Below are 57,671 nucleotides of genomic sequence, written 5' to 3'. Positions count from 1 at the left end.
CAAGCTCTCGCGCCACGGCGGCTGGGAAGGGGAGGTCAACTCGCTCACCATCCAGCGTCAAATCCCCTTGGTGCCGAATGATGATCGGGTCAGCGACAACGCGCCTGCGTTCCGGGTCATGCTGGGACGGCAGCACATCGGTAATGCCTAGGAGTGGCATTCGCGTAGCGAACCGTTGCGCACTATCTGCGTATCAGTATCGACGATCCTGTCTGCCAGTTGAGCGCCATGCTCTTTACTGATGCGGACGGCGCAACCGCTCGGCTGGTATCGCCGCCCAGCCAACTGCCGATCAGGCATGTATCTATCTAGGAAGGTGGGGCGGGCGTCCGACCTCTATCCCCGCCGCGTTAGGTTGCTGGCTGCTCGCCCTGCCATTGCTCGAAGACTGGGCGGGTCATCTGGAACAGGTCGGTAGTCCGCGCATACCACCCCGCACCGTGCACGCGTGCGACGAGATTCATCGCCAGCGTATCCACGTGCAGCCGTTCGGGCTCGATGAAGGCGTCGTCGATGTGAAAGCGCAGCACCTCGCCGATCGCGATGGTCGTCAGGCCTGCCTCGACGATTTCGAACAGGCGGCACTCCATCGACACCGGTGCAGTTGCGATGCGCGGCGCGCCGACCACGCTGGAGGGCAGTGTCTGCAGGCCGGCCGCAGCTAATTCGTCGAAATTCGGCGGGCCGTCTATGCACGTGAAGTTCATCGCCGCGCTGTCCGCCTCGGAGACGAGGTTCACCACGAATTCGCCGGTCTCGATAATGTTCGCGGCGCTGTCCTTATGGGTGCCATCCGCGCGCCGCATCATCCCCAGCGCCACCAGCGGCGGCTCTGCGCCCATCATGTTGAAGAAGCTGTAGGGAGCGGCATTGCGCAATCCCGTGCCGGCGACAGTCGTCACCCAGGCGATCGGGCGCGGGGTTATCGACGAACCCATGAGCTTGTAGCGATCGGCCGCGGCGACCTTGGAGAAATCAAATTCCACGCATCACTCTCCGCCAGACCGCGTCACCGCGCGGCGAGGCGCCACGTTGACCGACAGTTCGAAAACGTCAGGGCGGGCGTAGTGGCCCACGACATCGAAATCGTACTTGCCCCGTACGACCTGGGCAGGGTCGATTTCCGCATACAGGATCGTCTCGCCCGAATAGTCGGGGCCCGCGAGAACCTGACCGAGGGGATCGACGATCATCGAGCCACCGCGCATCAGTACGGTGTCAGGGTCATCGCCCAATGCGCAGTCGTAGTCCGCGGGATAGGCGCCGCGCGTGACGTGCTGGCACGCGGAAAGTACGAAACAGCGGCCTTCGAGCGCGACGTGCTGCATCGTCGATGCCCAGCTGTCGCGATCGTCTGCGGTAGGGGCGCAGTAGAGGGTGATGCCCTGGTCGTACATCGCCATGCGCATCATCGGCATGTAGTTTTCCCAGCAGATCACCGCACCGATGCGTCCCAGCGGAGTGTCGATGACGGGAAGGGTGGACCCGTCGCCGAAGCCCCAGATCAGGCGTTCGGCACCGGTCGGCATCAGCTTGCGGTGCTTGGCCACGAGACCGTTCTTGCCGTCGAAGAACAGCGCGGTGCAATAGACGGTGCCGCCGTCACGCTCGATCACGCCGATGACAAGGAAGGCTCCGGTCTGCGCGGTAGCCTCGGCGAGCAGCGCCACTTCGGGACCGTCCAGGTCGATCGCCGCATCGTGGTAGAGCCGGAAATCCTCGCGGCCCTGGGGCTTGCGCATGCCGACCGGCGTGCCGAACGACGCGCCCTTGGGGTAGCCACCCAGGAACGCCTCGGGGAACACGACGAGGCTGGCTCCACCCGCTGCGGCCTTGTGCAGGAGTGCCGCGGCCTTCTCGGCCGCGGCCAGGGAATCGGTCGGGATCGACGCGGCCTGGACGACGGCGGCCTTGAAGGCGGAAGGCTGGGTCATGGTACGCTCCTTGTTTGGGAAACCACAGGGAATCTGCCTGCTGCGGCACCAGTATTAGTTGCATTTGACAGTTTATTCAAATTGTTTTAGGCCTGCAATATCTCGATATGGAGGCAGCCATGGCGATCGAAAGCTACGACCAGTACCGCGAGGAAATGATCGGCCGAGCGAACGTGGCGGATACCCCTGAGCTTGTCGCCTACTACGAGCGGCTCAAGCAACTCGGCACGGGCGCGCTGTGGACGGTGGCCAACAAGATCGAGCCTTGGGAGCCGGCGTCCACTTCCGTTCCTTATCTCTGGCGCTACAAGGACTTGCGTGACGACGTGATGAAGGCGTTGGACCTCGTCACTCCCGAACAGGCGGGCCGCCGGGTCGTCTATCTGGAAAATCCCGGTCGGGCCGACGTGGTTGCCGCCGTCGGCTGGCTCTATTCCGGGTTGCAGGTGATGGGACCGGGCGAGCTGGCATCGAGCCACCGCCATTCGGCGTCGGCGCTGCGTTTCATCATGGAGGGCGAGGGCGCCTTCACGAACGTCGACGGTCATAAAATGACCTTGGGTGCCAACGACTTCGTGCTGACGCCCAACGGCACCTGGCACGAACACGGGGTCGCCGACGGGGGCACGCCGTGCATCTGGCAGGACGGGCTCGACATTCCGTTGATGAACGCGCTGGAGGCGAACTTCTACGAGGTCCACCCGGACCTTCAGCAGGCCGTGTCCTACGCGGTTGACGATTCCACCGCGACCTGGGCGGGAACTGGGCTGCGACCCGCCGGAATGGCGTGGTCCAAACCTTATTCTCCTTTGTTCAAATACGAATGGGCCCCCACGTACGAGGCGCTGACGAAGTATGGGCGAGTCACCGACGGGTCGCCTTTCGACGGCGTGATGATGGAGTACGTCAACCCGCATACCGGCGGACCGGTGATGCAGACCATCGGCGCATCGATGCAGCTGCTGCGGCCGGGTGAGCATACGCGGGCGCACCGGCAGACCGGCAGCTTCGTGTACCAGTGCGCCAAGGGCAAGGGCTGGTCGATCATCAACGGACAGCGCTTCGATTGGCAGGAGCGCGACATTTTCGTAGTCCCTGCATGGGCTTATCACGAACACGCCAATGGCTCCGACAGCGAAGATGCGTGCCTGTTCACGTTCAACGACCTGCCCGTGATGCGCGCGCTGGGCCTCTATCGCGAAGAAGCCCTGGGCGAAAACGGCGGTCACCAGCCGGTGCTCAGCGGCACCAAGGCATAATTCAAAGACACCTAGACCTAATAACAGGGGGATCACCCATGCGTCTCGTTACATACCGCGCCAATGTCGAAGCCGAAGCACGCCTGGGCGCGATCGTCTCCGTGAATGGCCTCGACCTCGTGCTCGACCTCGAAACCTTCGGCGAGGAAATGGGCGTCCCGTTCCCCGCCACGATGCTCGAGTTCATCGATCTCGGCCCGCAGGCCGTTACGATCGCGACTAAGCTGATCGAGGATGCCGACGGGCTGTTCCCGCTGGGCACCGCGTTCCCGCTCGCCAACGTCACGCTGCTCGCGCCGATCCCGCGTCCGCGCAAGAACATCTTCGGCATCGGTCTCAACTACACCGAGCACGTCGCCGAAAGTGCCAAGTCGCTCGACACCTCGCCCGAACTGCCGCGTCAGCCCGTGATCTTCTCCAAGCCGCCAACCAGCGTGATCGCGCCGGGTGAGCCGATCCGCCACAATGCAGCGATCACGCAACAACTCGACTGGGAAGTCGAACTCGCAGCGATCATCGGCACCAAGGCCAAGGGCGTCGCGCGCGAGGACGCGCTGGCCTACGTCTTCGGCTACACCGTGTGCATCGACATGAGCGCGCGCGACTGCCGCCGGGCCGGGCAGTGGATCTATTCGAAGGGCCAGGACACGTTCGCGCCGATGGGCCCGGTGATCGTCACCGCCGACGAGCTTCCCGATCCGCAGACCCTTGACCTCAGCCTCACCGTGAACGGCGTGACCAAGCAGTCGAGCAACACCGCGTTCATGCTGTTCAAGGTCGACGAACTCGTCGCCGACATCTCGCAGGGGATCACGCTGGAGCCGGGCGACATCATCGCCACCGGAACTCCCGCGGGCGTGGGCGCGGGCATGGACCCGCAGGAGTGGGTCTGGCCCGGCGACACCATCGTTGCGACGGTCCAGGGCATCGGGACGCTGACGCACCCGATCGTAAAGGCCTGAGCTTCCTTTAAGGAACCACCCTGACTCGGGGGCCGCAAGGCCCCCTTTTTTATGCGCGAGGGCACGCGCATCGGGTCGCCCCACGAGAGGGTCGACGATTTCGGCACATGAAGGCCGGCAGGGTCGATGTTCCCGTGCCCGCCCCGGCGTCCTGTCAGAGCGTCGCGGCGGGGTCGGGAACGGGGAGGCCGGCTTCGATCGCGGCGCGCACGCCTTCTGGCCACTCGACCGGGCGATGGACGTTAAGGTCCATGCACACCAGCACCACCTGCGCGCGCAGCCGCTCGCGGCCCTCACCGGAGAAGACCACGGTGATGGCGCAGCTGGTGCGGCCGAGGCGCACCGGCGTCAGGGTGATCTCCAGCCGGTCGCCCAGCCGGCTTGGCGAGACGAATTCGGTCTCCAGCTTCACGGTGGGTACGCCCAAGTGGTGATCGAGGTGCATCGTGCCGAAATCGAGGCCGAGATCCTGCTCGAACCAGTCCTCGACCGCGCCGTTGAGCATTTCGAAGTAGCGGGGGTAGAAAACGATGCCGGCGGGGTCGACGTCGGCGAAGCGTACCTGGGCGCGGGTGATGAAGGGCATCGGTGGTCCTAAGCGATGGATGACTTGAGCTGGGCGAGCAGGTCGAGCAGCTGGCGTTGGCTGTCTTCAGGAAAATCGGCGAGCGCTTCGCGCACCCAGCCGTGATGTGCCTTGGCAAGCGCTGCGAACTGCAAGCGGCCCGCCGGGGTCAGCGACACGATCGCCGAACGTCCATCGTCGGGGTCGGTGCGCGCGTTGACGAGGCCCTGGTCCTGCAACTGGCGCACGATCGCGGTGACGTTGCCGTTGGAAACCAGCAGCGCGCGAGACAGTTCGCCCATACGCAGGCCGTCGGGCGCGCGGTCCAGCGTCGCCAGGATGTCGAAGCGGGGCAACGTCGTGGCAAACTGGTCTTCGAAATTGCGGCGCAGACGCTTCTCGATGATCTTCGCGCATTCGAGCAGGCGCACCCACACGCGTAAGTCCAGCGTGGTCGCCACACTTGGTCCGTCGGTCTCGGTCATCGCCGTGCAAGCTCCTCTTTCACGAGGTTCCATAACGTGCGGCGTGCGCATGTCTATTCCCGCGCCGCGATCGCAGCGCCGGGCGGCGGCGGATTCGCCGCCTCCGCGCAGGTTGGGTGCTGCGCGGAGGCGACGAAACGGGTGCGACGTGCCGGCAGTCAACGCTGCTCGTCCATGCTGCTCAGGCGCGGGCGCCGTTCGCCCGCTGACGCCCGACGCGCAGGGCCATCGCCTGGCCGGCAACGTAAGGCGCGGGGACGGGCTGCTCCTCGTAGCCTGCGGACGCGGCGGCGCGCAGTGTCCACACCGGATCGAACAGGTGCGTGCGGCCCAGCGCGACGAGATCGGCGCGGCCGGCGGTCAGGATCGAATTGACTTGGTCCGCATCTGCGATGTTGCCAACCGCGATTGTCGGCACTTGCGCTTCGTTGCGGATCTGGTCGGCGAACGGCGTCTGGAACATGCGGCCATAGACCGGTCGCGCCTCGGGCGTGGTCTCGCCTGCCGACACGTCGATGATGTCTACCCCGGCGGCGTGCAGCGCCCGGGCGATCTCCACTGCTTCGGCTGGCGTCACGCCCGCATCGCCCACCCAGTCGTTGGCGGAGATGCGCACCGCCAGCGGCTTGTCCTGCGGCCAGGCGTCGCGCACGGCGGCGATGACGCGCAAGGGGAAGCGCAGGCGGTTTTCCAGGCTGCCGCCGAACGCGTCGTCACGCAGGTTCATCACCGGGGTGATGAAGCTGGACAGCAGGTTGCCGTGGCCGGCCTGCACTTCGAGCATGTCGAAGCCGGCCGCTTCCGCGCGCAGCGCCGCGGCGACGAACTGCCTGGTGATCGTGTCCATCCCGTCGGCATCGAGCGCCTGCGGCATCACGCCGCCCTGGCGCCAGGGCCGGGCGCTGGCCGAAACCGTGGGCCACGGTGTATCGAGCGGCATGTCGTAGCCGACGCCCTCGCCGGGCACCTGGCAGGCGGCGCGGGGCCCCGAATGGCCGATCTGCGCGCAAGTCCTGGCGCGAGAATGGGCGTGGGCGAATGCGTTGAACGCCCGCCAGCGCTCCACCTGTCCGTCATTCCACAGGCCGGGGCAGGCTGGGGTGGCGCGGCCTTCGGGCGCGACGGCAAGCAGTTCGGTGACGATCAGCCCCGCCCCGCCCAGCGCGCGCGCGCCGTAGTGGACGGTATGGAAGTCGGTCGCACCGCCTTGCGCGTCCGCGCTGTAAGTCAGCATCGCCGGCATCACCACCCGGTTGGGCACTGTCAGGCCGCGCAGGGTATAAGGCGTGAACATCGGTTGCACCGGCGTGTTGCGGTCTTCGTTGCCGTTCCAGAACCAGCGCTCCATGCCCTCCAGCCAGGCGCGGTCGCGCAGCCGCAGGTTCTCGTGGCTGACGCGCTGCGAGCGTGTCATCAGCGAGTAGGCGAACTGTGGCAGGTCGAACCCGAGATACCTGTCGAGCGTCTCGAACCATTCAGTCGAATTGCGCGCAGAGTTCTGGATCTTGAGCACTTCGACGTGGCGCTCCGCCTGGTATTCGGCAAGCGCGGCGGCCAGTTCCTCGCGTCCGGTGATGCCCGGGCGGTCAAGCACCTGTGCCAGTTTGATCGCGTCTTCCAGCGCCAGCTTGGTGCCCGATCCGATCGAGAAGTGTGCGGTGTGGGCGGCATCGCCCAGCAGGACCACGTTGTCGAACGACCACTGGCGGCAGATCACCCGGCGGAAGTTGATCCACGCCGCTGAACCGCGCAAGTGCGTGGCGTTCGAGATCAGAGGATGGCCGCCCAGATGGCGCGCGAAAATCTTCTCGCAAAGCGCGATCGAATCGGTCTGTTCCATCACGTCGAGGCCGAGGCCTTCCCACGTCTCGGGCGAGCATTCGATGATGAAGGTCGAATGGGTGTCGTCGAAGCGATAGGCGTGCGCCCAGATCCAGCCGGCGTGCGTCTTCTCGAAGATGAAGGCGAAGGCGTCGAACAGCTTGGTGGTGCCGAGCCATGAGAACTTGTTGCGCTTGGTGTCGATGTCGACGTCGAACTTCTCGGCGTTGGCGGTGCGCACCAACGAATTGATGCCGTCGGCCGCGACGATCAGGTCGAAGTCGGCGTAGGCGGACACGTCGTCGCCGAACTGCGTCTGGAAGTGCATGACGACGCCGAGGTCGCGGGCGCGGGATTGAAGGATCTGCAGCAGGTGCTTGCGGCCGATGCCGATGAAGCCGTGTCCTGCGGAGGTCACCGTGTTCTCGCCCACGCTGACGTCGATCGCGTCCCAATGCGCGAAGCTCTCGACGATGGTGGCGGCGCTGACCGGATCGTTGGCGCTCAGGTTCTCCAGCGTTTGGTCGGAGAACACCACGCCCCATCCGAACGTATCACCCGAACGGTTGCGCTCGAACACGTGGATGTCGTGCGCCGAGTCGCGCAGCTTCATCGAGATCGCGAAGTAGATGCCGGCAGGTCCGCCGCCGAGACAGGCAATGCGCATAATGATCCCTCCTGATTTGCTTCAGGCTTAAACTAAGATGCTTGCATATGCAAGTGTCTCCATCCCGCCCCGCGGGAGAGGCCTTCAGTCTAGGTTGTCGTGGAGCCGGCCGAGCAGATCCAGCATGCGCGTGAAGTCCGTGGCGGAGAACCCGCGAATGATTTTTTCGTAGAGCGGGGCCGTGACCGACCTTGCGGCGGCCAGCTTTTCGCGGCCCTGCGCGGTCAGCGCGATTTCGGTCACGCGCCCGTCGGTTTCGCTGGGCGCGGTCTCGACCAGCGCCGCCTTGGTCATCCGCTCGACGATGCGCATCATCGTCGACAGGTTGATGACGGCGGACTTGGCCACCTGGCCGATGGCGAGCGGGGCGTGTTCGCCCAGGATCATCAACACGCGCCAAGTCGGGATGTCGATGCCGATGCCGCGCAATTCCGATTCGATCACCACGTTGTACCGGCTGGCTGCGCGGTTCAGCAGATAGAACGGGTAGGCGTCGAGGCGGAAATCTTCAGAACCGGGGTTCCCGAAAGGGCGCAAATCCTCGCTCATCCTCTACTCCAACCGGCGTGAATGCCCAGCATGACATTTTAGTTGCATATGCAACTGTATTCGATACTCTTCGCGTAATGGTCCGAAAAGGAGCCCAAGTCCATGACAGACGTTCTCGCCTCGCTCGCCCAGGCCCTTGCTGCCGGTGACATCACCGTCGTCGACCTGACGCAGACCCTTTCCGAAGACACCCCGCTGCTTGTGCTGCCCGAGCCCTTCGGGCAGACGGCCGCATTCTCGCGCGAGGAAATCTCGCGCTACGACGAGCGGGGCGTCGCCTGGCATTGGCACAACTTTACGGTGGGCGAACACACCGGCACGCACTTCGATGCGCCGATCCACTGGGTTTCGGGCAAGGACCTGCCCGACAACACGATCGACAAGGTGCCGCCGCAGAAGCTGGTCGCCCCCGCCGTGGTACTCGACTTCTCGGCAGAGTGCGCTGCGGATCCCGACTTCCTGCTCAAGGCCGAGCACATCAAGGCCTGGGAAGCGAAGCACGGCGAGATACCCGCCGGTTGCTGGGTGCTGTTCCGCACAGACTGGTCGAAGCTCGATGTCGGCAGCTACACCAACCGCCGCGAGGACGGGGCTCATACGCCCGGCCCCGATGCCGACGCGATCCAGTACATACTCGACCGCGACGTGCTCGGCTTAGGGGTGGAGACGATCGGGACCGACGCTGGCCAGGCGCATCTGCTTTCGCCGATGTACCCGGCGCACACGCTGCTCCACGGCGCCGGGAAATACGGCCTGCAGTGTCTGGAAAACCTCGACAAGCTGCCCGCAACCGGCGCGATCGTGATCGCCTCGCCGCTCAAGATCCGCGATGGCTCGGGCAGCCCCTTGCGCGTCCTCGCGCTCGTTTCGGAGTAAGGCGGGATGGCGGAGCGTTCTTTCAAGAAGGAAGTCGTCAAGCTCACTGCGGGCGAGGGTGAGACCTTCACCGGCGAGGGTATCCTGGCGGTCACCAAGGCGCTGCTGCAGTCGGGCGTCGCATACGTCGGCGGTTACCAAGGCTCGCCGATCAGCCACTTGATGGACGTCTTCGCCGATGCCAACGATCTGCTTGCAAGCCTCGGCGTCCATTTCGAGGCCAGCGCCTCGGAGGCGACGGCGGCGGCGATGCTGGCGGCTTCGGTCAACTACCCATTGCGCGGGGCGGTGGCGTGGAAGTCGGTGGTGGGTACCAACGTTGCCTCGGACGCGCTCTCGAACGTCTCTTCGGGCGGCGTCACCGGCGGCGCCCTTGTCATCGTCGGCGAAGACTACGGCGAAGGCTCGTCGATCATGCAGGAGCGCACGCACGCGTTCGCGATGAAGTCCCAGATGTGGCTGCTCGATCCGCGCCCCAACCTGCCCAGCATCGTCGACGCCGTCGAGCAAGCCTTCCGTCTGTCCGAAGCCTCGAACACCCCGGTCATGCTGCAGCTGCGCGTGCGCTCTTGCCACATGACCGGCTCGTTCGTCGCCAAAGACAACAAGCGCCCGCCGCTGACCGTGGGGGAGGCGGCGGCCAACCCGGTGCGCGATACCGAGCGCATCGTTCTGCCGCCGGCCAACTTCCTCCACGAAGTGGAGAAGATCGAGAAGCGGTGGCCAGCCGGCATCGCCTACGTGCGCGACCACAAGCTCAACGAATGGTTCGGCCCGGAAGGGAGCGAGGAAGGCATCGGCCTGATCGTCCAGGGCGGGCTCTACAACAACCTCAACCGGGCAATGGAACTGATCGGCCTTGCCGATGCCTACGGCGTCAGCAAGCTGCCACTCTACTGCCTCAACGTCGCCTACCCGCTGATCCCCGAAGAAGTCGCCGATTTCTGCCGGGGCAAGCGCGCCGTTCTCATACTTGAAGAAGGCCAGCCTGAGTTCATCGAGCACGAACTCAACACGCTTGTGCGCCGCGCCGGGCTCGACACCCGCGTGGTCGGCAAGGAGGTGCTGCCGCGCGCCGGCGACTACACCGCCGATGCGATCCGCACGGGCCTTGCCAGGTTCCTTGAGGAACACGCGCCGAGGCTTGCGCCCGTGCTCGACGCGGTGGAACCGCTGCCAAAGCCGGTCGCTGCGCAAATCCCGCAGCGCCCCGCAGGCTTCTGCACGGGTTGCCCCGAACGTCCGATCTTCACTGCCATGAAGCTGGTGGAGCGCGAACTGGGGCCCACGCACGTCTCGGCCGACATAGGCTGCCACCTTTTCTCCATTCTGCCGCCGTTCGACATCGGCAACACGACGATGGGCTATGGTCTGGGAAGTGCGGGCGCGTCTGCTTTCAAGCCCAAGGAAGGCGCCAAGGGAACGGGAGAGTCCAAACGCTCGATCGCGATCATGGGCGACGGTGGTTTCTGGCACAACGGCCTTACCTCTGGCATCGGCAACGCGGTGTTCAACAAGGACGACACCGTCACGATGATCATCGACAACGGGTATTCGGCGGCCACCGGAGGCCAGGATATCCTGTCGTCGCGGGCCGAGAACGCCAACCGCGTGACCAACAACCCTATCACCAAGGCCGTGCGCGGCGTAGGCGCGAAGTGGGTGCGCGAGACGCACCGCACTTATGATCTCAAGGGCATGATCTCGATGCTTCGCGAGGCGCTGACGACCGAGGAGAAAGGCCCCAAGGTCATCGTCGCGCAGTCCGAATGCATGCTCAACAAGCAACGGCGAGAGAAGAAGGTGACTTCGGCGAGGCTCAAGGCGGGCGAGCGGGTCGTGCGCGAACGCTTCGGCGTGGATGCCGACACCTGCACCGGGGATCATAGCTGCATCCGCCTGTCGGGCTGCCCTTCGCTCACGATCAAGCCGAACCCCGATCCGCTGCGGCAGGATCCGGTGGCGCACGTCGAGAATTCCTGCGTGGGTTGCGGCCTGTGCGGCGAGGTGAGCCACGCGGCGGTGTTGTGCCCGAGCTTCTACCGTGCGCAGATCGTCGCCAATCCGGGCAGGTTTGAACGGTTCAAGGCAAAGGTCAGCGGTGCCATAATCAACCGCTGGCAAGCCGGCGCCGAGCGCGAGCGCGTCGCGCGGGCGTTCTGAGGTCGTAACCCTCCCGGGCATGATCCGGGACCGTGGGGCGGACGTCGCCAGTCCTCCGCGTGGTGCCCGGTCGAGCCCAGCCTCGCGAACTGCTTCCAAAAGATACGCCAGCGGTCCCCGATGACGTCCGGGACGACGGCCAACTCGAAAGAGACACGATCATGACCGTCAATCCTACCCAAGACCGCCTCACAATCGCCATCCTTGCCCTGGGCGGACAGGGCGGCGGCGTGCTGGCGGACTGGATCCAGGAAGTCGCCCGCGCCGAGGGCTGGGTTGCGCAAGGCACATCGGTGCCCGGCGTCGCGCAGCGTACCGGATCGACCGTGTACTACGTCGAGTTGGCGAGGTCGGATGGCTCGGGCCGGTTGCCGGTCATGGCGCAGATGCCGATGCCGGGCGACGTCGACGTGGTGGTCGCCTCCGAACTCATGGAAACGGGCCGCGCGCTGCTGCGCGGATTCTCGACCGTCCAGCGCACGACGCTGATCGGCTCCACGCACCGCATCTACGCCATCGGCGAGAAGAAGGCGATGGGCGACGGCCGCGGCAACGGCGACAAGATCGTCGAGGCGGCACATGCGCGCTCGAAGCGTTTCATCGGCTTCGACATGGACGCGGCGACCGAGCGTTCGGGCAGCGTCATCAGCGCGATCATGTTCGGCGCGCTGGCGGGAAGCGGCGCACTGCCGTTCCCGACCGAAACCTTCCGCAAGGCGATCGAACACAGCGGCATCGCTGTCACGAGCAACCTCAAGGGCTTTGCCGAAGGCTTCGACCAGGCGCAGGCGCCGGTTGCCATGCCGGTGGAGGAAGTCCACGCGGTCCCGGTACCCACCACCGATCGAGGCCGCGCGCTGGCCAGCCGCATCGCCGCCTCGTTACCCGAGGCCGCGCACGTCCACGCGCTGCACGGCGTGGCGAAGCTGATGGACTACCAGGACGGCGATTACGCCGCACTCTACCTCGACCGGCTCGAAACGGTAGCCGCACGCGATGCCGCGCCTTTCGTGCTGACCGCCGAAACCGCCCGACATCTGGCGTTGTGGATGGGTTACGAGGACACTATCCGCGTCGCTGATCTCAAGACGCGCGGTAGCCGTGTTGCGCGCGTGCGTGGCGAGGTGAAGGCGCAGGACGACCAGATCCTCTCTATCACCGAATTCATGCACCCGCGCCTGCAGGAAGTGTGCGAGACGCTGCCTGCCGCCCTCGGTCGCCGCATTCTTGCCAGCAAGGGGCTGACGAACCTGCTCGGCCGCTTCTTCACCGAGGGGCGCCATGTCGAGACCACCGGCCTGCGCTGGTTCCTGGCGCTGCGTCTTGTCGCCAGGATGCGCGGCCTGCGCAGGCGTTCACTGCGCTACATCGAGGAGCAGGGGCGGATCGAGGAGTGGCTCGAACTGGTCCGCACCGAAACTGCCCGCGATCGTGAGGCGGCACTCGAACTGGTCAAGTGCCAGCGCCTCATCAAGGGCTACGGAGACACGTTCGAGCGCGGCCTGCGCAATTACCAGCGCATCGTCGCCCGCCACCGCAGCGCCCCGCGCGACGCGGCCACGATCCGCTCGCTGTGCGCCTTGGCGCTGGCGGACGACAAGTCGGCCGCGCTCGACTTCGCGCTCGCGAGCTGAGCCGACGGTGTGAACTGGCAATACTGGAGGATGATCGGGCTCGTCGGAAGCACGATCCGGAAGGCAAAGACCCGCGCGAGGTTGGGTCGCCAGCCCTAGGTTACTGGCACATGCCAACGGGCTCGTCCTCCAGCAGATGGCCGGCCAGTTCACCAATCCGGGCATGCCGCACACGACCGGAAACGGCACGCTCAGCCGAGCGCATTATTGCGCTGGCGGTCGCACAACCGCCATCTGCGCCAACGTCGATCTCACGCGGATCCGACACGTGGGCGCCGCCGGGCCAAACGCTCGAGATGCGTGGCGGATTTTGTCCACGGGCGCACGAAGCCTCGCGTTGGAGCCGAACCACGGCATCGCCCCGGGGCACAAATCCCGCGACTTCGTCGCGTTCGACCCGGGCAGCTATTTACTTCAAGCATAAATCATGGTTCATATGAAAACGGATATAAAATGAGTCGCATGGGGGAGCGTTCAATCGCTCGAAAACAGGGATCTAACATATGCGTAAAGCTCTTTTCCTGGTTAGTGCCGCCTTCGTCGCGTTCGTGCCGATGGCTGTCCAGGCCGCAGACGAGCCCGATAACGGCGGCGACATCGTCGTCACCGCACGAAAGCGCGGCGAGGAACGGCTTCAGGACATTCCCGCGTCGATCACTGCCTTGGGCGGCGACGATCTGCAGAAGGCGGGCAACACGAAATTCACCGACATTGCCTACAAGGTGCCGGGCCTGACCTTCACCGATCAGGGGCCGGGGCTCAAGCGCTATACCCTGCGCGGTGTGCGCTCGGCGGGGCAAGAGCAGGTGGCGGTCTATTACGACGAGGTCCCGGTGCCCGGCATCCAGAGCTCGACCGGCGACAGCGGCTCGCAGATCGGCGATTTCCAGCTTTACGACCTTGACCGCATCGAAGTCCTCAAGGGACCCCAGAGCACGACCTTCGGTGCCAACGCCCAAACCGGTGCCGTGCGCTTCATCCTCAAGAAGCCCGTGCTCGATGCGGTCGAAGGCTCGATGCAGGTCGACGGTAATTCCATGGCGCACGGCGGGCTGGGTGGCAGCTTCTACGGCATGGTGAACGTGCCCGTGATCAGCGATACCCTCGGCGTGCGCGTGGTTGGTTATTACGACCACACCGCCGGCTACATCGACAACGTTCGCTTGAACGACAAGAACATCAACTCCGACGATACCGCAGGCATCCGCGCATTGGTGCGCTGGAAGCCGTCGCCGACCACCACGGTCGACTTGATGGCGTGGTATCAGAAGCGCAACACCCACGGTGCCAGCGAGTACCATCCCTTCGATACCTTCAAGACCAGCGGCGATACCAGCAATCCTGGCTACAAGGACAACGTGCCGTCGTTCGCCTACTTCGATACAGGGGAATACAAGTCGGGCTTCTACGTGAAGACCCCGCGCCCGGATCGCCAGGCGATGTATGCGGCTACGCTTTCCCAGGATATCGGCGACTTTGCGGCTCTTACCGCTACCGGGTCGATCTATACCCGCAAGTACCAGTACTATCGCGACAACACCTACTCGATCATCTCGCTGAACAGCGGCCCTGCCGGTGCCACCTGCATCAAGGGCACCACCTGCCTGCGGCCGGACCTGTTCAAGGAATTGACCGACCAGACGCAGACCATGAATCAGAAGACCGCAGAAATCCGCCTGAACTCGGTCGGCACCGGTCCCTTCCAGTGGCTTGTCGGTGGGTTCTATCGTAACCGCAACTCGGACTTCCGCAGCTATTCCCCGCTCGTCGACAACGATGGCGAGATCATCCACGCCTCCAACCCGCCCACTGGCTTCTCCACTGCGGTCGGCGCCGGTATCGAGGATTGCAACCCGTGCGGCTTCGCGCGCGTCAACAACCGCAAGATCGAGGAAGAAGCGTTCTTCGGCGAAGCGACCTATGACATCATTCCGTCGATCGAAGTCATGGGTGGCCTGCGCTGGTTCCGTGCCACGCAGTCCGACTTCGGGGCAACGCTGTTCCAGTCGCCCCTGCTGGGCAGCACGCTGCCCACGCCGTATGATCGTGACTTTACCGAGAGCAAGCTCATCAAGAAGGGGCAGATCTCGTGGAAGCCGGCCGATGACGTCACCATCTACGTGCTGGCATCGCAGGGGTTCCGCCTGGGCGGCACCAACCAGGCGGCGACCATCAATGTGCCCGATGGCTATGAATCGGACTCTTTGTGGAACTACGAGGCCGGCCTCAAGTCGTCCTGGTTCGACCGCAAGCTGATCGTCAACATCTCGGCCTACCGCGTGGACTGGAGCAACATCCAGGTATCGGGTCGCGACATCACCGGCGCCTTCGCGTTCATCGGCAACGCCGGTGCCGCGCGCTTCGAGGGCATGGAGTTCGAGGTCAATACCCGTCCGCTCCACGGGCTGGAACTGTCCGGCGGTTTCAACTGGCTGCCCAAGCACGAACTGACCGAGGACCAGATCACGACCACCTTCGCCGCCGCCGGCCGCAAGGGTGACAAGATCCCCTACGTTCCCACGTTCACCGGCAACTTCACCGCACAGTATTCCACCGACCTCGGAATCGAGGGATGGTCGGGCTACTTCCGCGGCGACTACAGCTATCGCGGGAAGTCGGGCACCGAATTGCGTCCGACCGCCACGACCTACCGCACGATGCGCCCTTACAGCCTCGTCAACCTGCGCGTCGGAGCGGACAGCGAAAACGGCCTGGGCTTCGCGTTTTACGTCAACAACCTCTTCGACAAGGCGGGCGACGTGTACATCACCGCTTCCACCGGCGCGCCGACCTCGAAGATCACCAACCAGCCGCGCACCGTGGGTGTCACGGTCAGCAAGACGTTCTAAGATGGGTGACGGGGCGGCGCTGGCCGTCCCGTCCCACTTTCCAGAGTGAAACATGGACAACGACCAACCGATCATCGCGAGCCGCAAGCCGTTCTACAAGGAACTCAAGGCGGGGCAGCGCGTACTGTGGTGCAGCTGCGGCAGGTCGAAACGCCAGCCTTTCTGTGATGGCCGATCACACGTCGGCACCGGATTCGAGCCGGTCCAGTATCAGGCCCAGCAGGACGAGGAAGTCCTGTTTTGCGGTTGCAAGCACACCTGCACTGCCCCCTTTTGCGATGGTGCCCACAGCAACCTGCCCGGCGGTTACGGCTCCTTCACGCCCGACACGATTAGCGAACTTCTCCTCGTGGAAAGTGACGAGGCCGGTTTTGCGCGGCTGGACGGCGAATGCTACGTCGTGACGCCGCAGATTTCGGACGACCTCGACTATGCGCTCACCACGCTGGTTTCACCCGCGTTGGGTGCGAGGCACCAGGCCCAGTTCCATATGCGCCTCGCCGCGGGAAAAAGCCCCGTCCTCACCTCGGATGCGGGCGATGTCGTGCTCTGGGTACGTGTGGGGCAGGGCAAAGTCGTCATCGGCGGTCGGTCGTTCGCCTGCGACGCCGATACCGGCGTGTCGATCCGCAAGGGTGAGACGTTCCAGATCGAATGCACCGGTGCCGCGCTGGATGTCTACGTTTCGGTATGCCCCGGCACCGATTCTCTCGATGTGCGCGAGGCGATGGCGGATGCGTTCGACGAAGACTGGCCGGTACGCACCGTGGCGATCGACCAGGATGGTCGTCAGGCAATGGGGCCGCGCTGGTTCCAGACCCTGGTGGACGAACGCCACGGTCTGCGGAACACCGCGCAGTTCGTCGGGCACATCCCGCTGTCCCATGCCGAGATGCACCGTCATCTCTACGAAGAGGCACTGATCATCCTGTCGGGGCGCGGCAAGATCTGGAACGAGACGCGCCAGGCGCACGTCAAGGCGGGTGACGTCATCTTCTTTCCGCGCAAGCATGTTCACTCGCTGCAATGCGTGGCGCAGGAGGGCATGGACGTGGTCGGCCTGATCCATCCGGGGACCAATCCCGGCATCAACTACTGAGGAGCGGAGTATCGCCCCTTGGTGTCGTTCGAGCCAGGGCGAACACCGCGTCGCTTCATCATGGTCCTCTTCGTCATCCCTACCGTTGCGGGATGACGAAGAGACTACAGGTCCGCTAGTTCGAGCGCGGGCCCGCATACCGCCTGGGTTGGGCGCCGCCTGCCAGGGCCAGCTTGCTTTCGTCGACGATCACGCCGCCTTTCATGACCCAGGTGATACGCCTGGCATTGTCGATATCCGTCAAGGGATCTGCGTCCAGCAGCAGCAGGTCGGCCAGCTTGCCGGCTTCCACCGAACCCAGCTGGTCCTCCTTGCCGAGGAAGATGGCGCCGTTGAGTGTGGCGATGCGGATGACCTGCGCGGCAGGAATGCCGGATTTGACGAGCAGCTCCATCTCGCGGTGGACGGCCGGGCCGCTCGACTGGTCCGTGCCGAGCGCCGCGACACCTCCACCGGCCACGACCTTGCGGATGTTCTCCATGCAGATGGGCGTCATCAGCTTCATCCACCATGTCCAGCTGCGCGCCTGATATTCAGCGCGCGTGGTGGTCTGCAGGTATTCGCGCTCCCTGGCGCTGAACGAGGCGACATAATCTGGCTGGTCGAGATATTCGGGATGCTCGGCGAGCCGCGCATAGTTTTCACCGATGGTCAGGGTCGTGGCGAAAGGCGTTTTCTTGGCGCCCATCAGGCGGACGAAATCGTCACTGACCGGGCCCTGGATCACCGGATGGGCAAGCGTATCGACGCCCACCGACATCGCTTCTTCGGCGCGCTTCTCGTTGGAGACGTGAACGGTCGTACGGATGCCGTGCTGGTTGTAGTACTGTGTAAGCTTTTGTAGTTCGGCAAGAGGCATGAGCGTTATCATCGGGCGCGCACCCCAGCCTTCCTCGTCGTAAGTAAACTTCACCAGGTCCGGCTTCTGGTCGGCGATGTGTGCATCGACGAGCGCCTTGTCCTTTTCGAAGTCGCTGATCCTCACGGCCAGTGCGTCGCCATGGCTGCCGGGATAGGTGATGAGGTTGCCGGTCGCGAAAATGCGTGGCGAGGCCAGCGTACCGGCGCGCTCCTCATTGCGCAGCGGCAGGATCACGTCGGCCTTGTTCCCCGCATCGAAGACGGTGGTGACGCCATCGAAAAGATAGCTCGCCAATGCCTGCCTGGCCACGGTCATGTCGGGCTTGCCGCCGGTGTCCAGGATCGATCCGGTCAGCCTTGATCGCAAGTGGATGTGGACGTCCATCAGGCCCGGCATCAGGTACTTGCCGCGGGCGTCTATGCGTACGCCGGCAAGGTCCGTGCCGGCGATGCCGCTTGGGATCACGGCGGTGATCCTGTCGCCATCCACCGCAACCGTCATGTCCGGGCGGGCGGGAGCACCGGTGCCGTCGATCAGCGTGACGTGCTCGATGACATACTGCCCGGCCAGGGCGGGCAGGGGCAGCGTGGCCGCCAGGGCGGCAATGGAAAGCGCCGGAAGACGAAGCGTGCGTCGCATTAGGTTCACTCCTTGGCGGTCTTGGGAGAAGGCTTGATCGCCCAGGCCGGGATCGGCGCGGGGGAGGCCATGGGATAGCGCTCGATGCCGTCGGCCTTGTAGATCACGCCGCCCTTCATCACGAAGGGCACGTCCAGCACCGCGTCGATATCGTCCAGAGGGCTGGTCGGGAGGGCGACGAGATCGGCGTACATTCCTGGCTTGAGGCTGCCCACTCCCTTGATCCCGCCAGCCAGAGCGGCATCGATGGTGCCCGCGACGATCGCCTGCATCGGCGTCATCCCGGCCTCGACGTACTCGGCGAATTCGTGCGCGTTCTGGCCGTGCGGGTAAACCCCCGCGTCGGTTCCCAGCGCGATCTTCACGCCGAGGCGCTGCGCCATGCGGGCCAGCCTCTTTGGCTGGTCGCCCAGCGCGATGACCTTGTTCAGCGAAACCGGCGGCAGCTTGCCCATGGGCCCCACGCGCACCTGTTCGGGCGTGGTGCCGACATAGTCGATCGGCCAGACCGTGGGAATCAGCCACACGCCCGTGGCCTTCATCATGCGCAGGATTGGCTCGTCCGCCCACATGCCGTGCTCGATGGAATCGAAGCCCGCCTCGATGCAGGCAATGATCGATTGCTTGCCGTGCGCGTGGGCGGTGACCTTGCGGCCCAGCGCGTGCGCGGTTTCAGCGATGGCCCGCAGTTCCTCGGGGCTGAACTGGAGGTCGGTGGGAGCATCGGATTCGTCCAGGGTGCCGCCGCTGGCCATGACCTTGATGACGTCGGCGCCCCGGCGCACCGCCTCGCGCACCGCCCGTCGGCAGCCATCGGCCCCGTCGCACACGCCGCGCCGGGGCAGGGCGTGCATCACTTCCTCGCGCATGCCGTGGTTGTCGGCGTGGCCGTTGGTGGGACTGATCGGATCACCTGACGCGACGATACGCGGCCCGGGCACCAGTCCGTTGCCGATCGCATCGCGCAGCGCGATGATCGAATAGCCGATGGAGCCGAGATCGCGTACCGTGGTGAAGCCCGCCATCAGCGTGGTATTGGCGTTCCGCGCGCCGATGAGGCTGGCATATTCGTCAGGACGGCGCAGCAATTCGTTCCGGTCGCCGAAGCTGCTGAGGTGGACGTGCAGGTCGATGAAGCCGGGCATCACGAACTGGCGTGAAAGGTCGACGACCGGGGTTTCGGCAGGCAGGCCCAACTGCTCCGGCGACAGGAAACCGGGTCGTGCCTCGCGCACCTTGTCTTCATCGATGATGAGCGTGGCCTGGTTAAGCGGTGCGATGCCCGGTTCCACCAGCAGCGTACCGGCGTGGACGATCTGCGGCGCCGCCTGCGCAGTGGAAGCCGCCAGGCATGTTGCCAGCGCGATCAAACTCCAGACAGTGCTTCGCATATTCGCGTCCCCTGATGCGGTTTTAAAGTATCCTTGCGGTCACGGCCTTCGCGACAGCAGTGCGTGCAGCGACTTCACTCCGTCGAAGAAATTGCCCAGGCGCAGGTTCTCGTTGGCGGCGTGCTGATTATTGTCGGCGTTCACCAGCGGCAGCAGGATCAGCGGCACCTTCAGTTGCCGCGCCAGCGGACCGCTGGGGACCGACCCGCCCATGATCGGAATCTCTACCGGAGCGGTGCCGAAGGCATCGCCCAGCGCCGCGCGCACCCATTGCCCCGCGGTAGAGCGCGGATCAGTGAACAGCGCATCGGACAGGGGGCGCCCCGAAACCGAGGCGAGCAGGGGGTAAGTGGCACGATCCTGCTGGGTCGGCTCACCGTCGACGAGGTGGTAGCCTTGCAAGGCTACGAACGCGCGGATGCGGGCGAGTTCGGCCTCGAAGGTGATGCCCGGCACCGTGCGCAAGTCGAACGCGGCAGTGGCGTCGACCGGGATGATCGAACGGTCGAGCGCGCGCCCGGTGCCGGCATCGAGGCCGATCAGGTTGAGCGAGGGCCGTGAAACCGCGTCGCGGTAGCTGGCCACGAAGCGTTCCGCCTTCGCCACCCCCGCGCCGTGGAGTAACCCCGCCTCGTCATCCGGCGCGTGCATGGTCCCGATGGCGGCGGTGAAGGCGGGGTCGGCGCCTTCGTAATAACCTGGGATCGCCACGCGTCCTTGTTCGTCCTTCAACGATGCGAGCAGCCGGGCGAGGTTCTGCGCCGGGTTGGGCACGAAGTTGCCGTAATGCCCGCTGTGCAACGCGTGCGAGGGGCCGTGGACGACAATGCTCAGGACGCCGCCGCCACGGTGGCCATATACTACGGTGGGCCTGTTCGAAGGATGCATCGGGCCATCGAGTATGACCACGGTATCGGCGGCGAGGTCGGCGGCATTGGCGCGGATCACGTCGCCCAGGGTGTCGGGACCGCCTTCCTCGTGCGAGTCCACGATCAGGCGGATATTGACTGCGGGCCTGCGGCCTTCCTTGCGCAAGGCGTCGACGGCCGCGACAAGCATCATGATCGGCCCCTTGTCGTCCGACGACGACCGGGCGAACAGGCGCAAGTCGGGATCGACATGCCCGTTCAGGCGATCGGTCGGTACGTCCGCGCAGGCAGTACCGGCCTTGCATTCGCGCAGGACCGGGATGAAGGGATCGGGCTGATCCCATTCGGCGTTGTTCACCGGCTGCCCATCCATGTGCGCGTAGAACAGCACGGTCGGTGCCTTGGGTCCGGCCTTTTCGTAAGATGCCCAGACCATCGGCGTCTGGCCATCGGGCAACAGCCGCGAAGCCCAGCCATGGGTCTTCAGCCGCGCCTCGAGCCACGTAGCGTTGTTCCTGATTTCCGCCGAAGACCGTGCGGTGACGTTGGGTATCGCCAGGAATTCGAGGAATTGGGGCAGCACCGCCCGCGCCGCATCGTTTACGCCATCGGGTTCCGTCGCCGCCGACGCCGGGACGCTCGCCGCCAGAAGTGCGGCCAGCGTCAGCAGCGGGAAGCGGCGGGACAATTCGATCACCCTTCGATCATCGCGCGGTTCTGGACCAGGGCGCCGACGAGGCGATCGGCATCGTCGCGATCATTATAGGCGTGGAAGCCGGCGCGCAGTCGTCCGTCGCGGCAGGAGGTGACGATATCGCGCGCCATGAGTGCGTCGACCAACGCATTGTCGTGCGCGGCAGGAATGGTCAGCAAGGGCCCCCGTCGCTCAGCCACTATGGGACTGCCGATGGCGATGCCATGTTCCGCCAGACGTTCCAGCGCATACGTGGTCGTAGCGGCGACCTGGGCGTCGATCGCCTCAAGCCCGGTCGCAAGGATCACCTCGAGTCCCGCCAGCGCGGTAATGCAACTGGGCACCGGCGGGGTTCCGCCCTCGAACCGGCGGGCCGTGGGGCTGGGGGTGTGTGCGAATATGTCCATGGCGTCGATGTCGGCCTGCGCGAACCAGCCCGTCGTACGCGGGATGACATGGGCGGTGGTGGCGGCATTGGCGTAGAGGAAGCCGACGCCGGCCGTGCCCAGCAGGTACTTGAGCATGCCACCTGCGCAAAAATCGACGCCCAGTTCCCGGGCCTTGATCGGCGTCGTGCCGACGATCTGATAAGTGTCGAGCAGGACCAGCGCGCCCTTGGCGTGCGCGATCTCGCAGATCGCGCGGATGTCGGAATCGGGGATGCGGCCGCCGTTGCGATAGCATACCTGGGACAAGGCCACGAGCGACGTGCGCTCGTCGATGGCAGCGGCGAAAGCTTCCAGCGGGATCAGGCCATCCTCGCTTTCGGCGACATGGACCACCTGCGCACCCGCCTTTTCCTGCGCGTGCCAGATCTGGGCGCTGGTGGGAAATTCAAAGTTGGAGACGACGATGCGCGGACGTGCCGCAAGGTCCAGCGCGCTCGCCAGCGCGTTCATTCCGGCCGACGCGCTGGAGGTTATCGCCACTTCGTCGGGCGAGACCAACAGCACCTGGGCCATCTTGGCACGCAGCGTCTCCAGCGTGCCGACCCAGCTGCCCCAGTCCGCGCCCACTTGCTCGCGCTGGTTGAGATAACCCTCCATGGCGCCACGTACGGAGGCGGCCAGCAGGCCGTAAGAGCCGCTGTTGAGATACGTGAGGCGCGGCAGCGAAGCGAACTGCGCACGGAAAGCGGTGATATCGAAGATGTCGGACACGTAGGGTTCTCCAAGGCCGCACGAAGGCGGCGCAAGCGAAGGAAATCAGTGCGAGAGCAGGTCGATCATCAGGATCGTGATAGCCGCTGGCGCGACGACGCCGGCGAGGAAGCGCCATACCCGGTTGAGCGCCGGCGACAGGTCGTTCGCGGCAGGCGTCAGCACCCGCCGCAGTGCCCATCCCGCGAACAGGGCGATCAGCAGGGCGTTGATCGGCAACAGAGTTTCCGCGATCCCGAAATCGAGCAGGTCGAAGAACGTCTTGTGCGCGAAGGCGGGAATGGCGGCCAGGGGATGGACGTCCTTGAGCACGCTGAACGAAAGCAGCGACGGCAAGCCGACCAGCCAGATCGCGAAAGCCGCGCCATAGGCCAGGACCGGGCGAGCCAGGCCGGTGCGTTCTATCAGATACGCGGTGACCGGTTCCAGCATGCCGATCGCGGTGGTGAACGCGCCCAGCGAAATCAGGCCGAAAAACACGATGCTGGCCAGGGTGCCGCCCGGCATCGAACTGAACGCCACCGGCAGCGTGACGAAAATGAGATTGGGTCCTTCTGACGGGACCAGGCCGTTGGCGAACACGATCGGGAAGATCGCCAGGCCTGCCATCAGCGAGATCAGCACCACGCACCCCGCGATCAGGCCCGCCGACTTGGGAATGGACACGCCCTTGGGCAGATAGGCGCTGTAGGTCATCAGCACGCCAGCCCCGATCGCGGTGGAGAACAGCGCCTGCCCCATCGCCGTCAGCACGCTGGCGGTGGTGAGGGCAGAGAAGTTCGGCGCCAGCAGAAAAGTGATGCTGCTCGACAAGCCGACGGTCACCGCATTGTAGAGCACGAGGCAGATGAGCACCGAGAACATCGCCGCCATCTTGATCTTGGACACGACCTCGATGCCGCGCTGGATACCCAGCGCGACGACCGTCGCGGTGCCCATGATGAAAGCGAACTGGAACGCGGCCTGCCGAACGGGCGATCCGATCAGGCGGGCGAACAGGTCGCGCGCCAGATTACCGTTCAGCCCGGAAAAGCCGGTGAAGGCGGCTTCGCGCGTATAGTCCACCGCCCACCCGGCGACGACGCTGTAATAGCTCAGCCCGAAGAACGGGATCGTCAGGCTGAGCCAGCCGATCACCTTCCAGCTGCGGGACAGGCCGTGATCCTCGACCAGGCGGTTTATCGACCCCACCACGCTGCCGTGGCCGAGCCGGCCCATGCTCATCTCGCCGATCATCAGCGGCACGCAGAACAGCGCGACGAAGGCGATATAGACGATCACGAAAGCACCGCCCCCATTGGCGCCTGCCACGTAGGGAAAGCGCCAGAGGCTGCCCAGCCCGATCGCCGCAGCGGCCGTCGCGTACAGAAAACCCAGGCGCGAGGTCCAGGTTTCGGCCTCGCCGCTCGTGGTCGAATCAGTGCTCAACATGTCCCCCTGCGTAGCATATGCATGACATTTCATATTTATAGACATATGAATGGACGATTGCAATCGGGAGCTTGATTGGCGATGGTGGCGCGAGGGAATTCACGAGACAAGGGCCAGATGGCAGCCAAAAGCGCAGGCACGAAGGCGGGAGCGAACGAATGGCTCGACACCTTCGTTCCCTATCAGATCTACCGTGTCAGTACGCTGATGAACATGCGCCTTCAGGGGCGGTTGAAGGCGGTCGGCATCAACCTCTCGCAGTGGCGGGTGCTTTCCGTTCTGCGGTCGCATGGGTGTCTCAGCCTGACTCATATCGTCGAGCGCACCGTCATGGAGCAGCCGACGATCAGCCGGGTTATCGGCCAGCTCGAGGACGAGGGGCTCGTCGAGCGCGCGGGGTCGCCGGACGACTCGCGCATTTCGCTGGTCTCGCTGTCGCCCAAGGGTGAAGCGATGTTCGACGCGATTTCTCCCGACGCGGTACGGCATCAGCGCACCGCGCTGGAGGGCCTGACACCCGAAGACCTCGCATCGCTGCGCCGCATTCTCGGACATATCGAAAACAACGTCTCGCGAGACCGCTGAACGATGACCGACGGCGCCGGGAGCCCGGCAGGCAAACATCTGTCGCGCCCCAGGATCAGGGGCGTCCTGACCATGTTCTATTACGAGAACCTGGCCGAGGCTACGCGCTGGTATACGGACGTGATGGGGTTCGAGCACGTCCTGCGGCTGGACGGAGCCGAGATATTCCGGGTCGAGGACAACGCCCATCTTGCGCTGGTCGCGGAAGGCAAGGGCAGCCAGCCGGTCATACCGGGACGGGGCAAGGGTGTGCTGCTGTCGATCCAGACCGACGATCTCGAGGCCTGGCACGAACGCCTGTTCGCCTTGGGCGTGGAAGGGACGGGCAAAGGTGCCCACGTCGGCGCCGGAGGCACCACCATCGAATTCAAGGTCTACGATCCGGGCGGTTACACGATCGAATTCTTCGAATGGATCGAATAAAACCAATCCGATTTCATATAAAAACGGATGGACATCGTGCGGGTGCGGCGCTAGGCCTCGGCTCCTTGCTCGCGCCGGCCGGCCTGGATTGAAGCCGGCATGGCGCGGGCTCCCCAAAGGAGATTGCCGTGAGCTTGGTTGCCCGCCGGATCCGCGAAGGTTCAAAGAAGTCGTTCGGCATGTTCGAGAAGGCCATGGCACTCGCCGCGGGCGGTGCCGACCTTATCCATCTCGAGGTCGGCCGGCCCAGCCACGACACTCCCGGGCACATCGTCGAGGCGACCGTCGAGGCTTTGCGTGCGGGGCATCACCACTACTCCGACATGCGTGGCCTTGCAGAATTGCGCAGTGCCTTCGCCGCCAAGCTGGCAGCCGAAAATGCGATGGACGTAACGGCAGAGCAGGTGCTGGTGACCAATGGGCTCACTCACGGCTCCTACGCCGCGATCATGGCCACGGTCGATCCGGGCGACGAGGTCATCCTGCTCGAACCTTATTACCCGCAGCACGTTGGAAAGATCGAACTGGCAGGCGGCAAGGTCGTGATGGCTCCGCTCGATGCAAACGCGGACTTCGCGATCCGCGCCGATCTCATCGAGGCGGCCATCACGCCTGCGACCAAGGCGATCGTCCTCATCAATCCCTGCAACCCCACCGGCCGCGTGTTCACCCGCGCGGAACTGGAGGCGCTGGCCGAACTGGCGATCCGCCACGACCTCCTGGTTATCTCGGACGAAGTTTACGAGGCGATCACCTTCGGCGCGAAGCACATCAGCATCGCCAGCCTGCCCGGCATGGCGGAGCGAACAATCACCTTGTTCGCGTATACCAAGGCTTTCGCCATGGACGGCTGGCGTCTCGGCTGCGCGATCGCCTCGCCCGAACTGGTGGCGGCGATGATGAAGATCACCATGAACGATGTCACTCACGTCAACAGCTTCATCCAGTACGGTGCCCTGGAGGCCACACTCAACGGGTCCGCCAGCTTGGCCGAAATGGTCGCCGAGGACCGCGCGAAGCGCGACCTCGTGGTCCGCGCCCTCAACCAGATGCCAGGCGTGGTTTGCCCCGAACCCGAAGGCACGATCTACGCCTTCGCCGATGTGCGGGCCATCGGCATGCCATCGCAGGTGCTGGCGGAAAGGATTCTCGAAGAAGCGCACGTCGTGGTGGAAGCCGGCAGCTTCTATGGCCCCGCCGGTGAAGGCTTCCTTCGCGTATGCTTCGGGTCCGAAAGCCGTGAACGCATCGAAGAGGCGATGGTGCGTCTCGGCACGTTCCTGGGTCGGCTCTGAGGGGCCTTCGGTGCCGCTTGTTCGCGGCGGCACCAGTCCGGCTGTCAGGTCGCGAGCCGCTGCTTCAGCGAGGCGACGAGCAGCGCCGCAGCCGGGTGCATCTGCCGGTCGGCCCGCCGCAGCACGCCCGAAGGCCGGTCCATCGAAGGGTTGAGCAAAGGGCGCCACAGCAAATCCGGATGCTGAAAATCAAGCGCGGCGAGGCGGGGCAGCGCCGTTACGCCCGCCTCGCTGAGCACCAACGCGCCCACGGTCGCCAGGAAGCGCGGCTCGTAGAGCGGGCGGATCGTCACTCCGGCCTGGGCAAAGGCCGCGTCCACCAGCGTTCGCACGCTGGACCCCTGCGACATAGCGATGAAGGGGCGGTTCTCGAAGACCGTCCAGTCCAAAACGGCGCGCGCGGCGAGGGTATCATCCTTGCGACAGACAAGGCCGAGCTGATCCCGTATCAGTTCCTCGAAGATCATCGTATCGTCAGGCGCTGGGCGGTCCACCAGCGCGATGTCGACCTCGCCGCGCAGAACGAGGCCGGTGACGGCTTCGGAAAGGCCGTCATATATCTGCATCTCGACGTCCGGAGCGGCGAGCCTCAGCTCCGCGACCGCCGGGGCGAGCAGCGCGGTGGCCAGCGACGGCAGCGCGCCGATCCGGATGAGGCCCGAGCGGCCCGACGCCTGGTTCTGGACGCGGTGCAGCGCCTGGACATAATCGCCCACGGCAGCCCGCATGGTCGCAAGTATCTGTTCCCCGATCAACGTCGGGCGAAGATTGCGCGTGTCGCGGTCGAACAGCTTGCAGCCGATTTCCGTTTCCACATCCTGGACGATGCGACTGAGCGCAGGTTGCGAAATGCCCAGGCTGGCGGCCGCGGCCGTGAAACTGCCGACTTCTGCGACCGCGAGCACGCATTGCAGGTGATGGGGTGACGGGGACATTCTCATTTCACATCAATCCATCAGAATTATGTATTTTTCTATATAATAATTCTTGGTTACGCTTGGTTTGTGCGGCGGGGACCGCGAGGGGGACGTTTTGCTGGCACTCGTAGCAGCCGTGACGATCGTGGTCTTGTTGGCGTCGATCATGTCGTCCCGCATCAGCCCGATGGTGGCGCTCATCGTAGTGCCGATCATTGCGGCGGTCGTTGCCGGCTTCGGGCTGGAAACGTCCAAGTTCATCACCGACGGCGTGACCAAGATCGCTCCTATCGCCGGTATGTTCGTCTTCGCCATCCTGTTCTTCGGCATCATGACCGACGCGGGAATGCTCGATCCGCTGATCTCGCGGATCGTACGCCTCGTCCATGGCCGGCCGAGCTGGATCACGATGGGCACTGCCCTGCTGGCGCTTGTCATCCATCTCGACGGGTCGGGGGCAGTGTGCTTCCTGGTTACGATTCCGGCCATGCGGCCGCTTTACGACCGGATGGGGATGGATCGCAGGATCCTCGCCTGTACCGCCTCTTTGGCCGCAGGCGTGAATTTCCTGCCGTGGACCGGGCCCACGCTACGCGCCTCCGCGGCGCTGAACATCCCCGTCGCCGACCTGTTCACGCCGATGATTCCGGTCCAGTTGGTAGGGCTCGTGTTCGTCTTCGCAGTCTCCTGGTGGCTCGGGCACCGCGAGGGACTGCGCATTGCGGCGGAACCGAGCTTCCAAGGCGAATATGCCGCCTCCGTCGATGCTGCGGACGGTGCGCTCGAACGACTTCGGCGGCCGCATCTGCTGTGGCTCAACGTTGCGATCACTATTGCGGTGATGGCAACGATCGTGAGCGCCGTAGTGGAGCCGGTAGTCGCCTTCATGTGCGGCACGGCTCTTGCGCTCATGCTTAACTATCCGGGCGCACAGGCGCAGCGGGACCGGGTCGAGGCGCATGCCCGTGCCGCGTTGCTGATGGCAAGCATCTTGTTCGCGGCCGGGGTCTTCACCGGCATCCTGAACGGGTCGGGGATGATCGCGGCACTGGCATCGGTTGCCGCCGGCAACTTCCCCGCGAGCATGGCCTCGCACGTTCCGGTGATCGTGGCCGCGCTGTCGATGCCCATGAGCCTCCTGTTCGATCCCGATTCCTTCTACTTCGGGGTTCTGCCGGTGCTGGCACACGTCAACGTCCAGCTTGGCGGGACGTCCATCGAGGTGGCGCAGGCAGCCTTGCTGGGACAGATGACCACGGGCTTTCCCGTAAGCCCCCTGACGCCTGCCACCTTCCTGGTCGCAGGCCTGGCGGGGGTCGAGCTCGGGGCGCACCAACGCTTCTCGATCCCCTACCTCTTCGCCGCTTCGCTGACGATGACGCTGGCGGCCGTACTGCTGGGACTATTCTGAAATGGCGCTTCCTTCCATTCGCATCGGCTGCGGTGCCGGGTTTGCCGGAGACAGGATCGATCCCGCGATCGAACTCGTCGAAAGCGGCAATCTCGACTTCCTGGTGTTCGAATGCCTTGCCGAACGAACGATTGCCATGGCTCAACTTCGGCGCGCTGACGATCCGGACAGCGGCTATGACCTGCTCCTTCGCGAACGGATCGGTGCGGTCCTGGATCAGAGCGTGCGCGGCAACGTCCGCATCATCACCAATATGGGGGCTGCGAACCCCGTGGCCGCGGCCGGGCAGATCGCGCTTCTGGCCCAGGAACGCGGCCACTTCGGCCTGAAGATCGCCGCAGTGGTGGGCGATGACGTCACCGTGCTGACGAGCAGCAGCGCCGTCGCCACCGAAGAGGGACGCACCACGTCGGAGATGGGGAGCGCGCTGGTGTCCGCGAATGCCTATCTCGGATCCGCCGAGATCGCGCGGGCGCTGGACGAAGGCGCGCATGTGGTGATCACCGGGCGCGTGGGCGATCCTGCGCTCTTCGTCGGTGCCATGCGGCACGCCTTCGGCTGGGCGGAGGACGACTGGCATCTGCTCGGCTGCGGGACCGCGATCGGGCACATGCTCGAATGCGCGGGCCAGCTGACCGGGGGATACTTCGCGGACCCGGGCTTCAAGGATGTCGAAGGGCTGGCTCGACTGGGATTTCCCATTGCCGAGGTTACCCCCGACGGCATCGCGACGTTCTCCAAAGTAGCAGGATCGGGAGGGGAAATCACCGTCCGAACCTGCACCGAGCAGCTTCTCTACGAGATATTCGACCCCGAAACCTACGAACAGCCCGACGTGACGGCCGATTTTTCCGACGTGACCTTCATCGCGACCGATGCAGGCGTGCGCATGACAGGTGCCAGTGGTCGCGCCCGGCCTGATCGGCTCAAAGCGTCCATTGGCTATCGCGACGGCTTCATCGGCGAAGGGCAGATATCCTACGCGGGACCGGGAGCCCTCGAACGCGGACGCCTGGCGCTCGAAATCGTGCGTCAAAGGCTCGATCTGCGGAGCTTGCCTATTGAGGAACTTCGTCTGGAAGTCATCGGGGTCGATGCGGTGAACTTCACGGCGGGCGCGCCGGAAACCCCGCGCGAGGTGCGCATACGCGCCGCCGGGCGCGCGCGCGACCGCCTGAGCGCGGCAGCGGTCGGTGCCGAGGTCGAGGCGCTTTACACCAATGGCCCGGCAGGGGGGGGCGGAGCGTGGTCGGCGGTACGCGAGGTGGTTGCCATCACGTCCGCGCGGATCGACCGCGAACATATCGATGCCGGTCTGGTCTGGATGACGTCATGATGAAGCTACGCGAACTTGCGCATGTGCGCACTGGCGACAAGGGCGATACCAGCCAGTTCTCGGTCATCGCCTACGATCCTGCATCCTATCCGGTTCTGCGCGCGCACGTCACGGTCGAGCGGGTGCGGCACCATTTCGCAGCTTTCGCTCATGGGCCCATCCGCCGGTATGAGATGCCGCAGCTCGGAGCGTTCGTCTTCGTGATGGAAAGAGCGCTGCAATCGGGCGTGACCCGCTCTCTATCGCTCGATCCGCATGGCAAATGCATCGGCGCCACCCTGCTCGACATCGAAATTGCGCCCGCGGACGAATGCTTCGAACCGATCGCCTGATCCGCACCGTTTTCTAGAGGACATCGACCATGACAGTGTTGAAATACGCCCTTCTACTTTCCACCGTCATCGCGGGCACTGCCCATGCCACGCCGCGCGTCAGCGTCCAGGTGGATTCCACCAGGCCTTACGACAAGGGTGCAGATACCGGGCCTATCGCCTACGAGGAACTGCGCGGAACGATCGTCGGCGAAGTGGACCCGGCAGATCCGCACAACGCGATCATACAGGATCTGGCGCTGGCACCGAAGCAGGCCAACGGCCTGGTGCGCTACGATGCCGACTTCATCCTGCTGAAGCCACGCGACGTGACCAAGTCGAATGGCGTGCTGCAGTACAACACTCCCAACCGCGGCAATTTGATCCATTATCCCCCCGATCCGGCGATGCTGCGCAAGGGCGAAGCCATCCTCTACGTGGCCTGGCAGGGGGACGTGCCCAAGACTTCGGCAGACCACATGACGATCAAGGTCCCGGTCGCGCACAATCCCGACGGTTCGACGATCACCGGCCTCTATCGCGCCGACCTGCTGCCGATCAGCCGCTTGCCCGACCTGTCGCTGCCAGAAGTTCCGCCAGAACATATCTGGGACGTCTCGCTGCCGGGCGGCATGTTCAATTTCGCGCAGGAACCGATCCCGCCGGCGAGCCTGGACAACGGCGGTCCGCAGTACCAGCTTAACATGCGGATCGCCTATTCCGACGCGCGCATTCACATTCCCAACGGCGACTGGAAATTTGCTGCATGCGACGACAAGCACCCGTTCCCCGGCGTGCCTGATCCGGCCCGCATCTGCGTGAAGGGTGGCTTCAACCCGAAGTATTTCTATGAGCTGATCTATCTCGCCAAGGATCCCAAGGTGATGGGCCTGGGTCTTGCCGCGATCCGCGATTCCGTGTCGTTCTTCAAGAACGAGACGGTGGATCGCGCGGGAAAGCCAAATCCGCTCGCCGGCCGCATCCGCTATGCTATCGGTTCGGGGCGTTCGCAGACGGGCAACGTCATGAAAACATTCGTCCATCTCGGCTTCAATCAGGACATTGACGATCGCCGGGTCTTCGACGGTATCTACTCGATCGTCGGCGCGCGTCTGACCAACGTCAACGCGCGCTTCTCGGTTCCTGGCGGCGGCGGCGGTGCGAGGACCGATTTCAGCGCGCCGGGCCAGGTGGGGCCGCGCGGACTGGCCGCCGATTACTACGATGCGGTCGCGGATCGCACGGGCGGGGTGCTGGCACGCTGCACCAAGACGGATACCTGCCCCAAGATGTTCCTAAGCTGGACCAGCAGTGAGTTCTGGGCCCTCCAGGGTTCGCCCGGCCTGACGGACGCCTATGGCGAAAAGGACCTCGTCCAGCCCGACAACGTGCGCATCTACCTGCACTCCAGCACCCAGCACAAGGATGCCGAGGCGATCCGCTATAACGCTGCGGAAGCCATCTATCCCGTGGGTTCAGGCGCGACCTACATAGACTCCCAGCAGCGTGCCCTGTTCCAGGATCTCGAGGAATGGGTCGTCAACAACCGCCGCCCTCCTGACAGCCGCATTCCCACGATTGCGGCCGGAACGCTCGTTCGCCCCGAAACGCTGAAGTTTCCGGCAATGCGCGGCGTGGTTTGGCATCAGGACGGCAAGGACATCGCGATCCCCGATTTCCACTACAAGGGTATCTACGTCCAGCGTCCGCTCCTCGAATTCGGGCCCGAATACAACGAAGCCGACGAGACCGGCATCATGACCTACCTTCCGCCGCACTACCTCGGCCGCGACTATGCGATCCTGGTGCCGCAAGTGGATGCCGATGGGCAGGACGTGGCCGGTATACGAGGCGTGGACGTGCAGGCCCCGCTAGGGACCAACCTCGGGTTCAACTACGCCCCGACCGCGAACTACGAGGATCTGGATAGCCTCAACGGAGCTTTCATCCCCTTCCACAAGACCAAAGCCGAGCGCCTGGCAGCCGGCGACGAGCGCCTGTCGCTGGAAGAGCGTTATCACGACAATGCGGGATATGTGGCCGCTGTAACAGCCGCCGCCAGGACGTTGGTGAAGCAGCGGTTCATGCTGCAGGAAGACGCCGATCGCTATATCGCGCGTGCCAAGAAAGCGAACATCCTGCCTTGAAATCGTGTGTCCCGGGACCATATCCTTCCTTGCACGAGGCGTATGGTTCCGGGCACGATCGGCAACTGTCGGGTCGGGCGGGCCTGCCCCTGGACCAGCCGCCTTCCCTAAACCGGCAGCGATCTGGCCGCGCTCGGAGCCCGTTTGAAAATGCGCGGGAGCGCGCATTTTGAGGCAGCAGAATGGGCAGCGGCCATTCTCAACGGTTTCTCAGCCTTTTTTGCGGGTCAGGTCGTCATAGACGAGGCGCAACAAGGTCGGCGCTTTGATGAGGTTTCCGCCATATTGGGGGTCGAGATCGGCCAGCGGCTGCTTTGCGATCAACTGCTCGATGGTGAGGCCCTGTGTGATCCCCGCCTGAACCCGCGCGCGTACGGTGCGCAACATCGTTCCGTAAGTTACGGCGTCTGCGCGCGTCGCGATCGCACCGTGTCCCGGGATGATCTTCGTGTTCGGCCCGGCCATGCGCGCAAGCGTGTCGCACAGTGCTATCATGCCGTCGATTGTCCCGCCGTGCCGCACGTCGATATAAGGGTAGAAGCCCTTGAAAAAACTGTCGCCTGTCTGGATGACGTCCGCCTCGACGAAGCGGATCAGAAGGTCTCCGTCGGTATGCGCGCTCGGCAGGTGGCGAACTTCGACCGTCTGTTTCCCGACATGAAGAACGATGGCCGCGCCGGACTGCAATGCCACCGACGGCAGGGATAGCGGGTCTTTTGGAAACTCTCCAGGTCGGTTTTCCGCGCGGTTCTGCGCTTCCAGAAGATAGCGGCGGGTTTCTTCGCTACCGATGATGGTGGCGCCTTCGAGGGCATAACGGCTTGCTCCGCCACTATGGTCCCAATGGAAATGTGTTTCGATAAGAAACCGGACCGGAGCGTTGCTGAAACTTGCGGTAATATTGTGCAGTCTATCCGCGATGTCGGGATATTCCGCGTCGACTATGACGGTGCCATCTGGTGTCGACAACACCCCAACATTGCCTCCGAAGCTTTCGATCATGTGCAGGCCATGCCCCAGGTCGTGGTCCGTGATTGGCACAGTCTTCCAGTCGGGCATGGTCATGGCGAGGGGGGCTGCGGCGACGGGGGGGGGGCGCCAGAACCGTGTAGTGTATTGCGGCAAGACACAGGACTTTTTTTCGCATGTGGCGATCCGTAATGGGGACGGCGGGGTGCATAGCGCACGCCCGCCGTCCGTCTATCAGAAGTGGGCGAAGACCTCGATGCCGTATGTCCGCGGCAAAGCATAAGCGACCTTCGGTTGCTGATAGGGCGCAATGAAGAAGGCGTAGTCTTTGTAGGTCTTGTTCAAGAGGTTCTTGGAGAACACCGCGATTCCGTAGCGCGCATCGTCCATGTTGTAAGCGATGCGAGCATTGACCAGCGCGTAGCCGGGAAGCCGGCCTGTCGGACGGTTGCGGATGTCGGTGAACGTACGCGAGCGATAGCTCCAGTCGACACGGTAATCGACGCTGTCGTGATCGGTGACCCGCATCTTGTAGCCCGCCCCGGCGCTCAACGTCCAGCGCGGCACATACGCGAGATAGTTCCCCGCACAGGACGACACGGCGGTGCACAGATCGAAACGCTTGAACTTGGCATCGGTATAACCGGCGCCGAAATTCAGGTCGAGGTCGTCCAACGGCTGTGCGGCGATCTCGATTTCAGCGCCTTTGATTGCCGAAGAACCCGCGTTGCGCACCTGGAAAGCGTTCGCCGTAAGCTGCGAAACCTGAAGGTCTGTGAAGTCGCTCTTGAAAACCGCAACGTTGACGTGCGTCCGTCCGCCGAAAGGTTCCGACTTGAAACCCGCTTCATATGTCCAGACATGCTCCGGGCCAAATCCGATGTCCGGGGTGCTCACGATGTCGGAGTTGAAGCCGCCACTCTTGAAGCCGCGAGCCACCGATCCATAGACGCGAAACGCCGGCAGGACCTTGTAGGTGACGCTCAAATTGCCCGTGACGTCAGTGAAGCCCTTGCTTTGTACAGTCGAAACGGTCGGCAGATTGGTGACGCTGGTATCCGCTTGGTTGAAGTCTATCGACTTCTTTTCGTGGTTATAACGAACGCCTGCCGAGATTTCGATCGCGCGTGCGGGCCGGAAGTTGCCGCTGGCGAACACTGCGTAGGCATCGGTAGTCACATGTGAATTGCTGGTTATGTAGCCAAGCGATGATGCGGAAGCAACGTAAGTCGAGCGATCGGAAAATGAGCTTTGCCAGAAGTAATATGCGCCCACGAGGTAATCGAAGGTTCCGCCAGCCCTTGACGCAAGCCTCAATTCCTGAGTGAATTGGCGGCTTCGATCCGTGAAGTGCGAGCCAGACAGTGCGAGGGGGCGGGCATCGTCGTCGTTCTGGATGTCGGTTTTTACCGTGCCGTAGCCGGAGATCGCCGTCAGCGTCATGTCGTTGGGCAAGGTCCAGTTGACGTGCAGGCTGCCGGTTGAATTCGAGATGTTCTGGAAGCTGGGGTTATCCTGTGCAATCACGAACGGATCCTGCCAGACCCCGGCCTGCCCGGCGAGCGTACCGCTCGTGTTGTCGAGCAACTGGCCACGAACAAGATTGTCTTTTTGTCGCGAGTAATTGCCGTCCAACGTCACTTCGAGATCGCTGCTGGGCGTCCACCTCAGGCCGCCTCGCGCACCGCTATGGTGCAGGTTGTTGTTATGGACGTCCAGCGTCTGGTTATAGAGATAGCCATCCCGATTCTGTGTGTAGGCGCTGATCTTGAATCCGAGCTTGTCCTGCACCAGCGGCGCACTGACGTATCCGCTGGCCTCTCGTATACCCAGATTGCCTGCGGCGATCCGAACGTCGCCGGTAGCCTCTTCCAGCGATGCCGGCCTTGAGATGATGTTGATGGCACCTGCCGTGGAATTGCGGCCGAACAGCGTCCCTTGCGGCCCACGCAGCACTTCGATGCTGGCGATGTCGGGGAGTTCCTGGTTGGCGCTGGACGGACGGACGGTCAGCACGCCATCGACGTAGACGCTCAATCCGCTGTCGAAGCCGATATTGCGGGTCGCGGATACGATGCCCCGCAAGCCGATAGCTCCCAGTGCGTTGCCGTTTCCATCGGACGTCATGTTGGGCACTTTGCCGATGAGATCGGTTACCCGCTGTACGCGCTGTTCGATAAGCTGGCGTCCACCCAGGGCCGTGATGGCGATGGGGACATCCTGCGCCCGTTCCAGCCGTTTTCTGGCGACTACGACGATCTCGAGGCCGCTTTCGCTGGCGGGGGAAGTTGCTTCCGTATCGACCGTGGCCTGCTGGGCGAACGCCGAGATCGGCAGACCTGCTCCTGCCGCAAGCAAAGTACTCAGCAAGACCCTGTGGCTTGGGATGGCGCGAATATGCATGGTAGATGTCCCCTGAAATGTGTTTTTAATTCGCCATCAGGAACCCTCCGGTATTTTATTTTATATTTTCTAGGAAACGCGATCGTCATCGATCGAACAGGTTCGGTAATTTCGTCCCTCGTTTAGATTACGATTCCGCCCCCGAATTTTCATTGCATAGTCCGACGCCGGCGCAGTCGCCCCGGCCGAGCAGACTCACCTGAAGTGCATGCATGTTCATATAATTATGAATTAAAAATCGTAAAGGCTTTTTTCCGGAATGTCGCGAAAAGTTGCTGGAGGAGATCCGAGCGCAGATAGTCGTTGGAACTTGCGTCGACGAAATGCCGGATCGGTTAGCAGGCTGTTGAAGAAGTTACTCGCGTTCGGCGACGAAGCCTGAACAATCTGTGTTGTGGATTAGAGCGTTTTCCGATCGGTTTGGCAGGGATTCCCTGCGGCCGTGTTTTGTGATTCATGAACCTTGATGGTGAAGGAGGCCGGCGTGGATGAGTCATCCGCTTTCGATGGATTTGCGTTCGCGCTTTTTGGCAGCGATCGATAGCGGGTTGAGCTGCCGTGCGGCAGCGACGCGATTTGGCGTTGCCCCCTCGACGGCGATCCGTTGGCATGCGCGTCGGCGCGATATGGGCTGCCGCAACCGGTGGGCATCCGATACCTCCATGCCACCGTACTTCGCCTTCAGCTTGTAAAAGGTTGCCGTGCTCAGTCCGTGCTTGCGGCAAACCTCCACAGTCGCAAGCCCAGCCTCCTGCTCCTTGATCATCCCGATAATCTGCGCCTCGCTGAAACGGCTCTTCCTCATACGTCTGCTCCTTCTCGTGGGCAGACGCTACATCAGAATGAGGGACCTTTCGGGGGGCAGGTCACCCGCCAAGCGCATTTGTCTGACGATGCTTGCGCACGGCCTCGGTGAGGTCGGAGTGCTGTTTCGAAATTTCGCACTGCCGCCCACGCGATGCCTGCCAGAGTCCGTCGTCAACAATGCGCAGTTCCGGCATGTCGCGAACGATCCGGCGCGGATGCAGACTATGCTCGGGAATATGGCTGGCGCCCGCAAGGCACTTCGCGCGGCGCATGCCGCCGGACTTCCTTCCGCGGTGGAACAGCTGGTGCGCTTTTATTCGCGCGCGCTCAATGCCCGCAAGCCGCTGGGCGGCTCGATCGAAGTCGCGCTGGCGCCGGACAGCAACGTAAATCGCGCCACCCGTTCGGATACGCTGGGCACGGTGATCGGCGACTTCTCGCTCGACAACGATGCCCGCGCCAAGTCGGGCGTCGGCCTCGGCCTGCAGGGACAGAGCTACTTTCGCTTTGGTGTAGAGCCCGGGGCCGGCCTGCTGGTGCGCGCATCGAGCAACGCGACGCTCTACCGCGAGGCGGACTTCAACGACGCCACCGTGGCGCTCCGGGCGGGGTCCCGATATACCTGGGGCGGCAACCAGCTGACGTTCTCTGCAGGGCCGTCGCGGCGATGGTACGGAGGGCGCCTGTTCAGCGCCACGATCGGCGGCGGGGTGAGCTGGCAGCGGCCGGTGGGAAAGCGTGGCCGAGTGCACCTCGACGGCAACATCGCCCATGTGACCAACCGGCGCAACGCGCTGCAAACGGCGGATGATTTCACGCTGTCGGCCAGTTTCGACCGCTCCTTCAGCGCGCGCTTCGGCGGCGGCGTCCAGGCGTTCGGCTTCCGCGAGGCAGCGCGCGATCCGGGCTATTCGCTGGCGATGGGCGAAACCTCCGCTTACCCGTTCCGCGAAGTGGGACGCACGAGGCTGGTGGGCACGCTGGGCTACAGCCGCGCCTGTTCCTTTACCTGAACCGGCGCGTCGAACACCGCTACAGCGCCAGCATCGCTGCGACTTTGCGGACACTGCACCTAAGTAGCTTCGCGCAGTTGGTGAGCCTCAAATGGAAGCGCAATAGCTCCTCGATCGAAATTTACGATTATCGCCGCGTCGTAGCCGAGTTTGGCGTCACGTCGGCATTTTATTGGGGGATCTGCATGCATTCTCGGCGGTTGGCATTTTTATCTTCAATCTGCGCTTTGCTGTGCGCCTGCGGTGGAGGGGGAGACGGCGTTTCCTCGGCGCCGGCGCCACCCGCCTCGTCGGGCAACGCTTTTCTCACCGCCCTGCAAGCCAGCCAGGATTTTGCCGGCCATATCGGAATGGCCTCCTATAAGTTGTCGCGCGATACTGGGGGCGTTGCGAGAGAACAAGGGCCGACTTCTTCGAGCATGACAATTCTTTCGGAAACCCAAGTCAGCTACGATGCGCGCACACAATCCTATACATTGATCGGCACATTGATGGGATTGTTGACATTCGGACCTAGCCAGGAGGTAGAGTCGTCGCCTGCCAGGACAGCCTATCGCAGGGTCGCGGGCAACGAGCAGGACGATCTCGTCATCTTCAAGCCGGGCGCGAGCAATCCGGAATTGGCGCTCACCTATGACAGCTATGGTGCGCGGCAGCGGATTGCCGATATTGGCGCGACACCCGCCATCGACACTTCGTTCTTCACCTAAGGAATGGAGACCAAGGCCAGCGAGATGGCTAAGACGGGGTCGGCGACCTACCTGACCAAAATCGACGGGCAGTCCGCTGACATCAGGGGGATTTTCGTCCTCTCGGGCGACAGCCGGTTCCAGGCGAGTGTTACGCTGGAACGGGTCGTACCGGCGAATACACAGCGAGCCTACAGAGTGCATTCTACGGTCCGGGTGGATCGGAATTGGCCGGAACATTCGTGGTGGGGCACGGCGCTGGCGCTGGACCGGCATCGGCTTAGGTGCGGGGCAGTCGTCGGTCAGAAGAATTGATCGAAAGACTGGAGTCCGCGCATTGGGCGCGGGGGATAATAGGCGCCGCCACTTGCCGCGATCCTCGTTCTCCTTTGATGAAACCAAATCTTTGTTGCCATTGAGAGGCGGATTTTTCGCCTCGAAATGCGGTCGTTTCGCTTTCGGGTGGCAAGCTTCATCGCAGATCGTTCTCACAGCCCGAGGTCACTCAGCCCCGGATGATCGTCAGGCCGGCGCCCCTGCGTCCCGTGGAATTTCCGGTCGCCCGCGCTGATCGGCGCATCGTTGATGCAGGCGAGCGCCGTTGCATCAGCGGGTAAGGAAGGCGATGATCGCGGAACGCCCGTCGATGAACTCGGCCCGGTTACGCCACTGGCTGAGCGGCGTATAGGCCATGCCCACTCTGGCCGGATCGCGGCTGTTCCAACCATCCTCGGCCAGGCGGACCTTCTCGATTGCCCCCTCCTGGGTCAAGGGCGGCAGCGGTGGTCTGAGATTTTCCATCATGCGTCTCGCAATTTGGCAAGGCGATCCTGTAGTGCCCTGTTCTCGGCTTCCAGTTGCGCCAGTCGTTCATGCAGCGGCCGGACCGCCTGTTCGATCTCGCGCTCGGTGAAGCGCGGGGTGATATGCTGCGGGCAATTCCAGTCGAACGCTTCTAGCCGCAGCCGAAAGATGCGCTCGGCCCGCGCCTTGTAATCCTTGTCCATGACAAGATCGGTGAGCGCCCGATCGGCATCGAGCGCCAGCTTCTCGACATGGGCATAAATTTTCAGCCGGGCGCGCCGCGGATAATCCATTAGGATCAGGCAGGCCCGGTCGTTCGCGGCCAGGTTACCGGTGCTGATATATTGGCGGTTGCCGCGATAATCGGCAATGGCCAGCGTCCGGTCGTCGACCATCTTGAGGAAACCGGCCGGCCCGCCGCGATGCTGGACATAGGGCCAGCCATCCTCCGACACGGTCGCCATGTAAAAACTGTCACGCGCCGCCAGGAAATGGGCTTCATCGTCAGTGAAGCGGTCAAAGGCGCGATTGCCGCTGAACGCGGCCCAACGGGCATCCGCGCCCATCTCCGCTTGCGCCGCGCGCACGCTCGGCGTCGTGGCGATATCCAGAAAACCGTAGGACATGGTCCGTCTCCCATCATCCGTCAGTTGCGGGGCCATGTATGACCATGGCCCCGCCGTGGCTCAGCGCGCCGCGACCTTGCGATCGAGGAAGTCGCGGATCAACGGTGCCATTTCATCCAGCTTGTCTTCCAAGGCGAAATGGCCGGTATCGAGAATATGCAACTCCGCGTCGGGCAGGTCACGCTTGTAGGGATGCGCGCCGGGTTCGGGGAATATCTTGTCATTCTTGCCCCAGACGATCAGCGTCGGCGGCTTGCGTTCGCGGAAGAAGGCCTGAAACGCCGGGTAGAGCGGCACATTGGTGCGATAGTCGTAGAACAGATCGAGCTGGATATCCTTGTTGCCCGGCCGATCAAGCAAGGCCTGGTCCTGCACCCAATTGTCGGGGCTGATCCGCGACAGGTCGCTCACGCCATCGGTATATTGGAACTTGGTGGCGTCCAGGCCGACGAGCCAGGCCTGCGCCTCCCGATCCTTGGCCGACCCGCTCTGCCAATAGGTCTTGATCGGATCCCAGAAAGCCCCCAGTCCTTCCTCATAGGCATTGCCATTCTGGACAATGAGGCCACTGACGCGCTCGGGATGCTTGAGGGCGAGGCGGTAGCCCACGGGGGCGCCATAATCCATGACATACATGGCGTAGCGCCGGGCGCCGATCTTGCCCATCAGCGTGTCGACCATGTCGGCATAATGGGCGAAGCTGTACGTGAACTGGCGATGATCGGGCGCATCGCTCTGGCCAAAGCCCGGATAGTCCGGCGCGATCACATGATAGCGGTCTGCCAGCAGCGGGATCAGGTTGCGGAACATGTGCGACGAGGTCGGAAAACCGTGGAGCAGCAGAACCACAGGGCCGTCAGCGGGACCGGCTTCGCGATAGAACATCTTCACGCCGTCGATAGTGGCGCTGCGATAATGGACCGTGGCGGCCGCAGCTTGCGTGGCAACCGCGCTGGCCGGCGCGGCGATCACCTCGGCCGAGGCAGCGATGCCGGCGGTCGCCAGCAGCATCGAAATGACCAGTTTCTTCATCATGTCCTCCACCCTGTTAGGGTCGCTGAGCAAGGGCATCAGCTTCTGGAGACAGAGATAATCCTTGTCCTTATTCCTGATAATTCAAGAAAAATGGAAGTCATTATTCCTTTTTATGGAATAATTGTCAGCCTAATTGGAAGAGCGGATTGGCCCGCAGCCGGTCAACCGCCAGATCGACGAAGCTGCGCACCTTGGCGGCCGCCCGGCGCCCTTCGGCATGGATGACATGGATCGGCAACGGTTTTTCCATATGATCGTCCAGTATTGTGACCAGCCGCCCGGCCGCCAGTGCCGGCTCGACCTGATAGGAGAGCACGCGGGTCAGCCCCCAGCCCTGTTCGGCAGCGGCGATCGCCGCTTCATTGGTGTTACAGAGGAGTTGGGGGTGGACGGTGACGCTGCTTCGGCCCTCCGGCCCGAAATGCCATTCGGGCGAGGCCCATGCCCCGGTCGGGCCGATGATGCGATGTTGGACCAGGTCGGCCGGGATCCCGGGCATGGGATGCTGCTCGAAATAGGCCGGCGCGCCGCAGATGACGCGCCGCACCGTCCCGACCCGGATGGCGCTCAAACCCGAATCCGGCAGATGACCGATCCGGATGGCGACATCGATGCCTTCCTCGACTATATTGACCAGCCGGTCGACGAACAGGCTGCGCCCGGTCACTGCCGGAAAACGGTCCAGATAATCGAGCAGGATCGGCAGCACGTACATCTGGCCGAAGATCACCGATCCGGTGACGATCAGCGTGCCGGTGGGATTGCCATGGGCGCCCGCAGCCGCCGCGTCCGCATCCGCCAAGTCGGCCAATATGCGGCGGCAATCGTCGAGATAGCCACGGCCAGCCTCGGTCAGCTTCACCGATCGCGTCGTCCGCGTGAGCAACCGCACGCCGATCTCGTCCTCCAGCGCGGAGATCGCCCGCGTAACTGCCGGGGGGCTCAGATGCAACTGCCGCGCGGCCTCGGCGAAGCCGCCGGTTTCCGCCACGCGGACGAATATCTTCATGGCTTGCCAGCGGTCCAAAACATTCCCCGGATTTAGATTTGCGACCGAGATGTGCGCGGGATGTCATGGGCAGGTCAATCCTGCGCATGTGATGGCTCGGATCGATACATCGTCTTCTCGACCCATTCACCACATTCAGCCGTCAACCTTCGAAGCTCAATTCCGGGCCTTCCGCATTTCTATTTTTGGCGCTCATATCGGCCCGAATGCAGCAGTAGCTCCGACAGAGAATGGAAGTGCGGGCCGATGGCTAGCTGCCCCGACGCCTCCCATTCTCTGAAAGACTGCAGCCCAAGCCGCTTGGACAGGGACGGAGAAAGCGTGCCATGCGAGAGTACCTTTCTTCCCCACTCTTGCTATCTTACCCCACGCTATCGAGCCTACAGGCACCTCCGGCGCGCCGTTCATGTAAATTGGCTCATCAACGCGCAGCGTGAACCTGTCACCGGCATTGACTGAACCAGCACCGTAATTTGGCGGCACCGCCGTCGGTCACTCTGGTCATCTCCAACTCGATGTCGTTTAAGCCCACCACCAACGGCGGACCTGCCCCTGTCGCTGACAGCGCATAAGTCCTGAAACAGAGATTCACACAAACCGCACCAGATGACGGCCCTGTGCATCCTGTTCGAGCACGACCGGACGTTCAAGGAACCGCTCGGCCAGCGCCATCGCGGTCAGCAGGTGACCGCTCGGCTTCACCGTCGTGAAGGAGCCGCCGGCGGCCAGCGCGAAGGGCAGCACCAACTGGTCCGCAAGGTACGGGCCGGCAAAGGCCCCGGACGCGACATAGCCCTTGAGGCGGCCGGCAGCGGTCTTGGCGAGACGCTCGGCGGGAACGCCCAACTGGCCGAATCCGCTGGCGATCTCGGTGACATGCGCCTTGCGGGCCTCGATCATCAGGATCACGCCGGGGCCTTGGTCCGCCGGTAGCTCGCGGATCGTGAAGGCTTCATCGGGCCAGTACGGCAGGTCCTTGCGCAGCCTCGCGATCATGCGCTGGGCGATCTCGGCGGGCAGGCCGGTGAACAGGACCTGCGCCGTGCCTTCGCCCATCTCACCGCAATCGAGACAGTCGATGGCGGTCAGCGGCGCGGGGGTGACATCCACCTCGATGCGCCCGCCGCCCCGCGGGTAGAAGCCGTGACGGATCAGCCGCGCTTCCACTGTGGGGCCCATGCGGTTGACGATCGGCAGGAAGGTGCGCTCGATGAAGTCGAACGGCGGCGCCAGCATGTTGTGAGTGCCGCCCTCCAGCACCAGGCGCGAGGGGCCGCCCGCCAGGACGAGAGGCATCAGCACCGTCTGAAGGACGAGACTGGTGCTGCCCGCCGTGCCGACGGCGAAGCGGTACTCGCCCGGCTGCACCGCGCCGGGGCGGAACTCGAGCGTATCCGAGCCCACCGCAGCACCGATCACCTCGGCCCCGCCGATCCGCGCCGCCGCCTCCACGGCGGTGACGTGCTGGCGCATCAGCCCCGGCTTCGAGCGCTTGGCGCGCACCTGGGTGATGCGGAAGGGCTTGCCGGTGACGAGCGAGAGCGCGCAGGAATTGCGCACCACCTGCCCCCCGCCTTCACCTTCCGAACCGTCGATCTCGATCATGATACTCTTCTTCGTGAATGGGGGGCGGCAACCTGCGCGAGGGGGATCACCCTTTCACGCAGACGACCTGCTTCAAGGTATGGACGATCTCGACGAGGTCGGCCTGTGCCGCCATCACCGCCTCGATCGGCTTGTAGGCGCGGGGCGTCTCGTCGATGACGCCTGCGTCCTTGCGGCATTCGACGCCCGCCGTGTCGGCGATGTGCTCGTCGAGGGTGACCAGCTTCTTCGCCTGGGTGCGGCTCATCACCCGCCCGGCGCCATGCGAACAGCTGTCGAAGCTCTCGGCATTGCCTAGGCCGCGCACGATGAACGACTTGGCGCCCATCGAGCCGGGGATGATGCCCATCACCCCCTTCGCCGCGCGTACCGCGCCCTTGCGGGTCACCAGCACATTCTCGCCGAAGTGGTTTTCACGGGTCACGTAGTTGTGGTGGCAGTTCACCGCTTCCAGCTCCGCCTCGAAGGGCTTGGCGATCTGTCCGCGCAGCGCGGCGATCACATTGCCCATCATCGTCCGCCGGTTGAGCGCGGCGAAATCCTGCGCCCAGCCCACTGCCTCGACGTAGTCGTCGAAGTGGTCGGTCCCTTCCGGGAAGTAGGCAAGGTCCTGGTCGGGCAGGTTGATGTGCCACTTGCGCATGTCCTGCTTGGCCAGTTCGATGAAGAACGTACCGATCGCGTTGCCCACCCCGCGCGAGCCCGAGTGCAGCATCACCCACACCCGGGCCTCCTCGTCGAGGCACAGCTCGATGAAGTGGTTGCCGGTGCCCAGCGTGCCGAGGTGCGTGAGGTTGTTGGTGTTCTTGAGGCGCGGGTGCCGCTCGCACAGCCTCTCGAAGCGCACCGCGAGCGTCGCCCAGGCCTCGACGATGCCGGCGGGCGGCGCGCCCCATGAACCGTTGTCGCGCTTGCCGCGGCCCACGGAGCGGCCGTGCGGCACCGCCTGCTCGATGGCCGAGCGGATGGCTTCGAGGCTGTCGGGCAGGTCGTGCGCCATCAGCGAGGTGCGTGCGGCCATCATGCCGCAGCCGATGTCGACGCCCACGGCCGCCGGAATCACCGCGCCCTTGGTCGGGATCACCGAGCCCACGGTGGCGCCGATGCCGACGTGGACGTCGGGCATGGCGGCGACGTGGCGGAACACGAAGGGCATCTTCGCCGCGCGGGCGAGCTGCTCGTGCGCGCCATCATCGACGGGCACGCCGCGGGTCCACATCTTGATCGGCACGCCGCCCTCGACCTGCCGCAATTCGAAACTGGTGTCGGTCATGGCCGATCTCCTGAAACCTGTGTGCGGCGAGATGGAGGCGGCCGGCCCATTCCGGCCGCCCCGCTTTCGCCTGCTGATGCCGGGCTGTTCGACCGACCCGGCGAAAGGGTAATTGCAGGGGGCGTGCCAAACGCCGGGACTGGCTGAGAAATTTCTAGAAAACCGCGTAAATGCACCACTTTTTCGATGGAGGATGGCTTGAGCGCTCGCAACAGGAAAAGAGAATTTGTATATGATAATATAAGCTATTATCAATCTTGCGCATGAAACCGCTTACCGTCATTGGCTTTATCGGCTCCACGCTCGACGCGTCCAAGTTCGGCCCGTCGCGCTGGATGAAATGGCGTCCCTCAGTCGCGCTGACGATGCACGAGGACTTGCGTGTCGACCGCTTCGTGATGATTCACGGCACTGCGCACGTCCGCCTCGCCGAATACGTCAGCGAGGACATCGCCGCCGTCTCGCCCGAAACCACGGTCGAACGCCACGTCATCGACTTCGCCGACGCCTGGGACTTCGAGGAAGTCTACGGCAAGCTGCTCGACTTCACGCGCACTCTGCCACTCGACCCCGAGGCCGAGGACGTGCTGATCCACATCACAACCGGCACGCACGTCGCGCAGATCTGCCTGTTCCTGCTCACCGAGGCGCACTACCTGCCCGGCCGCCTGCTCCAGACGCAGCCGAGTCGCCGCGCCGACGGCACCGCACCGGGCAGCTGGAGCGTGATCGACCTTGATCTTTCGCGCTACGATTCCATCGCCACCCGCTTCGCGCAGGAAAGCGCGACCAGCGCGTCGTTCCTGAAATCCGGGATCGAGACGCGCAACCCCGCCTTCAACGCGATGATCGACGAGATCGAGCAGGTCGCCTCGCGCACCCGCGCGCCGATCCTGCTGATGGGCCCGACCGGCGCGGGCAAGAGCCAGCTTGCCCGGCGCATCCACGATCTCAAGAAACTCAAGCGGCAGGTCGCCGGCGCCTTCGTCGAGGTCAACTGCGCCACCCTGCGCGGCGACGGCGCCATGTCCGCGCTGTTCGGGCACAAGAAGGGCGCCTTCACCGGCGCTGCCACGGAGCGCGCGGGCCTGCTGCGCAGCGCCGATGGCGGCATGTTGTTCCTCGACGAGATCGGCGAACTCGGCCTCGACGAACAGGCGATGATCCTGCGCGCGATCGAGGACAAGCGCTTCCTCCCGATGGGAGCCGACGCCGAAGTGGGCAGCGATTTCCAGCTTCTCGCCGGCACCAATCGCGACCTCGCGCGCTGCGTGGCGGAGAGGACCTTCCGCGAGGACCTCTACGCCCGCCTCAACCTGTGGACTTTTGCGCTCCCCGGCCTCGCCCAGCGGCGGGAGGATATCGAGCCCAACCTCGACTACGAACTCGACCGCCATGCCGAGCGCGAGGGCGAGCGGGTTTCGTTCAACAAGGAGGCCCGCGCCCGCTTCCTCGCTTTCGCGGCTTCGCACGCAGCAAGCTGGAACGGCAACTTCCGCGACCTCGCCGCCAGCGTCACCCGCATGGCGACGTTCGCCCCCAAGGGCCGCATCGACATCGCGACGGTCGATAACGAAGTGGCCAGGCTCAAGCGCTTGTGGGCCTGCGGCGCAGACCGCAGCGACGGACTTGCCGCAGTCCTGAGCGCCGAGCACCTCGCCGAAATAGACCCCTTCGACCGCGTCCAACTGGCCTATGCAGTGGAAGTCTGCTGCGAGAGCGCATCTCTGTCTGACGCCGGACGCCGCCTGTTCTCAGCCTCACGCGAACGCCGCGCCAGCACCAACGACGCCGACCGTCTGCGCAAGTACCTCGCCCGGTTCGGAGTGGATTTCGCGATGCTGCGATAATATCCCCGATGACAAGTTTGAAAGGTCATTCGCGACCTCATCAAACGCTTGCTTATCCGGCGATCGCGGACATTATGGCGTGAATCAAGGGGGTTGATGTGCGTCTACCAATTTTCGTATGTCTGGCAGCCGCGATCGCCGGAGGGGTTGCCCATGCGGACAGCAACCAGGTCCAGCGCGGGCCGGTGCCCAAGTGGGCGCTACCCTCGGAGCCGCTGGCGGTTCCCGGCGATGCCACGGGTGCGGTGTTCATCCGTCAGCAGGACAGCGAAGTCCACCTCGATGAAAAGGGCCAGCAGCTCTACTACGCCTATCGCATCAAGATACTCCATCCTAATGCGCTGGATATCGGCAACCTCTCGCTGGCGTGGAACCCGGCTGCAGGCGCCCCCGTGGTACATGTCATCAAGATCCACCGCGACGGGGCGGTGGTCGACGTGCTGCAAAAGGCCTCGTTCGAGATCCTGCGCCGCGAGAATCAGCTCGAGGCGGCCCGGCTCGACGGCACCCTGACCGCAGTGCTGCGCGTACCCGATCTGCGGGTAGGCGACGAAATCGAGTTCGGCGCGACGCTCCGCACCAGCGATCCCACGCTGGGCAAGGACGATGCCGGCGTGCTGCTGCTTGGCCCCGAGCCGGTGCCCGGTCGCTATCACCTGCGGCTGAGCTGGGAAGGGCGCGACAAGCCGAGCATCAAGATGACCGCAGACATGACGGCGGTGGCGCAGCAGAGCGCAAACGCGATTGACCTGGGCTTCGACAATCCTGCCGCGCTGACCCCGCCCAAGGACGCGCCGCCGCGCTACCAGTGGCAGCGGGTGGTCGAATACAGCAGCTTCGCTGACTGGCAGGGCATCTCGCGCCGCTTCGCTCCGCTGTTCGCGGATGCCTCGAAGTTGGGCGCCAGCTCGCCGCTCAAGGCCGAAGCCGCCCGCATCGCTGCCGCCAACGCGCAACCGATGGAGCGGGCCGCCGCTGCGCTCAAGCTCGTGCAGCAGGACGTGCGCTACGTCTACGTTGGCCTCAACGGCGGCAATTTTACGCCCGCCACGGCGGAGGAAACGTGGCAGCGCCGCTACGGCGACTGCAAGGCAAAGACCGTGCTGCTCCTGGCCCTGCTACGCGAACTGGGCGTGGAGGCCGAGGCGGTGCTGGCCAACAACAGCGGCGCCGACGACGGTATGGACGAGCGGCTGCCCAGCCCGCGCATGTTCGACCACGTGCTCGTGCGCGCGCGGATCGACGGCAAAGGCTACTGGCTGGACGGCACACTGCCGGCCGTGGCAGCCCCGGCGGGCGAACCAGTCATGCCCTATCGGTGGGTGCTCCCACTGACGGGGCAAGGCAGCGGGCTGGAGCGCCTGGCCTGGACGCCTGCGGCCAGGCCCGATGAAGTTACCCTGTTCGAGATCGACGCGCGCGCCGGGTTCGACAAGCCTGCCCGGATCACCAACACCACGATCAAGCGCGGGGTCGAGGGACTGCAACAGGAAGTGCAGTTCTCGGCACTGACGTCGGCACAACTGCTCGGCGCTTTCCGCCAGAACGCGATCGGCAGCACCTGGCAGACGATCGAGGACGTTCGGTGGCGCTACGACCGCAAGGCACAGGCCAGCGTGCTGACGGTCATCGGCACCGGCACGGTTGACTGGGACGATCAAGGTAACGGATCGAAGGGGCTGGCCCTGCCGGGCGGCGGCTTCAACCCGCCTGAAAAACGGCTGCGCGCGGCAGAGCAGAACCAGGACCTGCCGTTCTACAACAAGCCGGATTTCGACTGCCGCGTCACCACCGTCCGCCTGCCCACGGCGACGAAGCTGGGGCAGTGGACACACAAGGGTGACATCAACACGCACATGTTCGGCCAGGCATACTACCGCGCATTCGACTTGCGCGATGGAGCGCTGCGCATGGTCCGGGGCCTACGCGTCGAACAGACCGAAGTGGATGCGGCCACCGCGCTGCATGATAATGGCCGCATCGGCAGGTTCGACAACAGCATGGCCTGGATTACCTACGATCCCACCGGCGAGGATGCACCGGCCAAGGCGCCGAGGCCGGTCCCGGCAACTTACGAGATCGACTGGACGGCCGACAGTGTCCCCTGCCTGGCCTCCGCCGGGCAGTGACTGCATGGTCCTCTTTACCGACCGCACCACTCGTATCGCCGGCTCAAAAGCTTCTTCCCAAACCTACGGGATGAAGCGATCGTCTATGAGGAATGTCGATCCCGTCCTTTTCCGGTTTCGGACTTGGCCTTCGCAAACAGCATTATGCCGATTTCCTGGACCGTCGCATCGAGGTTGATTTTCTTGAAGTGATCTCGGAGAATTTCATGGTCGACGGCGGCCGCCCGCGGCGTATCCTGCGCGACATTCGCGCCCGCTACGCCGTCGCCCTGCATGGCGTGTCCATGTCCATCGGCTCCGCCGACGGCCTCGATCGAGCCTATCTCACCCGGCTTCGCGCGCTGGTGGATGACATCGAGCCGCTGTTCGTATCGGATCATCTCAGCTGGTCGCGGATCGAAGGGTTCAGTTCGCACGACCTGCTGCCATTGCCCTACACGCAGGAAGCATTCGACATCGTCAGCGCCAATATCGACCGCGCACAGAACGCGCTGGGCCGTGCGATGCTGATCGAGAACCCCTCGACCTATATCGATTTCGCACCGGCCGACATGACCGAATGGCAGTTCATCGATGCCTTGTGCGCGCGAACGGGCTGCGGACTGCTGCTCGATGTCAACAATGTATTCGTGAGCGCCAGCAACCATGGCTTCGATCCCATCGCCTATCTCGATGCCCTGCCGCATGACCGCGTGCGCCAGATTCATCTCGCCGGGCACAGCCCGACCATCTGCTGATCGACACGCACGACCAGGCAGTGCCCCCGTCCGTGTGGCAGCTCTATGCACACGTCCTGCCGAAGCTGGGGCCGGTCGCGACGATGATCGAGCGGGACGACGCTATCCCGCCGCTGGTCGATCTTCTGGCCGAACTTTCCACTGCGCGACGGATCGCCGCCGGAACCATGGAGGAAGCGGCATGAGTCTGCTGGCGCTTCAGCGCGACATGCGTGACTGGTTGATGCGAGAAGACGGACATGCCGCCGATCGCATCGGTACGACGGCGGGGCCGGGCCTTGCCGTCTATCAGAATAATTACCGCGCCCAGCTTGTCGCCTGTCTGGAAAGCAGCTTCCCGAGAACCCGTGCGTGGATCGGCGAGGAGATTTTTATTCACGCCGCCGTGGATCACATTGACCGCGTCCCGCCGAGCAGTTGGACGCTTGACGCCTACGCTCGCGATTTTCCGGCAACGCTTGCACGGCTTCACGCCGCCGATCCCGAGATTGCCGAAATCGCCGGCATCGAGCTTGCACTGGAAGAGCTGTTCGTCGCAGCCGATAGCCCTGCCGTCGGTCTCGAAGGTTTGGGCGGCGTCGATTGGGATCGCGCGGTGTTGACGTTTGCGCCGTCGATCGACCTTCTGCACCTTAACAGCAATAGCTTTGCCATATGGTCGGCCTTGGTTGATCGGAAGCAACCGCCTGCGCCGCAACATTTGAACAGGCCAGATGTCGCCCTGTTGTGGCGTCAGGGCGAACAATGCCGCATCAGGACTGTGGACGATGCCGAATTGCAGGCGCTGCTCAACCTGCGTTGCGGCACGACATTCGGCGCATTGTGCCGCGATGTCGCGCTGTTGCTCGGAGAAGAGGCCGCCATGGCGCTTGTTGGGCGATGGCTGGGCTCATGGCTTTCCGATCATATGGTCATCGCCATAGACGATCGCGAGCAATCCGCGTGCCGATCTTGATTTCGCTGCCGGATTACTGCCACCGATATCTGACCGGAGTACGGGTGACATGTCATGACATCGTGTTTTTTTGCGCGCTTTCGTGATAAGTTGGGGTTGGTTTCATCAGTTTATGACTGGGACAAGAATTTAAAACTATGGAATGGCGCTATTCATTTCTGCGGCCGCCACTTTTGAGCCAATGCGACTTGCTGCATCCTTCAAAAGATCCGCGTATCGAGCAGTCGCATCCTGCATGGTCATAGCTTTGTCGAAATAGACGAGCCCCAAACAGGCTCTCAGATTGCCATTGACATGCACCGGAACCGCGATCGTCGAGGTTTTCCCTGGGGTTTCGTTATGCTGAGCGCGCGCATGGGTAGCGTAACCTTGCCGACGAATTTGCTCGATGTACGTCTCATCGTGGATAATTTGATGAGCTTGTAGAAAATCGTTCTCGTCAGCAGGGAAAATTTTTTCGGCTTCGAATAAACGTTCTCTTTCCTCCGTCGGACAGAATGCAACATAGGCCTTTCCGGCACCACATTCGAAAAGTGGCATCGAATAACCAGGATAATAATTGCTGAACGTCTGAGTTGTAAGTGGATGCGTGGAGTCCTTGATTATCATTTTGTTGCCGATGCGCACCGAGAGTGCGACGGGCCATAGCACTCGCGATGTCAGGTGCACGAGTTCCTCGCGCGCATTGACTACGAGGACATCATCTCTTTGAAAGCCAGACACGAGTGACCATACCAGTTCGGTCGGCCGATAGCGTTTGCGCGAAGGTTCACACTCTATGTAACCTTCGCTAAGAAGCGTCATGACCATGCGATAGGCTGTCGCATAGGGAAGTCGGCAAGCTTCCTTGATTTCCAATATCGTGGGGCTTCCCAGCCTGCTGATAGTCTTGAGAACCTCCAGAGCTCTCGCAACGGCTCGAATGGGAACCGCGCCGCTCGTAGTTGCATCCATATTCATGCAGCAACCAGACCTTTTATATCGGGAACCGAAGAATGATTATGCCAGAACTGTAGTATGGCCTGGCGCGTTTGATGACGATGTGCACATCGGCCAGCAGATGCATACTAGCCCAGCCTGAAATTCACCAGATGAATTTGGCTGCCGGAGATGCTGCAATCGCTAACCCAACCTTTAGCCTCCTCTCTATCGGATATTGACGGTGGTGGAGATCGGCCATGGTAGAAGTATTGCAATCGAGACAAACCGCCCATGGAGGAAAACCGGTGCTTATCGCGGGCGCGGGACCTGTGGGATGTGCCCTTGCCCTCTATCTCGCGCAGGCGGGCGTTCCAGTTGTACTGTTCGAGAGTTCGAGCGAATTGCCGGAGGATTTGAGGGCCTCGACGTTCCATCCGCCGACGCTGGACCAGCTGGATCAACTCGGACTGACGGAGAAACTGCTCCCGCAGGGTCTGATCGTGCGTGACTTTCAGTTCCGAGAACGGGCGAGCGGCGAATCCGTCACTCTGAGTTTGTCAAGCTTGGCAGGAAGGACGAATCATCCTTATCGGCTCCAGTGCGAGCAGTACAAGCTCACCCGGACGGTGGTGGACATGCTGGCGCAGTACGACCATGCCGAGGTACGCATGGGTTGTGAAGTGCTGGGCTACCGGGAAACGCCAGATGGTGTCTCGGCGCTCGTCTTTGACGGACAGGTAGAAAAGGCGATCCAAGGTTCGTTCCTGGTTGGAGCCGATGGCGCAGGAAGCCGAGTGCGACAAGCCTCGGGTACGCTTTTTGAAGGAATGACATACCCAGAGCGCTTTCTGGTCGTCTCGACGACATTTCCGTTCGAGGAACATTTCGAGGATTTGCGCTGGGTGAACTACGTGTCGGACCCCGAGGAGTGGTGCGTCATGCTCAAAACGGTGGACCTTTGGCGCGTCCAGTTCCCCACTGCGGCCGATGCCAACCCGGAGATGTTACTTTCAGACGAATACATCCAGGATCGTCTTCAGCGGCTACATCCCAACCCGGAGCAGTACGACATTCACCATCGCACGCTCTACCGAGTGCATCAGCGGGTCGCTGCGACCTATCGGGTCGGCCATCGGGTCCTGGTCGCGGGCGATGCAGCGCACGTCAACAACCCGCTGGGTGGAATGGGCATGAACGGCGGCATCCACGATGCGTTCAACTTGGGCGAGAAGCTGCTGGCGATCATTTTTGAAGGCGCCAGCCTGGACGACATGCTCGATCTCTACGACATTCAGCGGCGCGGCATCTGCGTCTCGTTCATTCAGAGCAAGACCAAGGAAAACAAGCAGTCCATGGAAGCCAAAGGCGAGGGCGCCCAAAGGGCGCGCCGTGAAAAGTGGCGCGCACTGGCGGCATCCCAGGAAGCACAGGACGCCCACGTCCTTGAATCCTCGATGATAAAATCGCTGGCGGACTGCGCGCAGATCAAGCTGCCGGATCGCGGCCAATTGGTGGTTCGGTAACGTCATGCCATTCCATCGTTCTTTTGTATCCGGTTTTGTTAGGAGCACCCCATGGATATCGGTCTGTTCATTCCCATCGGCAACAACGGCTGGCTGATTTCCGCCAATGCGCCGCAGTACAAGCCCAGCTTCGAAATGAACAAGAAGCTGGTGCAGACCGCGGAAGCCTACGGCTTCGATTTCGCGCTCTCGATGATAAAGTTGCGCGGTTTCGGCGGCAAGACCGAGTTCTGGGACTACAACCTGGAAAGCTTCACGCTGATGAGCGCGCTCGCCGCGGTCACCACCAGGATCAAGCTCTTCGCCTCGACCGCGATCCTCACCTTGCCGCCCGCGATCGTCGCGCGCATGGCGGTGACGATCGATTCCGTCGCACCGGGCCGTTTCGGCGTCAACGTCGTCACCGGCTGGGCCAAGGGCGAGTACGAGCAGATGGGCGTGTGGCCGGGCGACGAATATTTCGGCCACCGCTACGACTATGCCAGCGAATACGTGAAGGTCATGCAGGACCTGTGGAGCGAGGGTAAGTCCGACTTCAAGGGCGAGCACTTCCAGAAGGATGACTGCCAGCTCCTGCCCAAGCCCTCGCAGGGCAAGATCGAGATCGTCGGCGCCGGCCAGTCGGCGCGCGGCATGGAATTCGTCTCCAATTACGGCGACTACAACTTCGTCACCGCCGGTGGCGTCAACAAGCCGACCAAGCACGCTCCTACCGTGGAAGCATTGGTCGAGGCCGCCGCCAAGACCGGTCGCGACGTGGGTGCCTACATCCTGTGCATGGTCATCGCCGACGAGACCGACGAGGCTGCCATGGCCAAGTGGCAGTCCTACCGCGACGGCGCCGACGTCGACGCGCTGGCCTGGATGAGCGACCAGGGCGCCGCCGACAAGACCGCCGGCGAAGGTTCGACCGCGCGCCACATCAACCTGCCCGAGGGCGCCGTGAACCTGGGCATCGGCACGTTCGTCGGCTCGTGGGAAACCGTCGCCGGCCTGCTCGACGAAGCGGCCGCCGTTCCCGGCACCAAGGGCATCATGCTGACCTTCGACGACTTCGAGAAGGGCCTCGTCGACTTCGGCGACAAGATCCAGCCGCTCATGGCCTGCCGCGCAGATCGCATGGCGGAGATAGGCGATACCGGCCGCTAACCTGCATATTGCAACGTTTCCAGCAGTTGCTCGGTTTCTGCGGGCTTATGCTGATGCAGGAAGGCCCCGGAGGCATCGATATCGATGCTGGTGACGGGGCGGCCAGTCTCGCGACAGACTTGGTGCATGCTCTGGTTACCCTTGCCGTAGACGGCCGCGGGGCGCCGATGATCGTGACGGGCAGGGTGTGTTCGCGGAAGTAGGCGCGGTGGGCTTCGGCATTCGCCTTGCGCACCTCATGCATGTCCATCTTGTCGTGGCATAGGCGGACTTGATCTCCTGACGGCCGCATCGTTCTGGCCTGGTCGATCCTAGGCGAAACGGGCGCGGGAGCGGAATGCGCTCTTGGTCTAGCGGTCGCGCCTTCGGGCATTGGCATTGGCGCGCCGGCGCGGTCAGGATGGCGCACGTCGCGGCCGGGCCGTCTTTGCGATGGTCTTCCCTCCGACACCTCCGGAACAACGCTACATCTAAGGAATGCGCAGATGACCCAGCCCATACTCGTGACCGGCGCATCCGGCCGCACCGGCAGCGCGATCGCCGCCGCGCTCGTCGCCCGGGGCATCCCGGTGCGCGGCATGGTGCGCAGAGATGCGCAGGCCCTGAAGGTCGAGGGGATGGGCGTGCGGCCCGTTCACGGCGACCTCAACGATCCGGCCAGCCTCGTCGCCGCCGCGCAAGGCTGCGCCACGCTCATCCACGTCGGCCCGCCGATGGACCCACGCGAGGTTGAGCAGACCGATGCGATGCTGGCGGCGGCACGGGCAGCGGACGCGCGGCATTTCATCTACTATTCCGTGATGCAGCCACTGCGTCGCGAGGTGGAGCACCACAAGCTCAAGCTTATTGCCGAGGAGCACGTGGTCGAAAGCGGGCTGCCTTACACGATCCTGCAGCCCTCACGCTACATGCAGCACCTGGAGCCGATCCTCGCCCAGGTTCGCGAAGGCGTGCATGAGATGCCCTTCAGCATCGACGCCACGTTCAACGTGGTCGACCTGATGGATCTTGCCGAGGCTACCGCCGTCGTAGCCGCGACGAAAGACTACCTTTACGCCACATATGAACTGGCCGGCCCCGAGGCGCTGAGCCAGCGGGCGATGGCCGAAACGCTATCCACGGCGCTGGGCCGCACGGTAGAGGCGCGCAAGGTCGACATCGAGGAAATGGCGCGCAGAGCCGCGGCGAAAGGCGTACCAGCCGAACGTATCGAGCGGATGGCGAAGATGAACCGCCACTACGATCACCATGGCTTCCGCGGCAATGCCAACGCCCTGCGCTGGCTGCTCGGCCGCGAACCGACCACGTTCGCGGCCTATGTCGACCGGCTGCTCGCGGCGTAAGGTCAGGAGGACGCCGCGACCCGCGCGGCGTCCTCGGGCGCGAGGGCGGGGTGCCAGTTCGCGCCGACCCAGCGCTTGCCGGTGATCCCGGCCGAGGCCTCGGAGGCCAACCACACGACCGGCGCGGCCATCACCTCGGGGGGAAGCAGACCCGGCGTGCGGCCTTCCTCGATCGTACCGGCGCGTTCGGGCCAGTCTATCAGGGGCCGTTCGCCCGGACGTCCGCCGGCGATGAAATCGGTGTCTGTCTGCCCGCCCGGCAGCAGCAGGTTGACAGTCACACCGCTACCCTCCAGATGCCGCGCCCAGGCGCGGCTCTGTGCCTCCAGCGCCGCCTTCGACGGGCCATAGGCGCCGCCGATCGCCATCTCCATGGTGGGCTTGGAGGTGGAGATGTTGATTACCCGGCCGAAGCCGCGCTCGACCATACCGGGCACCACCTCGCGCGCCATGAACCAGGCTCCGGCGACGTTTCCGACCAGCATCTCGGCATAGGGCCCGGTGTCGAGCGCCCACGGATCGATGCCCAGGCTGGTGTCGTGGCTGGCGGGCTGCTCGCGCGGGCCGCGCGCCGCATTGTTGACGAGGATGTCCACCGGGCCGAGCGCCGCCCCCGCCGCTGCCACGCTGTGCGCGCAGGCGGCGGGGTCGGCGACGTCGGCCATGACGGCGAAGGCCCGTCCGCCGGTCAGCCTCGAAAGCTCTGCATGCGCTTGTGCCAGTTCACCTGCGGAACGGCCCGCGGTGATCGTGACGGCGGCTCCGGCCCCGGCCAGCGCCCTGGCCATCACGAGGCCGAGACCGCGTGCTCCGCCGGTTATGAAGGCGTGGCGCCCTGCAAGGGAAACGCTGTTCACACCGTCTCCGTGGACAAGGTCGCGGCGATGTTGCGATGGATCATGATCGAGGCCACGAGACCGGCAACGAGCAGGACGACATTGACCGTGAACGGCAGTGTGTACGAACCGCTGGCGTCGTACATCACTGCGGTGAGCCAGGCCCCGGCCGCCGAGCCGATGGATTCGAAGACGACGAAGGCGCCCAGCACCCGCGTCAGCGCGTCCCCTGGGAAGATCTCGCCGATTTTCAGCTGGGCAAGCGGGAAGCATCCGCCCCAGCCCAGGCCGGACAGGAATAGCGCGAAAATCGCCGCTTCGCGTGTGAACAGCACCAGCAGCAGGGCTCCGACCGTCATCAGCCCCAGCGAGAGCAGCCAGGCGGTCTGCAGGCGGAAGCGGATCAGCAGGAAGCCCGAGCCGAACTTGCCGACGAGCGCGGCGGTGAACATCAGGCTGACGCCGCCCGCCGCTGTCGCGAGCGGCAGGCCCTGGCCGCGCAGCATCAGCGCGGTGTGCGATGCGGCGCAGGAGGAGACGTAGAACGCAGGCACGATCGCCATCATCATTGCCAGCGCGCGTCCTGAAACCAGCAGCCTGAACGAAAAGCCCAACTGCGGCGTCTGCGCCGCCTGCCAGCGGCCCATGCGTGTGTCGCGCGGCGTGCGGATAGAAAGGGTCAGCGGCAACAGGACCAGCGGCGCCAGCGCCATGACCCCGAACACGCCGCGCCAGGGTAATTCGGCCAGCAGCGCGGTGATGGCCTGCGAGGTCACGATCGCCCCGCAACTCGATCCAGAAACGCAGATGCCCAGGGCGATGCCGCGGCGCGGATCGTCGGTCGGGAACCAGCGGCTCAGGATCACCATCATCACGACGACGTGGACACAGGCATAGCAGAAGCCCAGCAGGGCATGGGCAATGTAGATCATCGCGATCGAGGTCGCGACCGCGTAGCCCGCCATCACCGCTGCGAAGCAGACCAACCCCGTGGCGACCACCGTCCTTGCGCCGAAGCGGTCGCACAGCCGGGCCATGAACATGCATGAGAACGACGCCGTGAAGATATAGATCAGGTCGCGGAACTTGAGCACGCTGCGGGTGATGTGAAGCTCGTTCAGGATGCGCTCGTCGAACATCGTGATCCCGCCCAGTGCGGTACCCTGAACCAGCATGGTCGACACGAAAAGCGCGGCCACGATCAGCCAGGCATGACGATCGCTCGCAGCGCCCGGCCTCGTTGCGACGGCCGGGGCGGCGCAAATGCCGCGCGCCCCGCTCACAGGGCGACCGTCATGGCGTTGTATTCGTTGAGGTCGACTTCCATCGCCAGCGACGATTCGTCGGCTTCGTCGGCGCGGGTGTTGTAGTAATGCGCGTGAGCGCGGCCCTTGAGCATCGTGTAGGCGGTACGCGGCCGGCGCAAGTCTTCGTACCGGGCCAGCGCGGCGGCGGTATCGTCCCGCGCTTCGAGCAGGCGGGCGAGGATCATTGCGTCCTCGATCACCATGCCCGCCCCCTGGCCGAGGAACGGCAGCATCGGATGCGCCGCATCGCCCAGCAGGGTCACCGACCCGACCGACCATTGTTCGCGCACGTCGCGGTCGAACAGGCCCCACTTGAACAGCCCGCCCTTGGGCGTGGCGGCCATCGCCGTCGTC

At 63.8% G+C, this 57,671-nt stretch carries 47 protein-coding genes and 4 pseudogenes (2 of these 51 cut by a window edge); 25 read left to right on the top strand and 26 right to left on the bottom strand.

All coding sequences use genetic code 11. From position 1 onward, the window contains the following. Positions 1–151, top strand: the 3' portion of a protein-coding gene (locus ACFFDA_RS03515) for a DUF736 family protein (RefSeq protein ID WP_404478209.1). Its footprint begins 8 nt before the window's first position; the window shows 151 of its 159 coding nt (coding positions 9–159); the start codon falls outside the window, past its left edge; the stop codon is at positions 149–151. Positions 152–350: 199 nt separating this feature from the next. On the opposite strand, the gene ACFFDA_RS03510 is transcribed toward ACFFDA_RS03515, so the two are convergent. Continuing rightward, the gene (locus ACFFDA_RS03510) at positions 351–986 is read right to left on the bottom strand and encodes a flavin reductase family protein (protein ID WP_404478208.1); all 636 of its coding nucleotides are present in this window, start codon (positions 984–986) and stop codon (positions 351–353) included. A gap of 3 nt (positions 987–989) precedes the next feature. Then, positions 990–1,934 carry a carbon-nitrogen hydrolase family protein gene (locus ACFFDA_RS03505; protein WP_404478207.1) on the bottom strand — a complete coding sequence of 315 codons (945 nt, stop codon included), beginning with the start codon at positions 1,932–1,934 and terminating at the stop codon, positions 990–992. A 119-nt stretch (positions 1,935–2,053) separates the two neighbouring features. Between ACFFDA_RS03505 and ACFFDA_RS03500 the strand changes: the two genes are divergently transcribed. Together ACFFDA_RS03500 and ACFFDA_RS03495 are read left to right on the top strand one after the other, a co-directional pair. Then, positions 2,054–3,193 (top strand): cupin domain-containing protein, encoded by a 1,140-nt coding sequence (locus ACFFDA_RS03500; RefSeq protein ID WP_404478206.1) that lies wholly within the window; start codon positions 2,054–2,056, stop codon positions 3,191–3,193. Positions 3,194–3,231: 38 nt separating this feature from the next. Next, positions 3,232–4,155, top strand: coding sequence for a fumarylacetoacetate hydrolase family protein (locus ACFFDA_RS03495; protein ID WP_404478205.1), 924 nt, complete (start codon positions 3,232–3,234; stop codon positions 4,153–4,155). Positions 4,156–4,309: 154 nt separating this feature from the next. On the opposite strand, the gene ACFFDA_RS03490 is transcribed toward ACFFDA_RS03495, so the two are convergent. The 4 genes from ACFFDA_RS03490 to ACFFDA_RS03475 form a co-directional block, all read right to left on the bottom strand. Beyond that, positions 4,310–4,741, bottom strand: a complete 432-nt coding sequence (locus tag ACFFDA_RS03490; RefSeq protein WP_404478204.1) for an acyl-CoA thioesterase — start codon at positions 4,739–4,741, stop codon at positions 4,310–4,312. A gap of 8 nt (positions 4,742–4,749) precedes the next feature. Further along, a complete protein-coding gene (locus ACFFDA_RS03485) occupies positions 4,750–5,205 on the bottom strand; it encodes a MarR family winged helix-turn-helix transcriptional regulator (protein WP_404478203.1) in 456 nt (151 codons plus the stop codon). Between the two features lie 181 nt (positions 5,206–5,386). Next, positions 5,387–7,693, bottom strand: coding sequence for a bifunctional salicylyl-CoA 5-hydroxylase/oxidoreductase (locus ACFFDA_RS03480; RefSeq protein WP_404478202.1), 2,307 nt, complete (start codon positions 7,691–7,693; stop codon positions 5,387–5,389). Positions 7,694–7,777: 84 nt separating this feature from the next. Then, entirely contained in the window at positions 7,778–8,242 is a 465-nt protein-coding gene (locus ACFFDA_RS03475; RefSeq protein WP_404478201.1) for a MarR family winged helix-turn-helix transcriptional regulator, read from the bottom strand. Between the two features lie 102 nt (positions 8,243–8,344). Here ACFFDA_RS03475 and ACFFDA_RS03470 point away from each other — a divergent pair, with 102 nt between their 5' ends. From ACFFDA_RS03470 to ACFFDA_RS03450, 5 genes are all read left to right on the top strand, one after another. After that, complete coding sequence (locus tag ACFFDA_RS03470; protein WP_404478200.1) at positions 8,345–9,118, top strand: cyclase family protein; 774 nt, start codon at positions 8,345–8,347, stop codon at positions 9,116–9,118. A gap of 6 nt (positions 9,119–9,124) precedes the next feature. Beyond that, the gene (locus tag ACFFDA_RS03465) at positions 9,125–11,281 is read left to right on the top strand and encodes a thiamine pyrophosphate-dependent enzyme (protein WP_404478199.1); all 2,157 of its coding nucleotides are present in this window, start codon (positions 9,125–9,127) and stop codon (positions 11,279–11,281) included. A gap of 161 nt (positions 11,282–11,442) precedes the next feature. Further along, entirely contained in the window at positions 11,443–12,915 is a 1,473-nt protein-coding gene (locus ACFFDA_RS03460) for an indolepyruvate oxidoreductase subunit beta family protein (RefSeq protein WP_404478198.1), read from the top strand. A gap of 503 nt (positions 12,916–13,418) precedes the next feature. Then, the gene (locus ACFFDA_RS03455; protein ID WP_404478197.1) at positions 13,419–15,764 is read left to right on the top strand and encodes a TonB-dependent receptor; all 2,346 of its coding nucleotides are present in this window, start codon (positions 13,419–13,421) and stop codon (positions 15,762–15,764) included. A 52-nt stretch (positions 15,765–15,816) separates the two neighbouring features. Further along, positions 15,817–16,863 carry a cupin domain-containing protein gene (locus ACFFDA_RS03450; protein ID WP_404478196.1) on the top strand — a complete coding sequence of 349 codons (1,047 nt, stop codon included), beginning with the start codon at positions 15,817–15,819 and terminating at the stop codon, positions 16,861–16,863. Positions 16,864–16,978: 115 nt separating this feature from the next. Here ACFFDA_RS03450 and ACFFDA_RS03445 read toward each other — a convergent pair whose 3' ends face one another. Genes ACFFDA_RS03445 through ACFFDA_RS03425 form a run of 5 tightly spaced genes read right to left on the bottom strand, consistent with a single transcriptional unit; the run spans position 16,979 to position 23,909 of the window. Beyond that, a complete protein-coding gene (locus ACFFDA_RS03445) occupies positions 16,979–18,364 on the bottom strand; it encodes an amidohydrolase family protein (protein WP_404478195.1) in 1,386 nt (461 codons plus the stop codon). A 5-nt stretch (positions 18,365–18,369) separates the two neighbouring features. Further along, positions 18,370–19,755, bottom strand: coding sequence for an amidohydrolase family protein (locus tag ACFFDA_RS03440; RefSeq protein WP_404478194.1), 1,386 nt, complete (start codon positions 19,753–19,755; stop codon positions 18,370–18,372). 39 nt (positions 19,756–19,794) lie between these two features. Next, entirely contained in the window at positions 19,795–21,321 is a 1,527-nt protein-coding gene (locus ACFFDA_RS03435; protein ID WP_404478193.1) for a M20/M25/M40 family metallo-hydrolase, read from the bottom strand. Further along, complete coding sequence (locus ACFFDA_RS03430; RefSeq protein ID WP_404478191.1) at positions 21,318–22,478, bottom strand: aminotransferase class V-fold PLP-dependent enzyme; 1,161 nt, start codon at positions 22,476–22,478, stop codon at positions 21,318–21,320. The genes ACFFDA_RS03435 and ACFFDA_RS03430 overlap by 4 nt, the downstream gene beginning before the upstream one ends. A gap of 45 nt (positions 22,479–22,523) precedes the next feature. Further along, on the bottom strand, positions 22,524–23,909 hold the full coding sequence (locus ACFFDA_RS03425) for a sodium-dependent transporter (RefSeq protein WP_404478190.1): 1,386 nt from the start codon (positions 23,907–23,909) through the stop codon (positions 22,524–22,526). 81 nt (positions 23,910–23,990) lie between these two features. Between ACFFDA_RS03425 and ACFFDA_RS03420 the strand changes: the two genes are divergently transcribed. From ACFFDA_RS03420 to ACFFDA_RS03410, 3 genes are all read left to right on the top strand, one after another. Further along, the gene (locus ACFFDA_RS03420; protein WP_404478292.1) at positions 23,991–24,494 is read left to right on the top strand and encodes a MarR family winged helix-turn-helix transcriptional regulator; all 504 of its coding nucleotides are present in this window, start codon (positions 23,991–23,993) and stop codon (positions 24,492–24,494) included. Positions 24,495–24,497: 3 nt separating this feature from the next. Further along, entirely contained in the window at positions 24,498–24,917 is a 420-nt protein-coding gene (locus tag ACFFDA_RS03415) for a VOC family protein (RefSeq protein WP_404478189.1), read from the top strand. A 128-nt stretch (positions 24,918–25,045) separates the two neighbouring features. Further along, complete coding sequence (locus tag ACFFDA_RS03410) at positions 25,046–26,212, top strand: pyridoxal phosphate-dependent aminotransferase (protein ID WP_404478188.1); 1,167 nt, start codon at positions 25,046–25,048, stop codon at positions 26,210–26,212. 44 nt (positions 26,213–26,256) lie between these two features. On the opposite strand, the gene ACFFDA_RS03405 is transcribed toward ACFFDA_RS03410, so the two are convergent. Then, complete coding sequence (locus ACFFDA_RS03405) at positions 26,257–27,147, bottom strand: LysR family transcriptional regulator (protein WP_404478187.1); 891 nt, start codon at positions 27,145–27,147, stop codon at positions 26,257–26,259. A 97-nt stretch (positions 27,148–27,244) separates the two neighbouring features. On the opposite strand from ACFFDA_RS03405, the gene ACFFDA_RS03400 reads away from it, so the two are divergent. Genes ACFFDA_RS03400 through ACFFDA_RS03385 form a run of 4 tightly spaced genes read left to right on the top strand, consistent with a single transcriptional unit; the run spans position 27,245 to position 32,334 of the window. Beyond that, a complete protein-coding gene (locus ACFFDA_RS03400; protein WP_404478186.1) occupies positions 27,245–28,540 on the top strand; it encodes a CitMHS family transporter in 1,296 nt (431 codons plus the stop codon). Between the two features lies 1 nt (position 28,541). Next, positions 28,542–29,876, top strand: coding sequence for an acyclic terpene utilization AtuA family protein (locus ACFFDA_RS03395; protein ID WP_404478185.1), 1,335 nt, complete (start codon positions 28,542–28,544; stop codon positions 29,874–29,876). Continuing rightward, positions 29,873–30,208: a hypothetical protein gene (locus ACFFDA_RS03390; protein WP_404478184.1), complete on the top strand. Its 336-nt coding sequence runs from the start codon at positions 29,873–29,875 to the stop codon at positions 30,206–30,208. Before ACFFDA_RS03395 ends, ACFFDA_RS03390 begins: the two co-directional genes overlap by 4 nt. A 29-nt stretch (positions 30,209–30,237) precedes the next feature. Then, complete coding sequence (locus tag ACFFDA_RS03385; protein ID WP_404478183.1) at positions 30,238–32,334, top strand: alpha/beta hydrolase domain-containing protein; 2,097 nt, start codon at positions 30,238–30,240, stop codon at positions 32,332–32,334. Between the two features lie 210 nt (positions 32,335–32,544). On the opposite strand, the gene ACFFDA_RS03380 is transcribed toward ACFFDA_RS03385, so the two are convergent. Both ACFFDA_RS03380 and ACFFDA_RS03375 read right to left on the bottom strand, forming a co-directional pair. Next, positions 32,545–33,399 carry an MBL fold metallo-hydrolase gene (locus tag ACFFDA_RS03380; RefSeq protein ID WP_404478182.1) on the bottom strand — a complete coding sequence of 285 codons (855 nt, stop codon included), beginning with the start codon at positions 33,397–33,399 and terminating at the stop codon, positions 32,545–32,547. A gap of 138 nt (positions 33,400–33,537) precedes the next feature. Continuing rightward, positions 33,538–35,706 (bottom strand): TonB-dependent receptor, encoded by a 2,169-nt coding sequence (locus tag ACFFDA_RS03375; RefSeq protein ID WP_404478181.1) that lies wholly within the window; start codon positions 35,704–35,706, stop codon positions 33,538–33,540. Between the two features lie 488 nt (positions 35,707–36,194). Between ACFFDA_RS03375 and ACFFDA_RS03370 the strand changes: the two are divergent. After that, positions 36,195–36,338: pseudogene (locus ACFFDA_RS03370) on the top strand (helix-turn-helix domain-containing protein); the annotation flags it as partial. Between the two features lie 4 nt (positions 36,339–36,342). Here the strand turns inward: ACFFDA_RS03370 and ACFFDA_RS03365 are convergent. Both ACFFDA_RS03365 and ACFFDA_RS03360 read right to left on the bottom strand, forming a co-directional pair. Next, positions 36,343–36,511, bottom strand: a pseudogene (locus ACFFDA_RS03365) (transposase); the annotation flags it as partial. Positions 36,512–36,572: 61 nt separating this feature from the next. Beyond that, positions 36,573–36,785: a hypothetical protein gene (locus ACFFDA_RS03360; protein ID WP_404478180.1), complete on the bottom strand. Its 213-nt coding sequence runs from the start codon at positions 36,783–36,785 to the stop codon at positions 36,573–36,575. A gap of 33 nt (positions 36,786–36,818) precedes the next feature. On the opposite strand from ACFFDA_RS03360, the gene ACFFDA_RS03355 reads away from it, so the two are divergent. Next, complete coding sequence (locus ACFFDA_RS03355) at positions 36,819–37,526, top strand: hypothetical protein (protein ID WP_404478179.1); 708 nt, start codon at positions 36,819–36,821, stop codon at positions 37,524–37,526. 77 nt (positions 37,527–37,603) lie between these two features. Beyond that, complete coding sequence (locus tag ACFFDA_RS03350) at positions 37,604–38,236, top strand: hypothetical protein (RefSeq protein ID WP_404478178.1); 633 nt, start codon at positions 37,604–37,606, stop codon at positions 38,234–38,236. A 467-nt stretch (positions 38,237–38,703) separates the two neighbouring features. Here ACFFDA_RS03350 and ACFFDA_RS03345 read toward each other — a convergent pair. The 6 genes and pseudogenes from ACFFDA_RS03345 to ACFFDA_RS03320 form a co-directional block, all read right to left on the bottom strand. Beyond that, positions 38,704–39,016 (bottom strand): annotated as a pseudogene (locus ACFFDA_RS03345) (DUF1348 family protein). Beyond that, positions 39,016–39,645, bottom strand: coding sequence for a pyridoxamine 5'-phosphate oxidase family protein (locus ACFFDA_RS03340; RefSeq protein ID WP_404478177.1), 630 nt, complete (start codon positions 39,643–39,645; stop codon positions 39,016–39,018). The pseudogene ACFFDA_RS03345 and the gene ACFFDA_RS03340 overlap by 1 nt, the downstream one beginning before the upstream one ends. A 60-nt stretch (positions 39,646–39,705) precedes the next feature. After that, positions 39,706–40,677 (bottom strand): alpha/beta fold hydrolase, encoded by a 972-nt coding sequence (locus ACFFDA_RS03335; RefSeq protein ID WP_404478291.1) that lies wholly within the window; start codon positions 40,675–40,677, stop codon positions 39,706–39,708. Between the two features lie 127 nt (positions 40,678–40,804). After that, on the bottom strand, positions 40,805–41,689 hold the full coding sequence (locus ACFFDA_RS03330; protein WP_404478176.1) for a LysR family transcriptional regulator: 885 nt from the start codon (positions 41,687–41,689) through the stop codon (positions 40,805–40,807). Positions 41,690–42,277: 588 nt separating this feature from the next. Further along, positions 42,278–43,294 (bottom strand): RNA 3'-terminal phosphate cyclase, encoded by a 1,017-nt coding sequence (gene rtcA, locus ACFFDA_RS03325; protein ID WP_404478175.1) that lies wholly within the window; start codon positions 43,292–43,294, stop codon positions 42,278–42,280. A 46-nt stretch (positions 43,295–43,340) separates the two neighbouring features. After that, the gene (locus ACFFDA_RS03320; RefSeq protein ID WP_404478174.1) at positions 43,341–44,567 is read right to left on the bottom strand and encodes an RtcB family protein; all 1,227 of its coding nucleotides are present in this window, start codon (positions 44,565–44,567) and stop codon (positions 43,341–43,343) included. Between the two features lie 263 nt (positions 44,568–44,830). Between ACFFDA_RS03320 and rtcR the strand changes: the two genes are divergently transcribed. From rtcR to ACFFDA_RS03300, 4 genes and pseudogenes are all read left to right on the top strand, one after another. Continuing rightward, positions 44,831–46,417: an RNA repair transcriptional activator RtcR gene (rtcR, locus tag ACFFDA_RS03315; RefSeq protein ID WP_404478173.1), complete on the top strand. Its 1,587-nt coding sequence runs from the start codon at positions 44,831–44,833 to the stop codon at positions 46,415–46,417. Between the two features lie 98 nt (positions 46,418–46,515). Next, on the top strand, positions 46,516–48,546 hold the full coding sequence (locus ACFFDA_RS03310) for a DUF3857 domain-containing protein (RefSeq protein WP_404478172.1): 2,031 nt from the start codon (positions 46,516–46,518) through the stop codon (positions 48,544–48,546). Between the two features lie 92 nt (positions 48,547–48,638). Continuing rightward, a pseudogene (locus ACFFDA_RS03305) lies at positions 48,639–49,468 on the top strand (DUF692 domain-containing protein). Then, entirely contained in the window at positions 49,465–50,238 is a 774-nt protein-coding gene (locus tag ACFFDA_RS03300; RefSeq protein WP_404478171.1) for a putative DNA-binding domain-containing protein, read from the top strand. The pseudogene ACFFDA_RS03305 and the gene ACFFDA_RS03300 overlap by 4 nt, the downstream one beginning before the upstream one ends. A gap of 135 nt (positions 50,239–50,373) precedes the next feature. Here the strand turns inward: ACFFDA_RS03300 and ACFFDA_RS03295 are convergent, their stop codons facing one another. Beyond that, positions 50,374–51,198 (bottom strand): IclR family transcriptional regulator C-terminal domain-containing protein, encoded by an 825-nt coding sequence (locus ACFFDA_RS03295; protein ID WP_404478170.1) that lies wholly within the window; start codon positions 51,196–51,198, stop codon positions 50,374–50,376. Positions 51,199–51,416: 218 nt separating this feature from the next. Between ACFFDA_RS03295 and ACFFDA_RS03290 the strand changes: the two genes are divergently transcribed. The 3 genes from ACFFDA_RS03290 to ACFFDA_RS03280 all read left to right on the top strand — a co-directional run bounded on the left by ACFFDA_RS03290 (position 51,417) and on the right by ACFFDA_RS03280 (position 55,174). After that, positions 51,417–52,682, top strand: a complete 1,266-nt coding sequence (locus ACFFDA_RS03290) for an FAD-dependent oxidoreductase (RefSeq protein WP_404478169.1) — start codon at positions 51,417–51,419, stop codon at positions 52,680–52,682. A 51-nt stretch (positions 52,683–52,733) separates the two neighbouring features. Next, complete coding sequence (gene rutA, locus ACFFDA_RS03285; RefSeq protein WP_404478168.1) at positions 52,734–53,831, top strand: pyrimidine utilization protein A; 1,098 nt, start codon at positions 52,734–52,736, stop codon at positions 53,829–53,831. A gap of 485 nt (positions 53,832–54,316) precedes the next feature. Continuing rightward, a complete protein-coding gene (locus ACFFDA_RS03280) occupies positions 54,317–55,174 on the top strand; it encodes an SDR family oxidoreductase (protein ID WP_404478167.1) in 858 nt (285 codons plus the stop codon). A gap of 2 nt (positions 55,175–55,176) precedes the next feature. On the opposite strand, the gene ACFFDA_RS03275 is transcribed toward ACFFDA_RS03280, so the two are convergent. From ACFFDA_RS03275 to ACFFDA_RS03265, 3 genes are all read right to left on the bottom strand, one after another. Next, on the bottom strand, positions 55,177–56,031 hold the full coding sequence (locus tag ACFFDA_RS03275; RefSeq protein ID WP_404478166.1) for an SDR family NAD(P)-dependent oxidoreductase: 855 nt from the start codon (positions 56,029–56,031) through the stop codon (positions 55,177–55,179). Continuing rightward, entirely contained in the window at positions 56,028–57,209 is a 1,182-nt protein-coding gene (locus tag ACFFDA_RS03270) for a CynX/NimT family MFS transporter (protein WP_404478165.1), read from the bottom strand. Before ACFFDA_RS03270 ends, ACFFDA_RS03275 begins: the two co-directional genes overlap by 4 nt. Positions 57,210–57,289: 80 nt before the next feature. Then, positions 57,290–57,671, bottom strand: the end of a protein-coding gene (locus ACFFDA_RS03265) for an FAD-dependent monooxygenase (protein ID WP_404478164.1). The gene runs 779 nt beyond the window's last position; the window shows 382 of its 1,161 coding nt (coding positions 780–1,161); its start codon lies off the right edge, out of view — the gene reads right to left on this strand; it ends in the stop codon at positions 57,290–57,292.

Source organism: Novosphingobium sp. BL-52-GroH (genome assembly GCF_044813085.1).
GTDB lineage: Bacteria > Pseudomonadota > Alphaproteobacteria > Sphingomonadales > Sphingomonadaceae > Novosphingobium.
Note: the sequence above shows the minus strand (reverse complement) of the source record. Positions and strands in the feature narration are given on the sequence as shown.

Excerpts from the sequence above, each read along its gene's own strand:
- ACFFDA_RS03465 (WP_404478199.1), top strand. The coding sequence starts at position 9,125 with ATGGCGGAGCGTTCTTTCAAGAAGGAAGTCGTCAAGCTCACTGCGGGC.
- ACFFDA_RS03460 (WP_404478198.1), top strand. The coding sequence starts at position 11,443 with ATGACCGTCAATCCTACCCAAGACCGCCTCACAATCGCCATCCTTGCC.
- ACFFDA_RS03415 (WP_404478189.1), top strand. The coding sequence starts at position 24,498 with ATGACCGACGGCGCCGGGAGCCCGGCAGGCAAACATCTGTCGCGCCCC.
- ACFFDA_RS03390 (WP_404478184.1), top strand. The coding sequence starts at position 29,873 with ATGATGAAGCTACGCGAACTTGCGCATGTGCGCACTGGCGACAAGGGC.
- ACFFDA_RS03445 (WP_404478195.1), bottom strand. The coding sequence starts at position 18,364 with ATGCGACGCACGCTTCGTCTTCCGGCGCTTTCCATTGCCGCCCTGGCG.
- ACFFDA_RS03425 (WP_404478190.1), bottom strand. The coding sequence starts at position 23,909 with ATGTTGAGCACTGATTCGACCACGAGCGGCGAGGCCGAAACCTGGACC.
- ACFFDA_RS03290 (WP_404478169.1), top strand. The coding sequence starts at position 51,417 with ATGGTAGAAGTATTGCAATCGAGACAAACCGCCCATGGAGGAAAACCG.
- ACFFDA_RS03480 (WP_404478202.1), bottom strand. The coding sequence starts at position 7,693 with ATGCGCATTGCCTGTCTCGGCGGCGGACCTGCCGGCATCTACTTCGCG.
- ACFFDA_RS03375 (WP_404478181.1), bottom strand. The coding sequence starts at position 35,706 with ATGCATATTCGCGCCATCCCAAGCCACAGGGTCTTGCTGAGTACTTTG.
- ACFFDA_RS03485 (WP_404478203.1), bottom strand. The coding sequence starts at position 5,205 with ATGACCGAGACCGACGGACCAAGTGTGGCGACCACGCTGGACTTACGC.
- ACFFDA_RS03395 (WP_404478185.1), top strand. The coding sequence starts at position 28,542 with ATGGCGCTTCCTTCCATTCGCATCGGCTGCGGTGCCGGGTTTGCCGGA.
- rtcR (WP_404478173.1), top strand. The coding sequence starts at position 44,831 with ATGAAACCGCTTACCGTCATTGGCTTTATCGGCTCCACGCTCGACGCG.
- ACFFDA_RS03330 (WP_404478176.1), bottom strand. The coding sequence starts at position 41,689 with ATGAAGATATTCGTCCGCGTGGCGGAAACCGGCGGCTTCGCCGAGGCC.
- ACFFDA_RS03335 (WP_404478291.1), bottom strand. The coding sequence starts at position 40,677 with ATGAAGAAACTGGTCATTTCGATGCTGCTGGCGACCGCCGGCATCGCT.
- ACFFDA_RS03455 (WP_404478197.1), top strand. The coding sequence starts at position 13,419 with ATGCGTAAAGCTCTTTTCCTGGTTAGTGCCGCCTTCGTCGCGTTCGTG.
- ACFFDA_RS03475 (WP_404478201.1), bottom strand. The coding sequence starts at position 8,242 with ATGAGCGAGGATTTGCGCCCTTTCGGGAACCCCGGTTCTGAAGATTTC.
- ACFFDA_RS03505 (WP_404478207.1), bottom strand. The coding sequence starts at position 1,934 with ATGACCCAGCCTTCCGCCTTCAAGGCCGCCGTCGTCCAGGCCGCGTCG.
- rtcA (WP_404478175.1), bottom strand. The coding sequence starts at position 43,294 with ATGATCGAGATCGACGGTTCGGAAGGTGAAGGCGGGGGGCAGGTGGTG.
- ACFFDA_RS03280 (WP_404478167.1), top strand. The coding sequence starts at position 54,317 with ATGACCCAGCCCATACTCGTGACCGGCGCATCCGGCCGCACCGGCAGC.
- ACFFDA_RS03495 (WP_404478205.1), top strand. The coding sequence starts at position 3,232 with ATGCGTCTCGTTACATACCGCGCCAATGTCGAAGCCGAAGCACGCCTG.
- ACFFDA_RS03380 (WP_404478182.1), bottom strand. The coding sequence starts at position 33,399 with ATGACCATGCCCGACTGGAAGACTGTGCCAATCACGGACCACGACCTG.
- ACFFDA_RS03295 (WP_404478170.1), bottom strand. The coding sequence starts at position 51,198 with ATGAATATGGATGCAACTACGAGCGGCGCGGTTCCCATTCGAGCCGTT.
- ACFFDA_RS03340 (WP_404478177.1), bottom strand. The coding sequence starts at position 39,645 with ATGTCCTACGGTTTTCTGGATATCGCCACGACGCCGAGCGTGCGCGCG.
- rutA (WP_404478168.1), top strand. The coding sequence starts at position 52,734 with ATGGATATCGGTCTGTTCATTCCCATCGGCAACAACGGCTGGCTGATT.
- ACFFDA_RS03385 (WP_404478183.1), top strand. The coding sequence starts at position 30,238 with ATGACAGTGTTGAAATACGCCCTTCTACTTTCCACCGTCATCGCGGGC.
- ACFFDA_RS03470 (WP_404478200.1), top strand. The coding sequence starts at position 8,345 with ATGACAGACGTTCTCGCCTCGCTCGCCCAGGCCCTTGCTGCCGGTGAC.
- ACFFDA_RS03420 (WP_404478292.1), top strand. The coding sequence starts at position 23,991 with ATGGTGGCGCGAGGGAATTCACGAGACAAGGGCCAGATGGCAGCCAAA.
- ACFFDA_RS03360 (WP_404478180.1), bottom strand. The coding sequence starts at position 36,785 with ATGCGCCGCGCGAAGTGCCTTGCGGGCGCCAGCCATATTCCCGAGCAT.
- ACFFDA_RS03490 (WP_404478204.1), bottom strand. The coding sequence starts at position 4,741 with ATGCCCTTCATCACCCGCGCCCAGGTACGCTTCGCCGACGTCGACCCC.
- ACFFDA_RS03440 (WP_404478194.1), bottom strand. The coding sequence starts at position 19,755 with ATGCGAAGCACTGTCTGGAGTTTGATCGCGCTGGCAACATGCCTGGCG.
- ACFFDA_RS03300 (WP_404478171.1), top strand. The coding sequence starts at position 49,465 with ATGAGTCTGCTGGCGCTTCAGCGCGACATGCGTGACTGGTTGATGCGA.
- ACFFDA_RS03450 (WP_404478196.1), top strand. The coding sequence starts at position 15,817 with ATGGACAACGACCAACCGATCATCGCGAGCCGCAAGCCGTTCTACAAG.
- ACFFDA_RS03320 (WP_404478174.1), bottom strand. The coding sequence starts at position 44,567 with ATGACCGACACCAGTTTCGAATTGCGGCAGGTCGAGGGCGGCGTGCCG.
- ACFFDA_RS03500 (WP_404478206.1), top strand. The coding sequence starts at position 2,054 with ATGGCGATCGAAAGCTACGACCAGTACCGCGAGGAAATGATCGGCCGA.
- ACFFDA_RS03405 (WP_404478187.1), bottom strand. The coding sequence starts at position 27,147 with ATGTCCCCGTCACCCCATCACCTGCAATGCGTGCTCGCGGTCGCAGAA.